Annotated in this window: 56 protein-coding genes and 5 pseudogenes (2 of these 61 only partly in view); 28 read left to right on the top strand and 33 right to left on the bottom strand. The window is 66.9% G+C overall.

The features are described from left to right. On the bottom strand, positions 1–283 hold the 5' portion of the coding sequence (locus tag QSJ19_RS14785; RefSeq protein ID WP_286321437.1) for a hypothetical protein. It extends 155 nt beyond the left edge of the window; the window shows 283 of its 438 coding nt (coding positions 1–283); it begins with the start codon at positions 281–283; its stop codon lies beyond the left edge, outside the window. Between the two features lie 125 nt (positions 284–408). Here QSJ19_RS14785 and QSJ19_RS14790 point away from each other — a divergent pair, with 125 nt between their 5' ends. Then, positions 409–888, top strand: coding sequence for a nitroreductase family deazaflavin-dependent oxidoreductase (locus tag QSJ19_RS14790; RefSeq protein ID WP_286321438.1), 480 nt, complete (start codon positions 409–411; stop codon positions 886–888). Positions 889–894: 6 nt separating this feature from the next. Here the strand turns inward: QSJ19_RS14790 and QSJ19_RS14795 are convergent, their stop codons facing one another. Together QSJ19_RS14795 and QSJ19_RS14800 are read right to left on the bottom strand one after the other, a co-directional pair. Next, on the bottom strand, positions 895–1,722 hold the full coding sequence (locus QSJ19_RS14795) for a crotonase/enoyl-CoA hydratase family protein (protein ID WP_286321439.1): 828 nt from the start codon (positions 1,720–1,722) through the stop codon (positions 895–897). A 30-nt stretch (positions 1,723–1,752) separates the two neighbouring features. Further along, positions 1,753–2,226, bottom strand: a complete 474-nt coding sequence (locus tag QSJ19_RS14800) for a carboxymuconolactone decarboxylase family protein (protein ID WP_286321440.1) — start codon at positions 2,224–2,226, stop codon at positions 1,753–1,755. A 147-nt stretch (positions 2,227–2,373) separates the two neighbouring features. On the opposite strand from QSJ19_RS14800, the gene QSJ19_RS14805 reads away from it, so the two are divergent. Continuing rightward, a complete protein-coding gene (locus QSJ19_RS14805) occupies positions 2,374–3,033 on the top strand; it encodes a PaaI family thioesterase (protein ID WP_286321441.1) in 660 nt (219 codons plus the stop codon). Positions 3,034–3,057: 24 nt separating this feature from the next. On the opposite strand, the gene QSJ19_RS14810 is transcribed toward QSJ19_RS14805, so the two are convergent. Next, positions 3,058–3,498 carry a methyltransferase domain-containing protein gene (locus tag QSJ19_RS14810; protein ID WP_286321442.1) on the bottom strand — a complete coding sequence of 147 codons (441 nt, stop codon included), beginning with the start codon at positions 3,496–3,498 and terminating at the stop codon, positions 3,058–3,060. A 13-nt stretch (positions 3,499–3,511) separates the two neighbouring features. After that, positions 3,512–4,456, bottom strand: coding sequence for a helix-turn-helix transcriptional regulator (locus QSJ19_RS14815; protein ID WP_286321444.1), 945 nt, complete (start codon positions 4,454–4,456; stop codon positions 3,512–3,514). 148 nt (positions 4,457–4,604) lie between these two features. Between QSJ19_RS14815 and QSJ19_RS14820 the strand changes: the two are divergent. Together QSJ19_RS14820 and QSJ19_RS14825 are read left to right on the top strand one after the other, a co-directional pair. After that, positions 4,605–6,383 (top strand): annotated as a pseudogene (locus QSJ19_RS14820) (N-acyl-D-amino-acid deacylase family protein). Between the two features lie 49 nt (positions 6,384–6,432). Further along, on the top strand, positions 6,433–6,873 hold the full coding sequence (locus QSJ19_RS14825) for a nuclear transport factor 2 family protein (RefSeq protein WP_286321546.1): 441 nt from the start codon (positions 6,433–6,435) through the stop codon (positions 6,871–6,873). A 38-nt stretch (positions 6,874–6,911) separates the two neighbouring features. Here the strand turns inward: QSJ19_RS14825 and QSJ19_RS14830 are convergent, their stop codons facing one another. The 6 genes from QSJ19_RS14830 to QSJ19_RS14855 all read right to left on the bottom strand — a co-directional run bounded on the left by QSJ19_RS14830 (position 6,912) and on the right by QSJ19_RS14855 (position 14,080). Further along, positions 6,912–8,636, bottom strand: a complete 1,725-nt coding sequence (locus tag QSJ19_RS14830; protein WP_502876187.1) for an alpha/beta hydrolase — start codon at positions 8,634–8,636, stop codon at positions 6,912–6,914. A gap of 68 nt (positions 8,637–8,704) precedes the next feature. Next, complete coding sequence (locus tag QSJ19_RS14835; RefSeq protein WP_286321446.1) at positions 8,705–9,808, bottom strand: ABC transporter ATP-binding protein; 1,104 nt, start codon at positions 9,806–9,808, stop codon at positions 8,705–8,707. A gap of 53 nt (positions 9,809–9,861) precedes the next feature. Next, the gene (locus QSJ19_RS14840; RefSeq protein ID WP_286321447.1) at positions 9,862–10,740 is read right to left on the bottom strand and encodes a carbohydrate ABC transporter permease; all 879 of its coding nucleotides are present in this window, start codon (positions 10,738–10,740) and stop codon (positions 9,862–9,864) included. Further along, a complete protein-coding gene (locus QSJ19_RS14845) occupies positions 10,740–11,642 on the bottom strand; it encodes a carbohydrate ABC transporter permease (protein WP_286321548.1) in 903 nt (300 codons plus the stop codon). The genes QSJ19_RS14840 and QSJ19_RS14845 overlap by 1 nt, the downstream gene beginning before the upstream one ends. A 60-nt stretch (positions 11,643–11,702) precedes the next feature. Then, positions 11,703–13,019, bottom strand: a complete 1,317-nt coding sequence (locus tag QSJ19_RS14850) for an ABC transporter substrate-binding protein (protein WP_286321550.1) — start codon at positions 13,017–13,019, stop codon at positions 11,703–11,705. A gap of 71 nt (positions 13,020–13,090) precedes the next feature. Beyond that, positions 13,091–14,080, bottom strand: a complete 990-nt coding sequence (locus QSJ19_RS14855; protein ID WP_286321449.1) for a sugar-binding transcriptional regulator — start codon at positions 14,078–14,080, stop codon at positions 13,091–13,093. Positions 14,081–14,201: 121 nt separating this feature from the next. On the opposite strand from QSJ19_RS14855, the gene QSJ19_RS14860 reads away from it, so the two are divergent. The 3 genes from QSJ19_RS14860 to QSJ19_RS14870 are packed head-to-tail and all read left to right on the top strand — an operon-like array spanning position 14,202 to position 18,162. Continuing rightward, the gene (locus QSJ19_RS14860; protein WP_286321450.1) at positions 14,202–15,269 is read left to right on the top strand and encodes an NAD(P)-dependent alcohol dehydrogenase; all 1,068 of its coding nucleotides are present in this window, start codon (positions 14,202–14,204) and stop codon (positions 15,267–15,269) included. Beyond that, a complete protein-coding gene (locus QSJ19_RS14865) occupies positions 15,266–16,750 on the top strand; it encodes a mannitol dehydrogenase family protein (protein WP_502876188.1) in 1,485 nt (494 codons plus the stop codon). Before QSJ19_RS14860 ends, QSJ19_RS14865 begins: the two co-directional genes overlap by 4 nt. Next, a complete protein-coding gene (locus QSJ19_RS14870; RefSeq protein ID WP_286321454.1) occupies positions 16,747–18,162 on the top strand; it encodes a xylulokinase in 1,416 nt (471 codons plus the stop codon). The genes QSJ19_RS14865 and QSJ19_RS14870 overlap by 4 nt, the downstream gene beginning before the upstream one ends. 25 nt (positions 18,163–18,187) lie before the next feature. Here QSJ19_RS14870 and QSJ19_RS14875 read toward each other — a convergent pair whose 3' ends face one another. Continuing rightward, entirely contained in the window at positions 18,188–19,270 is a 1,083-nt protein-coding gene (locus QSJ19_RS14875; RefSeq protein ID WP_286321455.1) for an NAD(P)H-dependent amine dehydrogenase family protein, read from the bottom strand. A 127-nt stretch (positions 19,271–19,397) separates the two neighbouring features. Here QSJ19_RS14875 and QSJ19_RS14880 point away from each other — a divergent pair, with 127 nt between their 5' ends. Then, positions 19,398–20,132, top strand: coding sequence for a glucose 1-dehydrogenase (locus QSJ19_RS14880; RefSeq protein WP_286321456.1), 735 nt, complete (start codon positions 19,398–19,400; stop codon positions 20,130–20,132). A gap of 21 nt (positions 20,133–20,153) precedes the next feature. Here the strand turns inward: QSJ19_RS14880 and QSJ19_RS14885 are convergent, their stop codons facing one another. Then, positions 20,154–21,125, bottom strand: coding sequence for a bile acid:sodium symporter (locus tag QSJ19_RS14885; protein WP_286321458.1), 972 nt, complete (start codon positions 21,123–21,125; stop codon positions 20,154–20,156). Between the two features lie 115 nt (positions 21,126–21,240). Here QSJ19_RS14885 and QSJ19_RS14890 point away from each other — a divergent pair, with 115 nt between their 5' ends. From QSJ19_RS14890 to QSJ19_RS14905, 4 genes are read left to right on the top strand one after another with little or no spacing between them, the layout of a single operon-like run. Continuing rightward, positions 21,241–22,311, top strand: coding sequence for an ABC transporter permease (locus QSJ19_RS14890; protein WP_286321460.1), 1,071 nt, complete (start codon positions 21,241–21,243; stop codon positions 22,309–22,311). After that, on the top strand, positions 22,308–23,129 hold the full coding sequence (locus QSJ19_RS14895; protein ID WP_286321461.1) for an ABC transporter ATP-binding protein: 822 nt from the start codon (positions 22,308–22,310) through the stop codon (positions 23,127–23,129). The genes QSJ19_RS14890 and QSJ19_RS14895 overlap by 4 nt, the downstream gene beginning before the upstream one ends. Then, the gene (locus QSJ19_RS14900; RefSeq protein ID WP_286321464.1) at positions 23,126–24,001 is read left to right on the top strand and encodes an ABC transporter ATP-binding protein; all 876 of its coding nucleotides are present in this window, start codon (positions 23,126–23,128) and stop codon (positions 23,999–24,001) included. Before QSJ19_RS14895 ends, QSJ19_RS14900 begins: the two co-directional genes overlap by 4 nt. A gap of 11 nt (positions 24,002–24,012) precedes the next feature. Beyond that, complete coding sequence (locus QSJ19_RS14905) at positions 24,013–24,648, top strand: TetR/AcrR family transcriptional regulator (RefSeq protein WP_286321466.1); 636 nt, start codon at positions 24,013–24,015, stop codon at positions 24,646–24,648. Positions 24,649–24,815: 167 nt separating this feature from the next. Here QSJ19_RS14905 and QSJ19_RS14910 read toward each other — a convergent pair whose 3' ends face one another. Continuing rightward, the gene (locus QSJ19_RS14910; protein WP_286321467.1) at positions 24,816–25,502 is read right to left on the bottom strand and encodes a YoaK family protein; all 687 of its coding nucleotides are present in this window, start codon (positions 25,500–25,502) and stop codon (positions 24,816–24,818) included. 85 nt (positions 25,503–25,587) lie between these two features. Here QSJ19_RS14910 and QSJ19_RS14915 point away from each other — a divergent pair, with 85 nt between their 5' ends. Beyond that, complete coding sequence (locus QSJ19_RS14915; protein WP_286321471.1) at positions 25,588–26,322, top strand: CPBP family intramembrane glutamic endopeptidase; 735 nt, start codon at positions 25,588–25,590, stop codon at positions 26,320–26,322. A 49-nt stretch (positions 26,323–26,371) separates the two neighbouring features. Here QSJ19_RS14915 and upp read toward each other — a convergent pair whose 3' ends face one another. The 4 genes from upp to QSJ19_RS14935 all read right to left on the bottom strand — a co-directional run bounded on the left by upp (position 26,372) and on the right by QSJ19_RS14935 (position 30,341). Next, positions 26,372–27,001, bottom strand: a complete 630-nt coding sequence (gene upp / locus QSJ19_RS14920; protein ID WP_286321474.1) for a uracil phosphoribosyltransferase — start codon at positions 26,999–27,001, stop codon at positions 26,372–26,374. Between the two features lie 41 nt (positions 27,002–27,042). Then, positions 27,043–28,299 (bottom strand): URC4/urg3 family protein, encoded by a 1,257-nt coding sequence (locus QSJ19_RS14925; protein WP_286321475.1) that lies wholly within the window; start codon positions 28,297–28,299, stop codon positions 27,043–27,045. Further along, positions 28,296–29,579, bottom strand: a complete 1,284-nt coding sequence (locus tag QSJ19_RS14930) for a GTP cyclohydrolase II (RefSeq protein ID WP_286321479.1) — start codon at positions 29,577–29,579, stop codon at positions 28,296–28,298. Before QSJ19_RS14930 ends, QSJ19_RS14925 begins: the two co-directional genes overlap by 4 nt. 171 nt (positions 29,580–29,750) lie before the next feature. Then, positions 29,751–30,341: a class I SAM-dependent methyltransferase gene (locus tag QSJ19_RS14935; RefSeq protein WP_286321481.1), complete on the bottom strand. Its 591-nt coding sequence runs from the start codon at positions 30,339–30,341 to the stop codon at positions 29,751–29,753. A gap of 109 nt (positions 30,342–30,450) precedes the next feature. On the opposite strand from QSJ19_RS14935, the gene bluB reads away from it, so the two are divergent. Beyond that, a complete protein-coding gene (bluB, locus tag QSJ19_RS14940; protein ID WP_286321483.1) occupies positions 30,451–31,113 on the top strand; it encodes a 5,6-dimethylbenzimidazole synthase in 663 nt (220 codons plus the stop codon). Here bluB and QSJ19_RS14945 read toward each other — a convergent pair. The 6 genes and pseudogenes from QSJ19_RS14945 to QSJ19_RS14970 all read right to left on the bottom strand — a co-directional run bounded on the left by QSJ19_RS14945 (position 31,099) and on the right by QSJ19_RS14970 (position 37,676). Further along, positions 31,099–32,715, bottom strand: coding sequence for a lactate permease LctP family transporter (locus QSJ19_RS14945; protein WP_286321487.1), 1,617 nt, complete (start codon positions 32,713–32,715; stop codon positions 31,099–31,101). The two genes, bluB and QSJ19_RS14945, sit on opposite strands and share 15 nt — an antisense overlap. Positions 32,716–32,797: 82 nt before the next feature. Next, positions 32,798–34,945: a catalase/peroxidase HPI gene (katG, locus tag QSJ19_RS14950; protein ID WP_286321552.1), complete on the bottom strand. Its 2,148-nt coding sequence runs from the start codon at positions 34,943–34,945 to the stop codon at positions 32,798–32,800. Positions 34,946–35,065: 120 nt separating this feature from the next. After that, the gene (locus tag QSJ19_RS14955) at positions 35,066–35,509 is read right to left on the bottom strand and encodes a Fur family transcriptional regulator (RefSeq protein ID WP_286321489.1); all 444 of its coding nucleotides are present in this window, start codon (positions 35,507–35,509) and stop codon (positions 35,066–35,068) included. A gap of 126 nt (positions 35,510–35,635) precedes the next feature. Then, positions 35,636–35,863: a dodecin gene (locus QSJ19_RS14960; protein ID WP_286321490.1), complete on the bottom strand. Its 228-nt coding sequence runs from the start codon at positions 35,861–35,863 to the stop codon at positions 35,636–35,638. A gap of 91 nt (positions 35,864–35,954) precedes the next feature. Next, positions 35,955–36,851, bottom strand: coding sequence for an MBL fold metallo-hydrolase (locus QSJ19_RS14965; protein ID WP_286321492.1), 897 nt, complete (start codon positions 36,849–36,851; stop codon positions 35,955–35,957). Positions 36,852–36,917: 66 nt separating this feature from the next. Continuing rightward, positions 36,918–37,676 (bottom strand): annotated as a pseudogene (locus tag QSJ19_RS14970) (LysE family translocator). Between QSJ19_RS14970 and QSJ19_RS14975 the strand changes: the two are divergent. Further along, positions 37,613–38,413 carry a GNAT family N-acetyltransferase gene (locus QSJ19_RS14975; protein ID WP_286321494.1) on the top strand — a complete coding sequence of 267 codons (801 nt, stop codon included), beginning with the start codon at positions 37,613–37,615 and terminating at the stop codon, positions 38,411–38,413. The pseudogene QSJ19_RS14970 and the gene QSJ19_RS14975 sit on opposite strands and share 64 nt — an antisense overlap. Continuing rightward, on the top strand, positions 38,410–39,315 hold the full coding sequence (locus tag QSJ19_RS14980) for a hypothetical protein (protein ID WP_286321495.1): 906 nt from the start codon (positions 38,410–38,412) through the stop codon (positions 39,313–39,315). The genes QSJ19_RS14975 and QSJ19_RS14980 overlap by 4 nt, the downstream gene beginning before the upstream one ends. 11 nt (positions 39,316–39,326) lie before the next feature. Here QSJ19_RS14980 and QSJ19_RS14985 read toward each other — a convergent pair whose 3' ends face one another. Next, positions 39,327–39,914, bottom strand: a complete 588-nt coding sequence (locus tag QSJ19_RS14985) for an FKBP-type peptidyl-prolyl cis-trans isomerase (protein ID WP_286321497.1) — start codon at positions 39,912–39,914, stop codon at positions 39,327–39,329. Positions 39,915–40,051: 137 nt separating this feature from the next. Here QSJ19_RS14985 and QSJ19_RS14990 point away from each other — a divergent pair, with 137 nt between their 5' ends. Next, entirely contained in the window at positions 40,052–40,489 is a 438-nt protein-coding gene (locus tag QSJ19_RS14990) for a VOC family protein (RefSeq protein ID WP_286321499.1), read from the top strand. Positions 40,490–40,509: 20 nt separating this feature from the next. Here QSJ19_RS14990 and QSJ19_RS14995 read toward each other — a convergent pair whose 3' ends face one another. The 4 genes from QSJ19_RS14995 to QSJ19_RS15010 form a co-directional block, all read right to left on the bottom strand. Beyond that, positions 40,510–41,064: a DUF4334 domain-containing protein gene (locus QSJ19_RS14995; RefSeq protein ID WP_286321501.1), complete on the bottom strand. Its 555-nt coding sequence runs from the start codon at positions 41,062–41,064 to the stop codon at positions 40,510–40,512. A 48-nt stretch (positions 41,065–41,112) separates the two neighbouring features. Continuing rightward, complete coding sequence (gene ilvD, locus QSJ19_RS15000; RefSeq protein ID WP_286321502.1) at positions 41,113–42,828, bottom strand: dihydroxy-acid dehydratase; 1,716 nt, start codon at positions 42,826–42,828, stop codon at positions 41,113–41,115. 534 nt (positions 42,829–43,362) lie between these two features. Beyond that, entirely contained in the window at positions 43,363–44,301 is a 939-nt protein-coding gene (locus tag QSJ19_RS15005; RefSeq protein ID WP_286321554.1) for a carboxylate-amine ligase, read from the bottom strand. Between the two features lie 12 nt (positions 44,302–44,313). Then, positions 44,314–44,490: a hypothetical protein gene (locus QSJ19_RS15010; protein ID WP_286321503.1), complete on the bottom strand. Its 177-nt coding sequence runs from the start codon at positions 44,488–44,490 to the stop codon at positions 44,314–44,316. A gap of 94 nt (positions 44,491–44,584) precedes the next feature. Here QSJ19_RS15010 and QSJ19_RS15015 point away from each other — a divergent pair, with 94 nt between their 5' ends. Continuing rightward, positions 44,585–45,013: a type II toxin-antitoxin system Rv0910 family toxin gene (locus QSJ19_RS15015; RefSeq protein ID WP_286321505.1), complete on the top strand. Its 429-nt coding sequence runs from the start codon at positions 44,585–44,587 to the stop codon at positions 45,011–45,013. A gap of 23 nt (positions 45,014–45,036) precedes the next feature. Here QSJ19_RS15015 and QSJ19_RS15020 read toward each other — a convergent pair whose 3' ends face one another. The 3 genes from QSJ19_RS15020 to QSJ19_RS15030 form a co-directional block, all read right to left on the bottom strand. Beyond that, positions 45,037–46,122: an NAD(P)H-dependent amine dehydrogenase family protein gene (locus QSJ19_RS15020; RefSeq protein WP_286321506.1), complete on the bottom strand. Its 1,086-nt coding sequence runs from the start codon at positions 46,120–46,122 to the stop codon at positions 45,037–45,039. 96 nt (positions 46,123–46,218) lie between these two features. After that, a complete protein-coding gene (locus tag QSJ19_RS15025) occupies positions 46,219–47,436 on the bottom strand; it encodes a cation:proton antiporter (protein WP_286321509.1) in 1,218 nt (405 codons plus the stop codon). A 71-nt stretch (positions 47,437–47,507) separates the two neighbouring features. Then, positions 47,508–47,825 (bottom strand): hypothetical protein, encoded by a 318-nt coding sequence (locus QSJ19_RS15030; RefSeq protein ID WP_286321510.1) that lies wholly within the window; start codon positions 47,823–47,825, stop codon positions 47,508–47,510. Positions 47,826–47,988: 163 nt separating this feature from the next. Here QSJ19_RS15030 and QSJ19_RS15035 point away from each other — a divergent pair, with 163 nt between their 5' ends. The 7 genes and pseudogenes from QSJ19_RS15035 to QSJ19_RS15065 all read left to right on the top strand — a co-directional run bounded on the left by QSJ19_RS15035 (position 47,989) and on the right by QSJ19_RS15065 (position 52,556). Continuing rightward, complete coding sequence (locus tag QSJ19_RS15035; RefSeq protein WP_286321511.1) at positions 47,989–49,095, top strand: glycoside hydrolase 5 family protein; 1,107 nt, start codon at positions 47,989–47,991, stop codon at positions 49,093–49,095. 83 nt (positions 49,096–49,178) lie between these two features. Continuing rightward, positions 49,179–50,081 (top strand): annotated as a pseudogene (locus QSJ19_RS15040) (SH3-like domain-containing protein). Positions 50,082–50,086: 5 nt separating this feature from the next. Next, positions 50,087–50,752, top strand: a pseudogene (scnC, locus tag QSJ19_RS15045) (thiocyanate hydrolase subunit gamma). A 1-nt stretch (position 50,753) separates the two neighbouring features. Further along, the gene (locus QSJ19_RS15050; protein ID WP_286321512.1) at positions 50,754–51,113 is read left to right on the top strand and encodes a thiocyanate hydrolase; all 360 of its coding nucleotides are present in this window, start codon (positions 50,754–50,756) and stop codon (positions 51,111–51,113) included. A gap of 74 nt (positions 51,114–51,187) precedes the next feature. After that, positions 51,188–51,853 carry a DsbA family protein gene (locus tag QSJ19_RS15055; protein ID WP_286321513.1) on the top strand — a complete coding sequence of 222 codons (666 nt, stop codon included), beginning with the start codon at positions 51,188–51,190 and terminating at the stop codon, positions 51,851–51,853. Between the two features lie 29 nt (positions 51,854–51,882). Further along, positions 51,883–52,134, top strand: a complete 252-nt coding sequence (locus QSJ19_RS15060; protein WP_286321514.1) for a DUF6480 family protein — start codon at positions 51,883–51,885, stop codon at positions 52,132–52,134. A gap of 38 nt (positions 52,135–52,172) precedes the next feature. Next, on the top strand, positions 52,173–52,556 hold the full coding sequence (locus tag QSJ19_RS15065) for a DUF2255 family protein (protein ID WP_286321515.1): 384 nt from the start codon (positions 52,173–52,175) through the stop codon (positions 52,554–52,556). Positions 52,557–52,561: 5 nt separating this feature from the next. Here QSJ19_RS15065 and QSJ19_RS15070 read toward each other — a convergent pair. Beyond that, positions 52,562–54,041: pseudogene (locus QSJ19_RS15070) on the bottom strand (APC family permease). Between the two features lie 198 nt (positions 54,042–54,239). On the opposite strand from QSJ19_RS15070, the gene QSJ19_RS15075 reads away from it, so the two are divergent. The 3 genes from QSJ19_RS15075 to QSJ19_RS15085 form a co-directional block, all read left to right on the top strand. Next, the gene (locus QSJ19_RS15075) at positions 54,240–54,908 is read left to right on the top strand and encodes an LGFP repeat-containing protein (protein ID WP_286321516.1); all 669 of its coding nucleotides are present in this window, start codon (positions 54,240–54,242) and stop codon (positions 54,906–54,908) included. Positions 54,909–54,983: 75 nt separating this feature from the next. Then, entirely contained in the window at positions 54,984–55,319 is a 336-nt protein-coding gene (locus tag QSJ19_RS15080) for an ArsR/SmtB family transcription factor (protein ID WP_286321518.1), read from the top strand. Continuing rightward, positions 55,319–56,014, top strand: the 5' portion of a protein-coding gene (locus QSJ19_RS15085) for a cation efflux transmembrane domain-containing protein (RefSeq protein ID WP_286321519.1). The gene runs 33 nt beyond the window's last position; the window shows 696 of its 729 coding nt (coding positions 1–696); it begins with the start codon at positions 55,319–55,321; its stop codon lies beyond the right edge, outside the window. Before QSJ19_RS15080 ends, QSJ19_RS15085 begins: the two co-directional genes overlap by 1 nt.

The raw sequence follows: 56,014 nt of genomic DNA on the forward strand, positions 1-56,014 counted from the left end.
TCAGGAGCATGGCGACCGAGAGTTCACGGATCTCACCGAGGGTCCGCCCGAGATTGCTCATGAGCAGATCGGAGAGTACGTCGTCGGGCAGGGCGGGCAGCTCGACCTGATGCAGGGGAGGCCCGAAGCGGTTGTCGGTGTCGATGACGCTGAACCAGAGCAGGGACTCGGAGAATCCGAGCGGTCCCATCAGCGCTCGCCAGCGCTGACGGAGTTCGTCGGCGCCGGCGAACGGCTCCAGGGCGGTGTCGATGTGGGGGATGGCGGTGTCGTGGATGGTCATGGCTTGATCTTCGACGGTGATCGCGCCGAGGTGACCACGTCGTCCACAGCCTCGCGGACCTGTGGATAGAGTCGAGCCGCCGTCCGCGAAACGTGCTACGTGCGCCGCGATGTCACACTGGGGGCATGGGTGCCCTCACACCGTTGGCAGTGAAGATCGGATCGATCAGTTGGATGCCGCGGCTTCTCCCGCAGATCGTGATCGTCGACAACGCGATGCACAAACTGACCGGAGGCCGCTACGGATTGCTCGACATCGGCGGTCTGCCGAACATCGAGCTGAGCGTGAAGGGGCGCAAGAGCGGCGTCGTCCGGTCGACCCGACTTCTGGCGGTGCCGACCGACGGCGGCGCGTGGCTGATCGCCGGCTCCTACTTCGGCAGTCGCGACATGCCGCAATGGGTCTTCAACATCCGGGCGGCCGACACCGTCGGCGTCGGGCACCGCGGCACGACGACGACCATGACCTGGCGCGAACTGGACGGGGCCGAACGCGAGACCGCATGGGCGACGATGGTCGACGTGTGGCCCAACTTCGACCTGTACGTGCGGCGCACCCCGCGGCGGATACCGGTCTTCCTGCTGGAACCTGCGTCCCGACCCTGAACGTGCTCAGGCGCCCCGGAACTCGGGAGGCCGCTTCTGGAAGACCGCGGTGACCGCTTCGGTGAGGTCGTCGCTGGGCAGGAACGCCGAGTTCCAGGCCGCCACGTAACGCAGGCTGTCCTCGACCGCAGCGCGCCGGCTGTGATCGAGGACCGCCTTGACGCCGTGCACGACGAGTGGCGGGTTCGCAGCGATCTCTGCGGCCGTGGCACGCGCCGCTGCCAGCACCGCCTCCCGATCGTCGAAGACATCGTTGACCAGACCGATGTGGGCTGCCCGCTCGGCGTCGACGTCCTTGCCGGTCAGGGCGAGCTCACGCAGATGACCGTCACCGATGATCGCGGGCAGGCGGGCGAAGCTGCCCACGTCGGCGACCATGGCGACCCGCACCTCGCGGACGCTGAACTTGGCGTCGCTGCTCGCATAGCGGATGTCGGCGGCGCTGATCAGGTCCACGCCACCGCCGATGCACCAGCCGGATACGGCGGCGATGACGGGCTTGCGGCAGTCGGCAACCGCCGAGATCGCGGCCTGGAGACGACGGATGCTGTCGTGGAACTCCGTCCGTGCTCGTGCCTTCGCGCCGTCCGCGAGCACCGGTGCCAGGTCGCCACCCATGGCGGCCAGATCCAGGCCGTAGGAGAAATGCGATCCCGCGCCGGTCAGCACGATGGCGCGGACGTCGTCGTCGCGATCGAGTTGCGCGCAGATCTCCGGCAGCTCGCGCCAGAAGTCGGGCCCCATGGCGTTGCCCTTGCCCGGGCCGGTGAGGGTCACCTCGGCGATGAAATCGGCGATGGAGACCTCGAACGCATTCCACTGTTGATCGCTCATGACGGTGAGGTTACCGGTCAGTAGACGAGGTCAGACCGTGAGGCGGCACGCTTGGCCGACATCGAGGACTCGCAGCGCACGTCCCTGACCGAGCCACAGAGCACAGGAGAGCGCCAGATCGACGATCAGCTCGTCGGAGAGTGCGGGGTGACAGCGCTCCCAGAACTCCTCGTCCTCGCGTAGTCCGACGTGGTCGGTCGCGAAACGGTGCGCGAACTCGGCGGCGACCCGTTCGGCCGGAGTGTAGCCCGCCCAGGTCGCCCAGTCGTCCACGTGGAGGTAGAACTCCTCGTCGAGACCGCTCGCTTCCGCGCGGGTGTTGCGGCACACCGCGCACTCGTTGTGACCGGCGATCACCATGCGTGCGAGCTCCCGGGTACGCGCGTCGAGCCGGCCCCGGTTGTACACCGCGTCGGCGTAGGAGCCGAGGGCTCCGCCGAGCGTGGGGGACAGGCCGAGCCAGCCCACGATGTCGTCATCCGCGAAACCACCGATACGGGCCATACGTCACCGTAGCAAGAACGAGAACGTGTTCTCGTTTGTTTGCCGGCCGGTACAGATGGGACGGCGACAGGGGACACCGGGCGGGTGCGATACGTTTGCTCGGGTAGAGCCGTCCGCCCGCCGGTGAGCCGACGATACGAGGTGCGCATGAGTGGATACTTCACCGACGACGACATCCCTGCAGAGGAGTTGACGCGTCGGATCGACTGCGCGCGCGAACTGGCCGACAGCGTCCGCGATCTGGTGGCGGCGACGGTGGTCACCGACGTGTCCGATGACGAACAGATCGAGGCGCAGCGCCACATCGACGCCGCTGCGGCCCTGCTGGGTCGTCGGCGGATCGACACCTCTTTCGGCATCAGGTTCAACTCGGATGGACGACAACGTAACTGGGGAAACGCGGTCGAGGGGATCCGGAACCCGATCGCGCCGCCGGTCGACTTCCGGGCCGAGTCGGACCATGTGTGGGCCGAGTTCACGCTGGGTCCGCAGTACGAGGGGCCGCCGGGACTGGTCCATGGCGGCGTCATCGCGATGATCCTCGATCAGGTGCTGGGCAACGCCGCGGTCCACGCCGGGGCGCCCGGGATGACGGGGACGCTCTCCATCCGGTATCGGCAGGGGACCAAGCTCGGCCCGATCCGCGTCGAGGGGCGACTCGATCGCACCGAGGGGCACAAGTCGTTCGCGTCGGGGACCATCGCGACACCCGACGGCGTCTGTGCGGAGGCCGAGGGCATCTTCATCCTGCCGCGGTGGGCTCGCGGGCTCGACACCGATCGCCGGTTCGGCATCGGCGACGCCTGAGGTCCGCCTGGTGGCCGAGGCTGATCACGTGTCGACCACGATCTCCTGCAGTGGAATCCCAGGTCTCGGCGAGTCGATGTAGAACGGGCCGCCGGGGCGTAGTGCCGCACGTACCCGGTGGAGGGCCGCGTCCAGCAGGTCGGGATGTCGACCGTCGAACGCTCCGACGCGGATCGCGACGGCCAGGTCGAACGGCGGCGTGTCGTCGGGTAGCACGAGATCCTCGACCGGAGTGCACACGAACCGGAGCAGACCCGCTCGGATGAGTCCACCGGAGCTCGCGATCGCTGTGCCTACCGCTCGTTCGGATCTGTCGACGCCGAGTACGTGACCGTCCGGTCCGACGAGCTGCGCCACCGCGCGGGCGGCCGCGCCTGACCCACAACCGATCTCGAGAACGCGGAGACCGGGCCGCAGCGGCAGGGCGCCGACGGCCGCCGCCAGGCGCGGCGACAGCCGACTCACCGCCTCGACCGCATCAGAATCCCCCGGACCGGCGGCGGTGCCACATGATCGGGTCGGGGTCGCCGGCGTCGGTGATCATCCCTGTCTGGGCCAGCATCCAGCGGGCGATCTGCCTGCGATGAGCCGAGAAGGTCAGTACGTGTGCCCAGATCTGCGACAGCACAAACGATTCGGGTGGATCACAGATCGCGTCGACGATGCGGTCGGACCACGCTCCGCGACGGTCGATGTCGCGGGTGAGGGCCAACCATCGGGGAGCGGTGTCGGCGTGCCGCTCGATCAGACCCGCGATGTCCCCGGTGACGGTGAGATCGGGATCGTCGTCGCCGGCGATACTCGCCAACCACGGCACCTTGTCGAGTACCAGATGCGTGTACACCTGCGCCAGTGTCTCCTCGGCGCCGTTCCACGCGAGCGGGCTGTGCCCGCGCATGCGTACCGCGTGGAGTTCCTCGGCGCCGATCCCCTTGGCGGCCTCCAGCAAGGCGGACACGTCCTCGAGGTCGTGGCGCACCATGAGCGACACGATGTCGCCGGTGGACTCCTCCGAACTCTCGGTAGCGCCGCCGGAGTCGACGTAGAGGACTGTCGGAGAGTGGAAGTGGATTCCGTTCGGGGCCGGTAACCAATGTCCGCGATCCGACCGCGCCCCCAGCCGACTCGGCGGGTGTCCGAACGCCCGTGTGAACGCACGGGCGAATCCCTCCACCGATTCGTAGCCGGATCCGAACGCGGTGTCGGTCACCGACTCTCCGCGTTGGAGCATCCAGGCCGCCCGCTCGAGGAGCACACGCCGCCGAAGTGCGACCGGTGCCTCCCCGAGATGCCGGGAGAACTGCCGGCTGAAGTGGAACGGCGATGCGTGCGCACCCGACGCCATGTCGTCGAGGGTGCGGTGGTCGTCGTCGAGTACCGCGTCGAGGAGTTCGCGGATCCGGTCGCGTCCGGCTTCGGTCATGCTCCGAGTATCCGCCGACCGGCGGGCCGTGCGCCTGACCGTTCTTGCTCTGTCGACCCGGCGGCGGGGGAGGCTCGTCCGTGGATCAGGTGTACAGATCTGAAGAAATGTCTACTCGATCGTTGACGCCCGAGTCTCCAAGGATTCCGTGACCTACGACACAATCACCGCAACGGTCTGTGGTTCGCCGGCAGCGGCACGCCCCCGGCGGTGCGCACGATCGGCATCCGTGACGGAGTGGTCGCCATCGTCACGGCCGAACCCCTCGACGACACCGGCTGCCTGGACGTCGTCGAAGCGGACGGACAGTGGGTGATGCCCGCCGTGGTCGATATCCACACCCACTACGACGTCGAGGACCTCGCGCAGCCGGAACTCTCGGAGTCGCTTCGTCATGGCATCACCACCGTGGTGGTCGGGTCGTGCTCGTTGTCGACGATCGACGTCGACGGCCGCGAAGCCGGCGACCTGTTCGGCCGCGTCGAGGCCATTCCGCGGCGTCACGTGATCGACGCCGTCGATCAGCACAAGACCTGGTCGTCGGCGCGTGACTATGTCGACGCCCTGGAGGATCGCGCGCTCGGCCCCAACGTCGCGGCGTTCATCGGCCACTCGGACATGCGAACGGCCGCAATGGGTCTGGACCGCGCCACGCGAAAGGATGTGCGCCCCACCGCCTCGGAGCAGGCGCAGATGGAACGATGGCTCGGCATGGCCCTGCAGGCAGGGTTCGTCGGGATGTCATCCCAAGAGTTGCTGTTCGACAAGCTCGACGGTGATACGTGCCGCTCGCGCACACTGCCGTCCACGTATGCGAGGCCGCGGGAACTACGTCGGCTGAAATCGCTGCTTCGCCGATCGGGCCGGATACTGCAGGCGGGACCCGACATCACCAACCCGCTCAATGTCGGATCGCAGGTCTTCACATCGCTCGGCATCGGTCGTCCGCACCTCAAGACCAGCCTGCTGTCGGCGGACGACATCAAGGCGAAGCCGTATGCGATCCGGCTGATGGGGCCGCTCGCCGGTCTGGTCAACCGGTTCGGCGGGGATTTCCGGTGGCAGCATCTGCCCGTGCCGTTCGAGGTCTACCCCGACGGCATCGACCTCGTGATCTTCGAAGAGTTCGGTTCCGGTGCCGCCGCCCTGCACCTGAGAGAACAGGTCGACCGGGACGAGCTCCTCCGCGACGTCGGATACCGCAGGCGGTTCCGCAAGGACTACGAATCGAAGTTCGTTGTGCGCGTGTGGCATCGGGACTTCTTCGATGCGGAGCTCGTCGAGCGTCCGGACACCTCGGTGATCGGTCGGTCATTCGGACAGGTCGGGATCGACCGCGGCGGAGTGCATCCGGTGGATGCGTTCCCGGACCTCGTGCTCGAACACGGCACCGCCCTGCGCTGGCGGACGACGATCTCGAACCACCGCCCCGAGGTCCTCGAGCAGATGGCCGCCGAGCCCGGCATCCAGTTCGGCTTCTCCGACGCCGGCGCACATCTGCGCAACATGGCCTTCTACAACTTCGGCCTGCGACTGCTGCGGCACGTGTACTCCGCTGAGCGGGCGGGTGAACCGTTCATGGAGGTCGCCACCGCGGTGCACTGACTGCCCGGGGAACTGGCGGACTGGTACGGGATCGATGCCGGACATCTGCGCCCGGGGGGATCGGGCCGATCTGATGATCGTGGATCCGGAGCGTCTCGACACGTCACTGGAGGCATACCCCGAGGCAGAGGTCCCGGCCTACGGCGGCATGTCACGCATGGTCAATCGAAACGACGACACCGTGACCGCCGTGTACGTGTCGGGTCGCAAGGCCGTCGACCACGGCGTCCCGACCGACATCGTCGGATCCTCGCGCACCGGACAGTTTCTCCGGGCCGGGTCGCCGGGGCACCCCGGTCGCCGACAACGGCGTCCGCCGTGATGCCACCTCGACTCTCGCCGACGCCCGATGACCGAATACGGCGGCCACGATCCCTGGTCTGTGGGCAGCACTGTCGCGGCGCGACTGGGATGCGGTGGCGCCGTTCCTTGCCGACGATGGCAGCTACCCCGACGTGCCGTACGGGCCGACATTGGCCGCGCGGGGACCGGCCGACATCATCGCACGCATCAAGATCGGCTTCGAACCGCTGTCGGACCACCGCAATCATGACGGCCTGCTCGTCGTCGACGGTGACGACGTGATCTATGAGCACTCCGAGAGGTGGGAGTGGCCGACAGGTGAGGTGGCCGTGCTGCCCTTCGTCACCGTGCATCATGTGCGGGACGGCGCGATCACGTGGTGGAAGGACTACTGGGATTCGGCGACCCTCGTCAGGCGACCCTCGTCAACAGTGCGCCTGCGTCCTCCGATGGCCGACCTCGCGGCGGCAGACACCATTTGGGTGTTCGACGCCACCGGTCACGTGTGACGGCCGCTGCGACACCCGGCGTGGCGAGCGCCGTCCGCTCAGTCGCGGGTGAGTCGGGGTAGCAGGGCCTCGGTCTTGGCGTCGGTCCAGTTCGGTGGCTGCAGCATCGCCGCCCATGCATAGGGGATCGCCGACAGATAGTCGTGGCCGTGCCCGTCCGGCACATTGACCGCGACCGCCATGTCCGCCGAGACCTGAAGGAAGGTGACAAAGGGAATCCACCGGGTGGAGGACAACACATCCCGGCCACGCGGTTCGCGCAACCAGTCCGGCTCGTTGAGGATGAGCCGAGGACTCCACCAGGTGATCGGGTCGCTGGCGTGCTGCAGATAGACCACCCGAGACGACTTCCACGGGGTGTCCGGGTGATCGAGGTCGCTCTCATCGGCGATGAACCTGACCTGAGATCCGTCGTCATAGACCGGAAGGACCTGCGGCGAACCCGCATCACGGTTGCGCGTGGTGTCGTCCCAGAGCGTGTTGTTGAACGTCGGTCCACTGAACAGTGCGCCGTCGGTTCGTGCCGCCAGCGCCGGGATCGTGCCGAAGGCCGCCTCGCCGGCGAAGGATCCGAGACTCTCGCCGAAGACGACGAGTTTCGGACGTTCCGCCTCGGGGACCGTCTGGACCCGTTCGGACACGGCTTCGAACAGCGCACGGCCGGCTTGCCGTGCGCGCTCCTTGTCGACCAGGAACGAGAGCCAGCTCGGCAGGTAGGAGTACTGCATGCTGACGGTCGCGATGTCGCCGTTGTACATGTATTCCAGCGAGTCGACGGTCGCCTTGTTGACCCACCCGCTGCCCGTGGTGGAACCCACGACGACGATCGCTCGCTGCAGGCCACCGGTCCGGACCAACTCGTCGGCCGCGAGTTCCGCGGTCTCTCGGATGGAGTCGGCGGATTCGAGTCCCGCGTACACGCGGATCGGTTCGGTCGCCGGCGCGCCGTTGAACTGGGTCAGAGCGCCGACATCCGGTCCGCGCGAGATGAACACCCGACCCTCGCGGCCGAGTGAATCCCAGGTCACGAGAGACCCCGGACCACCCGATCGCAGGCCGGAGACGGGTGGAGACGTCTCGGCGCGAGTCTCGTCGTTCGCGGCGGCGAAGCTCGAGTTCAGCCACTGCATGGAGTACTTCGCGACGACACCGTTGAGGACGAAGACCGTCAGCGCCACCACGAGGCCGGCGCCGATCACCGCGGAGATCCGCGGCGGGGTGACCCGATTGAGTTGTCGCACCGACCAGCGGACCGCGTACGCGAACGCCTGTCCGAGACTCATCAGCAGCACGAACACGATCAGCGCCAACAGGGCGACGAGGGGATATGCTGACCAGCCGAGCTGGTCCACACCCATGAGGCCGCGGATGTCGTTCTGCCACTGCGCGAACCAGAACAACATGGCGGCGGTACCGACTGCCGCGGCGAGCCCGAGCAGGATCCAGGCCCGGCGCCCGGCGGGGCGCCACGGCTCGTCGCGCGAGATCATGAACCGTGCCAGCCAGGTACCGAACACACCGAGGCAGTAGCCGACGGCCGCGGACGCGCCGCTGACGACGCCCTGGAAGAACGCTCCGCGGGGCAGGAGCGACGGGGTCAACGAGAACCACAGGAACACCACGGCGACGACGAGTCCCGCATAGGCGTACCGGCGACGGTGCCGGCGCCACCAGCCGGACAGGCGCCCCGCGTCGGTGTCGCCGTCGTCGCCCGCGACAACGGGATCGGCGGCAGGGGTCGAGATCTCGTCGTCGGTCGTCACCGGGCGCTCCTCTGTGCGGTGGGCGCAGTAACAGTAGCAGCGCCCACCGCCGACCGACGGGGCTCAGCTCACCGCAGCCGCTCACCCGTCGTCGGATCGAACAAGTGGACCGCCCGATCCGACTGGTGGAGCCGGACGCTGTCACCGAGCTTGGCGGGCGCGCGGTGGGGGGTGCGTGCGACCAGCGTGACCGGATCGCCGTCGAGAGTCTTGATCGACGGATCGTTCACGCGGGCGTACAGGTAGCTCTCGGCACCCAGCTCCTCCAGGAGTTCGACGTCGCCGTCGACGCCCGCGTCACCACCGATCGCGAGGTGCTCGGGACGGATGCCGACGATCACCGTCGACAACCCGGATCGCCGCAGCAATGCCTGCGATTCGTCGTCGAGGTCGACCGTGGACCCGGCGATCGTGATGGCGCCGTCGGCGACCGGAGCGGTGAACAGATTCATCGCGGGCGAGCCGATGAAGCCGGCGACGAACGCGTTGGTCGGTCGGTCGTACAGATCCGCAGGCGTCGAGAACTGCTGTAGGACCCCGTTACGCAACACGGCGACGCGGTCTCCCATGGTCATGGCCTCGACCTGGTCGTGGGTGACGTAGACGGTGGTGGTGCCGAGTCGGCGTTGCAGGGCGGCGATCTGGGAGCGGGTCTGCACGCGTAGTTTGGCGTCGAGATTCGACAGTGGCTCGTCCATGCAGAACACCTGGGGCTCACGGACGATGGCACGTCCCATCGCCACGCGTTGGCGTTGTCCGCCGGAGAGTTTGGCGGGCTTGCGGTCGAGGTAGTCGGTCAGGTCGAGAAGGCGCGCGGCTTCGGCGACCTTCTGTTTGCGTTCGTCGGCGCCGATGCCACGCATCTTGAGGGCGAATCCCATGTTCTCCCCGACGGTCTTGTTGGGGTAGAGGGCGTAGTTCTGGAAGACCATCGCGATGTCGCGGTCCTTGGGGGCCACGCCGACCATGTTCTGTCCGCCGATACGGATGGCGCCGGAGTCGATCTCCTCGAGGCCGGCGAGCATGCGCAGGGCGGTCGACTTGCCCGAACCGGACGGGCCGACGAGGACGATGAACTCGCCGTCGGTGATGTCGAGGTTGAGGCGGTCGACGGCGAGTTTGTCGGCGCCGGGGTAGACGCAGCACGCGTCGTCGTAGGTGATGGAAGCCATGGTGGTTGCTCCTGATTCGAGGAAGTGGTGGGGGGAAGGCGGGCCGGCTGCGGCTACTTGATCGCACCAAACGAGAGGCCGCGGACGAGTTTGTTCTGCGCGATCCAGCCGCAGATGACGACCGGTAGCGCGGCCAGGACCGAGGCGGCCGACAGTTGCGCCCAATACAGGCCCTGCCCCGACATGAAGCCGGTGAGGAACACCGGCATGGTCTGGGCGTTGACGGCGGTCATGTTGACGGCGAAGAAGAACTCGTTCCACGAGAAGATCACGCAGATCAGTGCGGTCGCGGCGATGCCGGGGGAGATCAACGGCAGGATGACCTCGCGGACCGAGGTCCACAGGCTTGCTCCGTCGATGCTGGCCGCCTCCAACAGTTCTCCGGGGACCTCGAGGAAGAACGAGCGCATCATCCAGACGGCGATCGGCAGGTTCATCGCGGTGTAGAGGATGACCAGGGTCCAGATGTTGTCGAGCATGCCGATGCGGCCGACGATGACGTACAGCGGGATGATCGCGGCCACGATCGGCAACATCTTGGTGCTGATGAAGAAGAACAGTGCGTCCTGGGTCTTGCGGACCGGACGCAGCGACAGTGCGAACGCCGCCGGAACGCCTAGTGCCAGCACCAAGATCGTCGAGACGATGGTCGCGAACAGCGAGTTGAGCAGGGGTGTGGCGATGCCGGCGTCGAAGACCTCTGTGAACTGGTCCAGGGTGGGGGTGAAGATGAACGTCGGCGGGTTCGTCGCCGCGTCGCTCTCCTGTTTGAACGCGGTGAGCACCATCCACAACACCGGGAAGAAGAAGCCCAGGGCCAGGATCCAGGTGAATGCGGTCAGCAGCGATGCGCGCGGGTTGCGCCGCCGGGTGATCTCGACTCCGTCGATGGTCGTCGACGACGACGTGCGGGTCGGGCTGGTGGTGGTCATCAGGCCGCCTCCTCGTTTCCGGTGAAGCTCTTGAAGATCAGGCGCAGAGCCAGTGACGCCACGACGATCGTGCCGATCACGGTGACAACGCCCATGGCTGCGGCCTGCCCGATGTCGAATCCGAGGAAGGCGCGCTGATAGATGTAGAACGGCAGGTTCGCCGAGGACACCCCGGGACCGCCCGAGGTCATCATGTAGACCGCGTCGAACGTGTTGACCAGGTAGATCGCACCCAGCACCGCGCCGAGTTCGATGAACCGGCGAAGATGCGGCAGGGTCAGTTCGCGGAACAACCGGAAGCTGGTGGCGCCGTCCACGCGGGCGGCCTCCTGGATGTCCTGCGGCATCGACTGCAGCCCGGCCAGGATGAGCAGCATCATGAACGGTGTCCACTGCCACACCAGTTCTGCGATGACACTCATCAGCGGGTACTGACTGAGCCAGTCGGTGTGGACGCCGAAGGGACTGAGTAGCCAGTTCACCAGTCCGTTGGTCGGCGACAGCAGGCTCGTCTTCCACAGCAGCGCCGCGGCGACCGGGGTCACCAGGAACGGGGTGATGAGCAGTGTGCGGACTATCCCGCGCCCCAGGAACTTACGGTCGAGTAGGAGGGCGAAGACCAGGCCGAGTACCACCGACGCGATGACCGTGCCGACGATCAGCAGGATCGTGTTGAGCGTCACCCGCCAGAACTGGGCATCGGTGAACACCGCGACGTAGTTGTCGATCCCGACGAACGCACGCGAACCCGGCCGGACGAGGTTCCAGGACTGGGTGGAGTAGAACAGGGTGAACAGGAACGGGATCTGTGTCACCACGATCATGAAGATCAGGGCGGGCAGAAGCGGTCCGCGGCGTCGCCAGCCCTCGGCCCGTGAGATGTGATCTCGTTGTGAGCTCAGCGGTGCCTCGGATCGCGGTTGTGGATCGGCCCCTGGTTGGGCGAGTGCGGTGGCCACGTCTCACCTCTCCTTCTGGTAGGTCTTGCCGACCTGCTCGGCGTACTTCTGTGACTGTGCCAGCGCGTCCTCGACACTGATCTGACCGGCGATCGCGGCCGAGATCTGCTGGCTGACACGCGTTCCCAGATCCTGGAACTCCGGGATCGCGAGGAACTGGATGCCCGTGTAGGGCACCGGCTGCAGCGTCGGCTTCAACTGATTCGCGGTGGTCATCGCGGACAGTGTCGCGTCGGCGAACGGCTTGGAGATCGCCTGGTAGGCGGGCAGCTGATAGGTGGACATCCGGCTGCCGGGTGGGATGTGCGTGGCGCCCAACGTGTCCGACACGTGCTTGATGTAGTCGCGGTTGGTCATCCAGTCGATGAACTTCCACGCGTCGTCACGCTTCGTGCTGCTGGTGGGGATGCCGAGCGACCAGGTGTAGAGCCATCCGTTGTCGGACTTGGCCATGCTCGGCGCCGGCAGATAGCCGACATCGCCGGCGATGGTGGACGTGTCGGGGCTCTCGAGCACCGACACCGCCGACGTCGCGTCGTACCACATGGCGGTCTGCCCCTGCGACAACAGGTTTCCGCATTCCTGGAAGCCGGATGAGGCGGCGCCGGGTTCGCCGTACTTGCGGACGGTGTCGACATAGAACTTCACCGCCGACTCGACCTCGGGACTGGTGAGCTGGGCGTTCCAGTCCTCGTCGTACCAACGTCCACCGAATGCGTTGATGACGGTGTCCAGCGGCGCCAGCAACTCGCCCCACCCGGGTTTGCCGCGCAGACAGATGCCGGAGACGTTGCCCCGGGTGAGGGCGGCCGCGGCGTCACGCACCTGCGGCCAGGTCGGGTTCGCCGGCAGGGAGACCCCTGCGTCGGCGAACATCTTCTTGTTGTACATCAGGAACGAGGACTCGCCGTAGAACGGGGCCGAGTACATCGAACCCTCGTACGAGAGTGCGCTCTTGAGCGTCGGGATGAAGTCGTCGGAGTCGTAGGACGGGTCGGCATCCATGTACGGGGAGAGGTTGACCAGCCAACCGTTCTCCGCCCACATCGGCGTCTCGTAGTTGCTGATCATCACCACGTCGAACTCGCCGCCTCCGGTGGAGACCGATGCGGTGATCTTGGCGCGGGCCTCGTTCTCCGACAACGTGACGAACTTGAGCTTGATACCGGGGTTCTGCTGCTCGAACTGAGTCGACAGCTGTACGGCATCCTGCATCTGCGAGTTCGACACCATCGCGACGGTCACGGAATCACCGCCCCCGTCCGTGAACGAGCCGGCGCCGGAACATCCGGTGGCGACGAGTGCGAGTGCGGCGGCCATCGACACGGTGTAGGCACGGGCCCGGCGTGAGGCCCGCCCGATCCGCCGCGCGACCTTGGGTCCGTCGGCCATCAGTGATCACCTTTCTGTTCGGCGACAAGCCATTCGGCGGTGGGAAGGTCGGTCACGAGGATCGTCGCGTACCCGCCGCGAAGGGCGCCGAGGATGGAGTCGCGGCGGTGTTCTCCACCGGACACGAGGATGGATGTCGGGCAGGCTCGCACCGAGTCCAGCGGCACGGACACCGTCCGGTCCACCAGGGTGGAATCCACGGCGACGCCGTGGGCGTCATAGAAGCGGCCGCCGATCTCGCCGACCGCGGCGAGCGCATCGAGTTCGTCGAGCACGATCGCGTCGATGAACGCGCCTTCGAACAAGGTCGTCGACGTCGACACCGAACCGACCCCGAAGAGCATCACGTTGGCCGATCGTGCCGCCGACAACGACTGCGAGAGAATCGAATCACGCTGCAGCGCGGCGACGGTGTCGGAATCTGCATAGAGCGGGGCGACCAGGCGCATCGGCTGCGCGTGCAGTCTGTCGGAGAGTCGGGCCAGGGCATGGTCGACGCCGGTGTGGTATTCGACCGAGGTCATCGAGCCGTCCATCTGGACGACCTGTCGGCAGGATGAGTTCGCCGACATCGCGTCGGCGACCGCGACCTGTTCGGGGCCCCAGGTGAAACCGAGTACGTCGGTCGGTTGGATGCGACGGGTCAGGACCGAGGCTCCGGCACGGCCGAGTGCGGCGTTTCCGGAGGCGGTGCCGTCGGCGATCTCGTCGATGACGAGTACCTCGTCGAGTCCGAAGACCTCCTCGACCCGACGTTCGACATCGGTGTGGATCGACCGGCCGAGGTGGGCGGGCGCGGTGACGGTCACCTGGACCAGCCCTTGGGCGCGGGCCCGGGCGACAAGCCGACCGGCGGTGGGGCGCGAGACGCCCAGACGGGAGGCGATCTCCGCCTGAGTCAGCCCTTCCAGGTGATACATCGTCGCCGCGCGGACCAGTAGTCGCAGATCGTGACCGCTGTCCGGGGTCGTCTTGGTGGGAGTGGTCATCCATCCGCCTCACGGTGCGCGTGAGCATTTGCTCACTGGCCGGAATATTGCTCAATACGCTAACATTGCAAATGTGATGCACGCAACAGTCAATTCGCGGAGTGACCCGACGATCACCACGATGCGGGCGAGTGTCCTCTATCCCGACGGCCGGCTGACGGTCGAAGAGCGGCCGATCCCGGTGGCCGGTCCGGGCGAGGTCCTCATCCGGGTGAGCGCCGTGGGTGTCTGCGGGTCGGACGCGCACTATGTCCGCCACGGCCGCATCGGTGACCACGTCGTGACGGGACCGCTGATCCTCGGGCACGAGGCGGCCGGCGAGATCGTCGGCGTCGGTGCCGGGGTGCCGGCCGAGCGGGTCGGTGAACGCGTCTCGATCGAACCGCAGACACCCGATCCGTCGAGCGACGAATCCCTGCGCGGGGACTACAACTTGTGTCCCCACATGCGGTTCTACGCAACACCCCCGGTCGACGGCGCGCTGTGCGAGTTCGTCATCATCGGTGCCGGTTTCGCCCATCCGGTGCCAGACGGGGTGAGCGATGACGCCGCTGCGCTGTGCGAGCCGCTGTCGGTCGGCATCGCCGCCGTACGCAAGGCCGACCTGGGGATGGGTGACTCCGTGCTCATCTCCGGCGCAGGCCCGATCGGCCTGATGTGTGCGCAGGTGGCGCGTGCCTCCGGCGCAACCCGGATCGTCGTCAGCGAACCGGACGAACTGCGCCGCGACATCGCGACACGGTTCGGCGCCACCCGGGTCGTCGCACCGGGGACCGCCGTCGACCAGGTCGACGCGTTCATCGACGCGAGCGGTGTCGAGGCCGCGGTCGTCGCGGGTCTCGGTGCCGTGCGTCCGGCGGGTCGTGTCGTCCTGGTCGGAATGGGCGCGGATGCCATGACCTTGCCGGTCACCGTCATCCAGAACCGCGAGATCGTGCTGACCGGTGTGTTCCGCTACGCGAACACCTGGGCGACTGCGCTGTCCCTCATCGTGTCGGGGCGAGTGGACCTCGACGGTATGGTCACCGGACGCTTCGGGCTCGAGGACGTGCGCGCCGCTCTCGATGCCGATCGCGTGCCGGGAAGTATCAAGGCCGTGGTCCACCCCGGCATCGCCCACGTACCGTCGACGCCGGACGCGACGACGGCCATGTCCGCCAGCCCGACCACACGAGGATGTGCTCTGTGACCGAAACCGTTGAACTGCAGCAAAAATCACTTTCCGACATCGGTTCGGTCGCGGTACCGACCTACGATCGGGAACGCATGCGGACCGGCATCGTGCACATCGGTGTCGGCGGATTCCACCGCGCGCACCAGGCGATGTACCTCGACCGTCTGCTCGCCGAGGGCGGTTCTGATGCCCTTGACTGGGGTATCTGCGGGGTGGGTGTCCGGCCGGCGGACGCCGGTATGCGCGACGCACTCGGCCCGCAGGACGGGCTGTTCACCCTCACCCTCAAACATCCCGACGGGACGATCGAGACGTCCGTCATCGGATCGATCGGGGAGTTCCTGTTCGCGCCCGACGATCCCGAGCGTGTCATCGAGAAGCTCGCCGATCCCGACACGCGGATCGTGTCGCTGACGGTGACCGAGGGCGGCTACAACTTCTCACCGTCCACCGGTGAGTTCGATGCGTCCAACCCCGACGTCGTGGCAGACCTCGCCGAGGGGGCGGTACCCGTCACGGTGTTCGGGCTCGTGACCGAGGCGCTCCGCCGACGACGCGATCGCGGCGTCGCGTCGTTCACCGTGATGTCCTGTGACAACATCCAGGGCAACGGGCACATGGCGCAGTCGGTGTTCCTCTCCTTCGCTCGCCTGAAGGATCCCACGCTCGCCGAATGGATCACCCAGCACACCGCCTTCCCCAACTCGATGGTCGACCGCATCACGCCGGCGACGCCGCCGGACCTCCGTGCGGAGGTGGCAGGCCGCACCGGGATCGACGACAGATGGCCGGTCGTCGCCGAGCCGTTCACGCAGTGGGTGCTCGAGGACAACTTCTCGTCGGGCCGTCCCCGGCTCGAGGAGGTCGGCGTGCAGATCGTCGACGACGTCACCCCCTACGAACTGATGAAGCTCCGGTTGCTCAATGCCAGTCATCAGACACTGTGTTACTTCGGATATCTGATGGGCTATCGCTTCGTTCACGAGGCGACCGCGGATCCGCTGATCGCGGCACTGCTGCGGCGCTACATGGCGACCGAGGGCCGTCCGACGCTCGCCCCTGTGCCGGGCGTCGATCTCGACGTGTACACCGAGACCCTCATCGAACGTTTCGGCAATCCGGCGATCGCCGACACGATCGCGCGGCTGTGTCAGGACTCCTCCGACCGCATCCCGAAATGGCTGATCCCCGTCATCCGCGAACGGTTGGCCGCGGGCGGCGAGGTGACACTGGCGGCGGCGGTCGTCGCCAGCTGGACCCGCTACGCCGAAGGGGTCGATGAGAACGGTGACGCGATCGCCGTCGTCGACCCGCTCGCCGGGCGTCTGATCCCGTTGGCTCGGCAATCACGCACGGACACGCTGGCATTCGTATCCGATCGCAGTCTTTTCGGCGACCTCGCCGACGACGATCGATTCACCGGGCCATACCTGGCTGCGCTCGGGTCTCTGCGCCGGGACGGCGCCCGGGCGACTTTGGAGGGACTGCTCGGATGACCCTTGTCGCCGGGGTCGACTCCTCGACCCAGTCCTGCAAGATCGTCGTGTGCGACGCGGACACCGGAGTGGTCGTCCGCTCCGCCAAGGCGCCGCATCCGCCCGGGACCGAGGTCGACCCCCGGCACTGGTGGACGGCGCTGACCTCCGCGATCGCCGAGGCGGGAGGGCTCGAAGACGTCGACGCGATCTCGGTCGGCGGTCAGCAGCACGGGATGATCTGTCTGGACTCCGACGGTGTGGTGGTCCGGAACGCGTTGCTGTGGAACGACACCCGCTCGGCGGCAAGCGCCGTCGCGCTTGTCGACGAGCTCGGCGCCGACAACTGGGCGTCGGCCGTGGGTGTGGTGCCGGTCGCGTCGATCACCGCCTCGAAGTTGCGGTGGATGGCGGACAACGAACCCGAACTCGCCGACGCGACCGCCGCGGTCTGCCTGCCGCACGATTGGCTGACGTGGCAGTTGAGCGGCGCGCTGGGGATCGACGCGCTCGTCACCGATCGTAGCGATGCCTCCGGGACCGGGTACTTCGCCGCGGCCGACGATTCCTATCGCACCGATCTGCTCGAGCTGGCGTTCGGCGGCCGGCGTCCGCGACTGCCGCGGGTCCTCGGCCCGGCCGATCGTGCCGGCCGGACCGATTCCGGGACCATCATCGGCGCGGGCGCCGGCGACAACGCGTCGGCCGCGTTGGGCCTGGCCGCCGGACCCCGCGATTGCATTGTCTCCCTGGGCACCTCGGGTGTCGTCAGCGCGGTCACCGAGGTTCCGCCGCGTGACGCATCCGGTCTGGTGGCCGGATTCGCGGACGCGACGGGTCGCCAACTGCCGCTGGTGTGCACGTTGAACGGGGCACCGGTCCTGGCCGCGACGGCGGTCATGCTGGGCGTCGACCTCGACGAGTTCGGGCGTCTCGCGTTGTCGGCGCTGCCGGGCGCCGGGGGTCTGGTGATGATTCCCTATTTCGCCGGTGAACGATCACCCAATCTGCCGGACGCGACCGGTTCCGTCGTGGGCATCACCGCCGACAACTGGACGCCGCCGAATGTGGCCCGCGCCGCGGTCGAGGGGTTGCTCTGCTCGCTCGTCTACTGCATGGACCTGATCCGTGATCAGGGAATCGAGGTGGGGCGAATCCTCGTGACGGGCGGCGGCAGTCGATCCGACGCGGTTCTCGCCCTCGCCCCGCGCCTGTTCGGGCGGCCGGTGGCGGTGCCAGCGCCGGCCGAGTATGTCGCGCTCGGAGCCGCCCGCCAGGCCGCGTGGGCACTCACCGGCGACCTGCCCGACTGGGGCATCGCGGCGATCTCGCGCGACGACGGGACCCACGACAGGGAGATCTACGAGCGCTACCGGAGCGTGTCCGACGCCGTCGCCGCCGGACCACCCGCGGTGGCGCCCGTGCGGTCCTGATGTCCCGTGACGTGCGCCGTTGCTGTCACCGCGTCGGCACTGCGGCGGTCCCGCCCGCGACGAGTGGGACGTCGAGCGCCGTCCGGATTCCGGAGGGGCCATCGACGACCGCCGGGATCGCGTTCACGATGCGGCCCGCACCAGCGACGATCGCCGCGTGGTTGTGGTCGCCGTGCTCACTCGTCGGGCAGATGTCGACGCGATAGGACGGCTCACCGACGATCTCCACGCGGTAGCAGCCACCGGCCTGTGCGGGCTGGGCCCACGATGCGCCGAGATCCCCACGCAGGCGGGTGAGGTGCTCGATCACGATGACGTCGCGGCCGCCGACCTTACCGATGATCTCGAAACGCACTGCGGCGCGGGTGCCTTCGGCTACGCTTCCGGCCGCGATGTCGAACGTCTCCGGTGCCGGTTCGTCCTCCCACCGTTCAGCGATCTCGTCGACGGTCACACCCAGACCCGCGGCGAGTAGGCGGATGGTCGTTCCCCATGCCATGCCGAGGACGCCGGGCAGGAACAACATCGGTGTCTCGTCCATCGGCTTGCCGAAACCCATCACGTCGAACATCACCGCGGCGCCGTCGTAGGTCGCGTAGTCCGCGATCTCCATACAACGGATCTGATCGACGTGCTGACACGTCGACGCGAACGCGAGGGGGACGAGATCGTTCGCGAATCCCGGGTCGACACCGGTGATGAAGATGCTCGACTCGCCTTCCTGCGCAGCGGCCTCCACCTTCGTGACGGCTTTCGGCGGCATGACGCCCCAGGGGTACTGCAGCGACACCGGAGCCGAGCCGACGACATCGATGCCGGCCGACAGCAGGCGGGCGCAGTCGTCGAGGGCCTGCACCGGTCGGGTGTCGCCCATGGCGCAATAGACCGCACAGTCGGGATCGGTGTCGACGATCGCCGCGAGGTCGTCGGTGGCCAGGACGCCGGTCGGTTCGTGCTCCATGCCGGCGAGTTCGGCGGCGTCGCGGCCGACCTTCTCGGGCGACGACACGCACACGGCGACGAGGTCGAATCGGGGATCGGCGATCAGTTGGCGCAAGGCCAGTCGACCGACGTTCCCGGTCCCGATGTGTGCCACGCGGATGGCCATCCGTCTCTCCTTGTGCTGGTCAGGTGTACAATTGTCCGGACTACTGTCCATATCAGTAGAGCACGCCGCGCGCCGACTCGGTAGAACGTGTTCTCATTTCGCCGTTGAGTAGGTAACCTTCCTCGCCATGGGACGTGTAGATGACAAGGTCGCGGTGATCAGTGGCGGTTCGCGAGGCATGGGCGCATCTCATGCGCGGATGCTCGTGGCGGAGGGTGCGAAGGTCGTGATCGGGGACATTCTCGACGATGAGGGCAAGGCCCTGGCGGAGGAGTTGGGCGCCGCGGTCCGGTATGTCCACCTCGACGTGACCTCGCCGGACGACTGGGCGGCAGCGGTCGCAACCGCCGTGGACGACTTCGGCCGGCTCAACGTGTTGGTGAACAACGCCGGGATCGTGAACGGGAGCGCCCTGCAGAAGTTCCGTCTGGACAAGTGGCAGCAGATCCTGGACGTGAATCTCACCGGCACGTTCCTCGGCATGCAGGCCGCGGTGGATCCGATGATCGCCGCCGGCGGTGGCTCGATCATCAATGTGTCGTCAGTGGAGGGACTGCGCGGGAGTCCGTGGGCGCACGGCTATGTCGCCTCGAAATGGGGTGTCCGCGGACTGGCCAAATCGGCAGCGCTGGAACTCGCGCCACACAACATCCGGGTCAATTCGATCCATCCCGGAATGATCCGCACCCCGATGACCGAGGGACTCCCGGAGGACATCGTGAAGACTCCGCTGGGTCGGCCGGCCGAGTCCGAGGAGGTGTCGACGTTCATCGTGTTCCTCGCCAGCGACGAGTCCTCCTATGCCACCGGAACCGAGTTCGTCATGGACGGCGGCCTGACCGCCGACGTCCCGCACAACTGACCGCTGTCGCCGCCGGGGCGCTCACCGGGTGATCCTCGGGATGACCGCCACGAGCACGACCATCCCGAGGACCTCGATCAGCGTCTGGGTGACCACCGCCGATCCGGCGATCGCGCTCATCTCGCCGGGCAACGCGAGGGCCAGCGGCAGGACGACCAGGGAGTTGCGGGTCGCGCCGGAGAACGCCACGGCGCGTCGTCCGGTCACTCCCACTCCGAACGGTCGCGAGATCAGCAGGCCGAGCACGGTCATCACGATCAGGAACAGCACATAGACACCGACCACGGACGTGACCGATCGCCCGTGGTCGTCGAGCGCATGGATCTGGGATCCGACCACCACGAACAAGACGAGCGCCATCAACGGCACCATCGCACTGCCGGCTCCGGTGCTCAGGCTGCCCAGGCGCGCCGATCGCCGGGCCCCGGACTGGGTCGCCCACGCCAGTGCGAGCGGGATCGCGATGAGTACCACGAACGCGGTGACAAACGGGCCGGCGTCCACCGCCGCGGCGAGTTCGTCGCCGAGGAAGATCGTGAGATACACCGGCAGCAACGCCATCTGGAGCAGGAGCAGCAACGGCGTCGCGGCGAGCAGTCGGTGGCCGTCGCCACCCGCGAGCCCGCTGAACACGATGACGTAGTCCACGCACGGGCACAACAGGACCAGGAGCACCCCGACCCGCAGGGCCGCCTCGTCGGGTACGAGTGGGAGCACGGCGGACACGACGAGTGGGACGACCACGAAGTTCACCACGAGTAGCGCGGCGATGAACCTCACGTCGCGCACAGCCGCGCCGATTCGAGCCACCGGGACCTGGAGGAACGTCACGTACAGCAGTGCCGCGATCGACGGATTGATCGCGTGTTCGAGCACCGGTCCGCTCGCGGGCACTGCGATGCCGAACGCTGCGCCGGCCGCAATCGCGGCCAGATAGACCGCTACCTGGTGACGTTCGAGCGTCGCGGTCAGGTCGTCGAAGGTGATCGGCACGGCGCCATTGTGCATCAAGCCCCGTCCGACGACGCCACACCGAGCACGCGCTGTGGTGGAGAAAATTAATTCATCACTTGTTGACCTGGGGCGCGAGACGTGCCTAGCATTTGACATGCGCGCCATGATTCTCAAGGAATTTCGCGAACTCCGGCGGGACCCCCGCACACTGGCCATGTTGATCGTCCTGCCGCTGCTGTTGCTGGTGATCTTCGGCTATGCCGCCAACTTCTACGTCTCGTCGGTGAAGACCGCCGTCGTCGGCCCGAGTACACAGCAGATCAGCCAGGCGCTGCCGTCGTATTTCGACGTCACCGAATCCCATCCGGGCGACACTGCGGCCCAGGCCCAGGACATGGTGCGGGAGAACAAGGTCGACGTCGCCATCGTGACCGGTCCGCCGGGGCAGAAACCGATCGCCTACGTCGACGGGTCGAATCTGTTCGCCGCACAGTCGACCGTCGGCATCCTGAACAAGATGGGCGGACAGATCGAGACCGACGTGCTGTTCAATCCGGACCTGAAGACGTCCTGGGTGATGGTGCCGGCGATCATCGGTCTGATCCTCACCTTCATCGGCACGATCATCACGAGTATCGGGTTGGTCCGTGAACGAGAGGCGGGCACGCTGGAACAACTTGCGGTCATGCCGATCCGGCCGAGTCAGGTGATCCTCGGCAAGATCGTGCCGTACTTCCTGCTCGCTGCTGTGGACATGGTCATCGTGACGGTGCTCGGGATGCTGCTGTTCGGGGTGCCGTTCAACGGGAACGTGCTGATCTTCGCGCTCGGGGCGGCCATCTTCCTGTTCGTCGTCCTCGGGCTCGGGGTGCTGATCTCGACGATCTCCCAGACGACGGGCCAGGCGATCCAGACCGCATTCATGTTCTTGCTCCCGCAGATCCTGTTGTCCGGCATGATCTTCCCGCTGGACGCGATGGCGGCGGGGGTCCGATGGATCGGCTACCTGCTCCCGCTGACGTACTTCACCATGATCTCGCAGGGCGTCATGTTGCGCGACGCGCCCATCTCATCGCTGTGGCTGCCGTTACTGATCCTCACCGTGATGGCCGTGGTCGTGTTCACCGGCGCGACACTGCGATTCCGTCGAGACCTCGCCCCCGACGTGTCGAAGCAGAAGGCGCCGGCCCCGTCGACGGATTCGACCGGCGCGGACGTCGCATGATCGCGGCAGCGCACTCGGTTACGGTGCGGTTCGGCGAGCGGACCGCGTTGGACGACGTGAGCGTCGACGTACCGGCCGGACAGGTGGTCGCTCTGGTCGGTGGCGACGGCGCCGGGAAATCTACTCTCCTGCGGACATTCGTGGGCGCGGTGATCCCGGACAGCGGCACGGTGCAGGCGCCGGGCAAACACGAGATCGGGTTCCTGTCGGCGGGTCCGGGGAGCTGGGCCGCGCTGACCGTGCGCCAGAACCTCGACTTCGTCGGCGGAATCTACGGCCTCGCGGGTGCCGAACTCGAGAATCGACGCGAGCAGCTCATCGACGGATCGGGGTTACGCGTCGCCGCGGATCGACTCGCATCGGCACTGTCGGGAGGGATGCGCCGCAAGCTGGGGGCGGCGATGGCGATGATCCACCGTCCGTCTCTGCTGATACTCGACGAACCCAGCACCGGTGTCGACCCGGTCAGCCGTATCGATCTGTGGCGCATGATCTCGGAGGCTGCCGCGGACGGCGCCGCTGTGCTCATGTCGACGACCTACCTGGACGAGGCCGAACGCGCCGCGGATCTCGTGGTGCTCGACGGTGGCCGGATCCTGACGCAGGGCTCCTACGACGAGGTGCGGGCGGGATTCACCGGCGTCATCACCGCGGCCGCGTCGCCGACACGGCCACAGTGGTCGTGGCGACGCGGTCGGCAACGACACGAGTACTGGCCCGACGGACGCCCCGGGGTGCACGCACCCACCGCGGTGCCGGACCTCGAGGACATCGTCATCGCGCTGTCGATGTCACGCAGGCAGGAGGCCGACGCATGACCTCCGACGTGGTACTCGGTGCGCGTGACGTCACCCGTCGCTTCGGCGACTTCACCGCCGTCGACGCGGTGTCGATGACCGTCGGGCCGGGTGAGGTGGTCGGGTTGCTCGGCGCCAACGGCGCCGGAAAGACCACGCTGATCCGGATGTTGCTCGGGTTGCTGGCCGCGACGTCGGGATCGGTCGAACTCCTCGGCGGGCCACCGGACCAGACCCGAAGGGCACGAATGGGATACGTGCCGCAGAATCTCGGACTGTATCGGGATCTCACCGTGGCGGAGAACCTGTCGTTCAGCGCCGGGGCCTATGGCGTACCCGTGCCCGACATCCCGGCGGACCTCCGCGGTGTGCGCGCCACACTCGTCGGGGACCTCGCTCTCGGCGCCCAACGTCAGGTGGCGTTCCTCGTCGCCCTCGCCCACGCACCCGAGGTGCTGGTGCTCGACGAGCCGACCTCCGGTGTCGATGCCTTGTCGCGTGCCGAACTGTGGGACACGATCCGCCACCAGGCAGACAACGGCGTCGGTGTCCTTATCACCACCCACTACATGGAAGAGGCGCAGCAGTGTGATCGACTGCTGCTCATGGCAAGTGGACAACTGGTCGGCTCGGGTAGCGAGGACGACATCATCGGGGACACGCGCGCGGTCGCGGTCCGGACACCGGACTGGTCACAGGCGTTCGCCGCATTGAATGACGCCGGCGTGCCGGTCATCTTGGCGGGCCGGGCGATCCGGGTGCCGGACACCGATCCCGCGGACATCGACGCCGTCCTCGGCGCCGCCGGCATCACGGCGGACATCACACCGGTCCGGGCCACCGTCGAGGAACGCATGTTGGTCCTGGCTCGGGAACACGCGGCACAGTCGTAGGGAACGTCGAGGTGACACCGCAGCAACGCGGCGGCCGCAGGCGAGGACGTCCGAAGGCAGCCGACACCGGGTCCGGCAATCGGGAGTCGATCCTCATCGCTGCCCGGGAGTTGTTCTCGGACCGCGGCTTCGAGCGATCAACGATGCGTGAGATCGGGAGGCGGGCCGGCGTGGACCCCGCTCTCATCCACCACTACTTCGGGACCAAGGACGCACTGCTGGTCGCGGCGCTGCGGCCGGAGATCGACGTCGTCGAGATGTTCGCGGGGATCACCGCGGACACCGACAGTCCGGGAACCGAGTTCCTCCGGCGCATTCTCGGCTTCTGGGAGTCGAATCCCCAGCAGCGGACGCGCGCCATCGCGCTACTGCGCGTGGCCGTCACCCACGCCGAGGTGGCCGGCGGCATGCGCGAGTTCTTTCTCGGGGTCGCCCGTACCGCACTCGCCGACGTCGCTGCCACTGATCATCGTGACGAGCGGATCGGGTTGATGATCAGTCAGATCGCCGGACTCGTGATGGCGCGATATGTGCTCGACGTCCCTGCGGTCGCGGAGGCCACCCCGGAGGAACTGGCCCGGCGCGTAGGGCCGAACATCGACCGCTATCTGACCGGCGACATGACCGTCGACCCGCAGGACCACTGACCCGTCACCGCGACCACCGCTCGCCACCGCCGACCGTGTCCAGAATCTCGCCGACCGTGTCCAGGAATTCATCGAGTGGGCACAGCGCCGCGTGACGACGCCCCGGTTGCACCCACTCGGCGAGATCGAGGACCCGCTCGGAAGGATCCGGGATCGGCGAGAGCCGGCTACGCGTCGGAATCCGCGGCGTCGGCCGGATCGTACCGTCGTTCGTCGATGACGAAGAGCACCAGTGTCACCGCGAGGAAGCCGGCGGGCACCCATGCGGCACGACCGCCCATCAGCTGAGTGCAGACGGCACCGACGAGCGCTCCGCCGGCGAACACGCCGACGACTCGCGTGTAGATGGAGAACGCACGACGCGGTTCGGGTGCCCGATCGACCGTGGCGCCGTAGCCGGCCTCGACCAGACGCATGAGGTTGCCGGTCGTCGCGACCGCGATGTAGTTGAGATCTCCGATGTTGCGGAACAACTCGATCTGCATCGCCGCGAGGAACGCGATGGGAATGGTGACGAACGAATGCGGCACCGAGGTCGGGACGAAACCGATGACAAGGAGGATCAGTGCCTGGAGCCCCATCGTCACGCGGATCGGGTAGGGGAGCAGGCGGTCGAGCCGTCCCGCCTTGATGTGCACGGCGAGTATCACGCCGACGACGAAGGCGAGAATCGGCCAGAGATGTCCGACGGCCTGATGCCAGTGGCGTTCAGAGAGATTCAACGCCAGGAAGATCACGTTGCCGGTCTGGGCGTTGGCGAACACACCGCCACGCGACAAGAACGTGTAGCTGTCGAGAAAGCCACTGGCCCCGGTGATCAGCAGAGCGAATCGCAATGAGGTCGACGTGGTCACGGCGCTCCTCCTGATCTTCCGGTGACATGCGGTCCGGGTGGGGATCGGTCGTGCACAATGGTGACACCCATTCGAGGAAGGTGCGATGACCGGACTTCCGAGCGCGTCGGCCGGTGCATCGCGTCGACGGTCGGTCTGCCTTGTCCTGGCCGTCGTGACGGCGCTTGTCACGACCAATCTCGTCGCCCATTTCACCGGGCACTGGACCGGACTGTTCGCCGTGCCGATCGCGGCGGTCGTGATCGTCGCCGGGGCGCGGGCGGCAGGCCTGCACTGGCGGGAGATGGGATTGAGCCGGGGCGAGGTCAGGGCGGGGATCCCGTATGCCGTCGGCGCGGTCGTCGTCGTGTTCGCCGTGGTGTCGGTGGCGGTCGCCATCCCGGCGACCCGGCAGTTCTTTCTGTCGGACCGCTTCGACAGCGCCACCGAGGCGGCAGTGGCCGCGCTGGTGACGATTCCCCTGCAGACCGTCATCCCGGAGGAACTGATGTTCCGGGGTGTGCTGCAGGGCTCGCTGGGACGGCTGTTCGGCATCCGATGGACTCTGGGGCTGGGAGCGCTGGCGTTCGGGCTGTGGCACGTCAGCTCGTCGCTCGGACTGACCGCCGGCAACGAGGGCTTCACAGGAATCCTCGGATCGGGCACACTCGCCCAGCTCGCGGGGATCATCGGAGCGGTGATCGCCACCGGCGCCGCCGGATTGGTGCTCGGGTGGCTGCGTCATCGCAGCACGAGCCTCGTCGCGCCGATGGCGCTGCACTGGGCCCTCAACGCGACGGGTGCGGCGGGGGCGGCGGTCTCCTGGCATCTCCCGCACTGAGCGACGGATCAACAGCTGTGGTGGAGTCCGGGGATGGTTCCCTCCGGCATCAGGTGGTGCCGAAGATCCGGTCCCCGGCGTCGCCGATCCCGGGCACGATGTACCCGTTCGCGTCGAGACCGCGATCGATGGCCGCGGTGAAGATCGGGACGTCGGGGTGTGCCGCGTGCAGGGTGTCGACACCGTCCGGGCAGGTCAGCAGGCACACGAATTTGATCGATCGCGGCGCGTACTCCTTGATGCGTTCGACGGCGGCGACGGCCGAGTGTCCTGTCGCGAGCATCGGATCCACCACGACGACATCGCGCTCGGCGAGATCGCCCGGCATCTTGAAGTAGTACTCGACCGCGATCATCGTCTTCGGGTCGCGGTACAGACCGATGTGCCCCACACGTGCTCCCGGGACCACGGTGAGCATGCCGTCGACGATGCCGGTGCCGGCCCGCAGGATCGACGCGAACACGACCTTCTTACCGTCGATCACATTGGCGGTCATCGTCTCCAGCGGCGTGTCTATGGTGACCGGATGCATGGGGATGTCGCGCAGCACCTCGTAGGCCATCAGGGTGGAGATCTCGTTCAGGAGTCGACGAAAGTCATTGGTGGAGGTGTCATTTCGCCTCATCAGCGTGAGCTTGTGCTGGACGAGTGGGTGGTCGACGAGAATGACGTCGTCCATGTCGGGTCCTCCTGATCGGATCGACGGGTGGGGCGGGTGGATCAGAAAACCGTTCCGTCGCTGTCGATGTGGAACGGAGGAAGGCCACCACGCAGGCGGCGCGCACTGTCGCGACCCGCGGCCCAGGTGCCGCCCTCCAACACACATGCCAGCGGCAACTGCTCGGCGGTGACACCGAGCTCCGCCCGGACCAACGGTGCGAGTTCGTCGAGCAGGGCGACGGTCAGTGCGCGCCACTCGACGACGAGTTCGTCTCCCGCCGACCAGGTTCTTCCGGCATTCGTGGGATCACGATGTCGGAGGACGCCGGTGTCGAGCAGCAATCCGCCGTTTCGGTATTCGGGTAGAGCGGTCAGTTCGTCGACGCCGGTCACGACGCACCCGGCCCATCCGAACGGCTCGAGCAGCGAGTAGGTCAGCCACTGGGACAGCTTGTGGAACGGCATCCACCCACCGGTGCGGCCCGGGCCGGCGACCGAGGGGTGGCGCCAGCAGTCGCCCAGGGCGATGTCTCCGATGCGGTTGTCGGACGGCCAGATTCCGGAGAGATGGTCGAGCAGGATGGTCAGGATGTCATGGGCGCCGACGACGGACTCCGGCCCGGAAGCGGCGAGGACGTCATACAGGTGGCCCGGCCGCGGGTCGGTCCCGAACACCTCGGGTGTCTGCGTGAGTGCGTCGCCGAGGCGATGGAGGAGTTCGACCCGCCCGTCGAGTCCGACGAGTGGATTCGTCGTCGACACCTGAAATGCCTCACCCAGAGCGTCGGGCGTGAGCGAGCGCAGGCCGACTGGATCGGCCCGGAGCGGACGACCCGGATCACCGGAGAACAGGCCGGCGACGAACGCGTCGAGGCTCGCGACTCCCAGTCCTTCGGAACGCGGAATCTGCGTGCCGCTCACGGTGTCGTGATAGGACCAGACGGGGCCTGCGCCGGCGTCGAGCAGCACGCTGACAACGGCCAGGTCGATCAGCGAACGTGCCTGCTCGGCGGGATCGTCGGCGAGTCGTTCACGCACGGCTGTGACGCGGTCGATGCCGCCGGCCTCGAAGTGACGCCAGCGGCTGTGGAACGGGATCCGCAGATCCGGGTACCGACGTCGGGTGATCGACGCAACGTCGATGGCCGCGGCGGGCAATGCGTCATCGTCGACGATGAACCAGGCCGAACCGCCCGAACGTGCACGATCGAGCAGCCCGTTCGCGCGAGTCCGGATCGTCGCGGTGGTCCGCAGCAGGGCGACCGCCGATTGCGGTGGCGCCGCAGAATCCGGCGCCGACCGTGAGCTCACTGTCATCCGTCCAGGCCTCGGCCCTTGGCCTTGCCGAGCTCGACCGCGTTCGGGACGGGGCCGGGCGTGAAGTACCCCGCAGCCGTCTTCGCGTCGATCTCGACTTGGGCGTCCTCCGGGATCAACTCGTCGGGGATGTTCACCCGCTCACCGACCTCGATACCCGAACCGGTGATGGCGTCGTACTTCATGTTGCTCATCGACACCAGGCGGTGGATTGTGCGGACACCCAGCCAGTGCAGGACATCGGGCATCAGTTCCTGGAAACGCATGTCCTGTACGCCGGCAACACATTCGGTGCGGGCGAAGTACTGTTCGGCGGTGTCTCCGCCCTCCTGTCGTTTGCGCGCGTTGTAGACGAGGAACTTCGTCACCTCGCCGAGCGCCCGGCCTTCCTTGCGGGAGTAGGAAACCAGTCCGACGCCGCCGCGCTGGGCACCGAGGATGCACTCCTCGATGGCGTGGGTCAGATACGGACGGCAGGTACAGATGTCGGAGCCGAACACGTCGGACCCGTTGCATTCGTCGTGGACGCGGGCGGTCAGTTCGACCGACGGATCGGCGAGATCGCGTGGATCGCCGAAGATGTAGACCGTCTGACCTCCGATCGGGGGCAGGAACACCTCGAGGTCGGAGCGGGTGACCAACTCCGGGTACATCCCGCCGGTCTCTTCGAACAGCGTGCGCCGCAGCTCCGCCTCGGGACAGCCGAATCTCTCTGCCACACTCGGCAGGTGCCACACCGGTTCGACAGCCGCCTTGGTGACCAGCGCGGCACCGGACTCCAGCAGGTGCCGGCCGTCCGGGCGTAGCCGGCCACGGCCGATCGCCTCAGCGATCTCCGGTAGGACCACATGGGCTTTCGTGATCGCGATCGTCGGCCGGATGTCGTGCCCGGCGGCGAGTTGGTCGGCGAAGACGTCGGCCGTCATGGCGCTCCACGGATCGAGGCTGACGATCTTGCCGGGCTCCCACCACTGCGGGTACGGCCCGACCACGTCGGTCGGAGCGGTGTTCGTGAGATCCGCGCGATGATCACGGGACAGGGCGCCGGCGGCGACGGCGAGCGCGCGGTAGACGCTGTACGAGCCGCTGTGCGTCCCGATCACGTTGCGATGTCCCCGCCGGGACGTCGTACCGACGACCGGCCCACGCTCGGCGGCGGCCGGCGCGCCCCAACGGATCGGGAGTGCATCGTGTCCGCCGCTGTGCGAGGTCAGCCGGATGTGACCCGGCGCCGACGACCGGGTCTCGGGAATCGCGCCCGGACTCAGATCTGCGGTCATCATCGCTCCTGTCCTCCGCGGACACCTACCGGCGCCGAGTGACTGGCGGCGCCGACAAGCTGACGGCGCCGTGAGAAACCGCCAGCATAACGACATCCGGCCGATGTCGCCGTGCGACCGATCAGGCGACGATGGTCATGTCACGGTTCCACCTGCGATTGTCCTCCGCGGTCACCCGATACGCCGATGAACCGAGACGACGTAGTCACCGCCGTTGTACGGCCGCCGGTACCACGTCGCCCACCGGCTGACGAGTTCGAGGCCGGCATCGCCCGCGTACCGGTCGAAGTCCTCGACCCCCAGGCGGTCGGAACGCACCTGGAAGCCGGCGACCATGAGGCCGTGGGGGTCCAGGCGGTGGGCCACCTGCTCGACGACGCGGGCTTCGGTGCCCGGGTCGACGAAGATCATCACGTTGCCGGCAAGCACGGCGACGTCGAAGGTGATGTCCACGTGGTCGTCGAGATGGGCGAGGTCGGCCCGGCGCCAGTCGATCGCGGGGTCTTTTCGTCGCGCGGTCGCGAGCATCGACTCGTCGATGTCGACGCCGACGACGTCGTGGCCGCGGCGGCTCAGTTCGATCGCGACGCGGCCGGTCCCGCACCCCGCGTCCAGAATCTTCGCACTCTCCACGTCGCTGACCAGTGAGGCGACCAGATCGGCTTCCCCGTGCACGCTCTGGCCGGCGGCTGCCATCCGCGCCCACCGCTCGTCGTACCGGTCACCCCGGGGTGCATTCGACTCGTCCCATCGTGTCGCCACGTGGTGATCGTGTCACAGACGGCTCCCCGCCCGACGGTGCCTCACAGCCGCGTGGTTGGTTGATGTCATGGGAGAGGCAGACGTGAGAGAACATTCCACAGTCACGCCGGTGGCAGGGACGATGAGCGTGTACGAGGCCATCGCGAGGCGGAGGGATGTCCGCAACGAGTTCACCGGGGACGTCGTCGACGAGGAGGTGCTGCTCCGATTGCTGCGGGCGGCACACGCGGCGCCGAGCGTGGGCCATACCCGGCCATGGGATTTCGTCGTCGTCCAGGATCCTGCAACGCTGGCCCGGTTCGCATCACATGTGGCCGGATGCCGCGAGGACTTCGCACGCTCACTGCCGCGGGATCGTGCGGAGACGTTCGACCCCATCGTCATCGACGGCATCGAGCAGTCGGGCACCGGCATCGTCGTCACCTACGACCCCGCGCGTGTGGCGGCTCCCATGTGCTCGGACGGCACACCATCGAACGAGACAGGTCGGTTGTCGGTGGCCCTGGCCATCGAGAACCTGTGGCTCGCAGCGACCGCCGAGGGTGTCGGAGTCGGCTGGGTGTCCTTCTACCACAATGATTTTCTGAGTCGACTGCTCTCGATCCCCGATGACGTCGAACCCGTCGCATGGCTGTGCGTCGGTCCGGTCACCGGATTGCGGTCGGTACCGGACCTCGAACACTTCGGCTGGCGCGCCGGCCGACCGCTCGACGCCGCCGTGCACCGAGAGGCGTACCGCGACCGGGACACTGCGGTGTCAGGCGAACAGTGACAACAGGAAGACCGTCACAGAGACGACGACGAGGAACACGAGCGAGTACTTGAGGGTGGAGCGCAGGATCGACGACTCGTTCCCGGTCTCGCCCACGGCCGACGCCGCGATAGCGATCGATTGCGCCGACACCAGTTTTGCCATCGTCCCACCACCGGTGTTCGACGCGACCAGCAGCGTCGGATCGACGCCCAGCTGCTGAGCCGTGACCGCCTGGAGTTTCGCGAACAGCGTGTTGTTGTTGACCACCGACCCGGTGATGAAGACGCCGATCCAGCCGATGACCGGGGAGACCAGCGGGAAAATGTCGCCCACATTGGCCAGGGCGAGGCCGATCGCCGCAGTCGCACCGGACAGATTCGCGATGTAGGCCAGCGCCAGCACGAGCAGGATCAGCACGATCGGACGCCACAGTTCGGCGACGGTGGCCTTCAACTGGCCCATTGCCTCGGGCACGGTGATCCGGGCGAACGCACCGGTGACCAGGATGGCGCCCAGGACCGCCGTGCCGGACGCGCCGATGAGGCTGACCGTCCACACGGCGGCGATCGGTGCGGAGCTCGCTGCCACCGGCGGATGCGAGATGATCGTGCCGTCGATCCATGGCATGTGGATGGAGAGCACCGTGAAGTCCAGGGCGCCGCCGGGAATGAACAGATCCTTGAACCAGGGCAGGCTCCACACCAGAATGGCACCGGTGAGGAAGTAGAACGGGGACCACGCCTTGACGATCTCCCACACCGAGTACCGCTCACCGCGCGTGTCCGTCGCGCCCGCTTCACGGTAGATCTCGGACGGCTGCCAGATCCGGGTCAGACCGGCGAGGGTGACCATGGCGAGCAGCGGCGGGAGGATGTCGGTCAGTTCGGGTCCCGCCAACCACAGGACCGCGCATTGGGCGCCGGAGAACACGATCCCGGTCACCAGCCACGCGGGCCAGGTGTGACGGATACCGTTCCAGCCGTCGAGGATCGCCACCAGGATGAGCGGGAGGAGGGCCGTGAGACCCTGGATCACCGGGATCATCCAGTTCGACAGGTGACCGAGGTCGACCTCGCCCACCTTGGCGCCCTGGATGACGGGAATGCCGATCGCGCCGTAGGCACCGGCACCGGCATTGGCGACCAGGCACAACATCGCCGCCTTGATCGGGCGGAAACCCAGTTCGACGAGCAGCGCCGCGCAGATGGCGATCGGCACACCGAAGCCGGCGGCACCCTCGAGCAGGCCACCGAAGCAGAACGCGATGAGCAGCACTTGGATTCGCTGATCGGCCGAGATCCCGCCGATCGAAGAGCGGATCACCTCGAACTGGCCGCTCTTCACCGCGATCTTGTACAGCCACACGGCCAGCACGATGATCCACGCGATCGGCCACAGCCCCGAGACGGCGCCGTACAGCGCGGCGCCGACGACTTTCGGGAACGGCATGTCGAACACGAACAGGGCGACGATGGCCGCCACCGCCGCCGAGATCGCCGCGGCCGTGATGCCTTTCAGTTTCAGAACGACCAGGCCGAGCAGGAACACCAGGACCGGGATCGCCCCGACGAGAGCGGACAGATAGACGGAGTCGAACGGCGCGTATTGCTGGTCCCACATCACGGGCGTCCCCTCTGGGTGCTTCAATCACGACACCCCCCGATCCTTGCAGGGATCGGGGGGTGTCGTGAGTCGAACGCGATCAGGCCAGGTCGAACCGATCGAGGTTCATCACCTTGTCCCAGGCGGCGATGAAGTCCTCGACGAACTTCGCCTGGGCGTCGTCCTCGCCATAGACCTCGGCGAGAGCCCGCAGCTGCGAGTTCGAACCGAACACCAGGTCGGCGCGAGTTCCGGTCCACTTGTTGGTGCCGGACGCACGATCCTTGCCGATATAGGTGCCGTCGTCGGCCGGGGAGGACTTCCACTCGGTGTCCATGTCGAGCAGGTTGACGAAGAAGTCGTTCGTCAGCTGTCCGGGCGTGTCGGTGAGCACACCATGTGCCGAATCCTTGTGATTGGCACCGAGAACCCGGAGTCCGCCGACGAGCACGGTCATCTCCGGTGCGGACAGGGTGAGCAGATTCGCCTTGTCGATGAGCCGGTACTCCGCGGGCAGCTCGCTGGCCTTGCCCTCGTAGTTGCGAAAACCGTCGGCCTTGGGCTCGAGGTAGGCGAACGACTCGACATCGGTCTGCTCCTGGGTCGCATCCGTACGTCCCGGTGTGAACGGAACCGACACGTCGTGGCCGGCGTCCCTGGCCGCCTTCTCGACTGCCGCGACGCCGCCGAGGACGACGAGATCGGCGAAGGAGACCTTTGCGCCGGACTCGGCGTTGAACGCGTCCTGGATCTGCTCGAGCTTGCTGATCACCTGGGCGAGCTCGTCGGGCTCGTTGACCTCCCAGCCGGCCTGCGGCTGCAGCCGGATACGTCCGCCGTTGGCGCCACCGCGCTTGTCGCTCCCACGGAACGACGATGCTGCCGCCCACGCCGTCGAGACCAACTGTGCGACAGTCAGACCCGACTCGAGGATCTGTGCCTTGAGGGAGTCGGCGTCGGCGTCGGAGATGACCGCACCGTCCTGTGCCGGCACGTTGTCCTGCCACAGGTAGTGTTCGGACGGCGCGAGCGGCCCGCGGTAGCGGACGGCCGGACCCATGTCACGGTGCAGCAGCTTGAACCACGCCTTGGCGAACTCGTCGGCGAGCTCCTCGGGGTGATCCAGCCAGCGCCGGGTGATCTCGCCGTAGATCGGATCGACCCGGAGGGCGAGGTCGGACGTGAGCATCGACGGATGCGTCTTGCCGGACCCGTGTGCCTCGGGCACCGAGTTGGCCCAGCCGCCGTCCTTAGGCTTCCACTGGTTGGCGCCGGCCGGGCTCTTGGTCAGTTCCCATTCGTTGCCGTACAGGATCTCGAGGAAGCTGTTGTCCCACTTGGTGGGGGTGTGCGTCCAGATCACCTCGAGGCCGCTGGTGATCGCGTCCGCGCCCACTCCGGTGCCCTGCGGGTTCGCCCAGCCCAGACCTTGCTGTTCGATCGGCGAGGCCTCGGGCTCGGGACCGACGAGTTCGGCGTCGCCGTTGCCGTGGGTCTTGCCGAACGTGTGGCCGCCGACGATGAGGGCCGCCGTCTCGATGTCGTTCATGGCCATCCGGCCGAACGTCTCGCGGATGTCGTGCGCGGATGCCTGCGGATCCGGATTGCCGTTGGGCCCTTCCGGATTCACGTAGATCAGACCCATCTGCACCGCGGCGAGCGGATTGGTCAGGTCGCGGGTGCCGGTGTATCGATCATCACCGAGCCACTCGGCCTCCGGGCCCCAGTAAACCTCCTCGGGCTCCCACTCGTCGACGCGACCGAACGCGAAGCCGGCGGTCTTGAAGCCCATCGACTCGAGTGCGACGTTGCCCGCGAGAACCAGCAGATCCGCCCAGGACAGAGCGCTGCCGTACTTCTTCTTCACCGGCCACAGGAGACGACGTGCCTTGTCAAGGCTGGCGTTGTCCGGCCAGCTGTTCAGAGGGGCGAAGCGCTGCATGCCGGACCCGGCGCCGCCACGACCGTCCTCCACGCGGTAGGTCCCGGCAGCATGCCAGGACATCCGGATGAACAACGGGCCGTAGTGACCGAAGTCGGCCGGCCACCACGCCTGCGAGTTCGTCATGACCTCTGTCAGGTCCGACTTCAGCGCGTCGACGTCCAGATTCGCCAGTGCGGCGTCGTAGTCGAAGTCCCCGCCGAGCGGGTTCGCGACGTCCGGATTGTGCGCGAGCAGCTTCAGGTTGAGCTGGTTCGGCCACCAGTCACGGTTACCGCCACCCTCGACCGGCGGCTTGATGCGCATCGGGCAGCCCTTCTCGGCTGCCTCCGTGTTCGCCTCGGCGATCGGTGGGTGCTCAGTGGCGTGGGCCGGGTTTTCCTCGGTCACGACAATCCTTTCGGGAGTGGGTGATTCGGGCTGTGATCACGGGCGTGATCCCGAAGTGGGAGAGGCTGCGCAGTCGCCGCACAGACCCCAATAGATGACCTCGGCCTCATCGAGGACGAAACCGTGGTGGTCCGACGGCGTGAGGCACGGTGCCTCGCCGACGGCACAGTCGACGTCGCCGATGATCCCGCAGGAGCGGCAGACGACGTGGTGATGGTTGTCGCCGACCCGGGACTCGTAGCGGGCGACGTGCCCCGACGGTTGGATGCGACGCAGCAGGCCGGCCGTGCTCAGCGCACCGAGTACGTCGTAGACGGCCTGCCGTGACACATCCGGGAGCTCGGCGCGGACCGCGGTGATCACGGTCTCGGTATCGGCATGTGGATGGGCGTGCACCGCTTCTAGTACCGCGACCCGGGGACGGGTCACGCGCAGTGCGACAGATCGCAGCTGCTCGGCGTACTCGGGTGATGCGGACACACCAACAGTATGCACACTTTTCTGGACTCAGTCCGGAAAACTCTCAAAGTGAGACGAGAATTCTCTTCGGCGTCATGCTCTCGGCCCGGGAGGTGCGCCCGGGCGGGTTCCGGGACGGAGCCGGGGTCAGCCGTCGACGGCGGCGGCCGGATCGATGCGGAAACCGACCTTGAGGGTCACCTGGGTGTGGGCGATGGCGCCGTCGACGACATGTCCGCGCGTCTCGGTGACCTCGAACCACTCCACGTTGCGTGTCGTCGCGGACACGCGGGCGATCGCGTTGGCGATGGCGGCGTCGGATCCGTCGGGGGAGGAGCCGACGACCTCGATGACTCGATATGTGTGCTCGCTCATGACTGCGATACTTCCACGGACACCGGCTACGCCGGGATGCTTTTGCGCAGAACGATGTCACGGTCGTGACCGACCGGAATCGGACATCGTCTCAGAGACGCACGAAGGTCCGGGAGCCGGTGTCGGCGACCTGTCGATGCCGGATCAGCCGATCGAGATGCAGTTGCGCCGTCCGTCTCTCGACGGCGTCGACGAAGGGGAGCTCGACATGCGGTCGGTACACCAGGCGGTGTGCGGCGATCTCGGCGATCGTGCGTGGGCGGTCGAGGAATTCGAGCAGACGATCCTCGCGCCGATGGATCACGCCTTCGAAGTCGGCGAGCCGGCGCCGGAAGTCCTGCGCGCCGTCGATGACCCCTTTCTGGTGGAACGTCCCGTACCACCGTGCATCGATACCGCGGACTCGTGCGATGGACGCCAGGTAGTCGTCGACACTGCTGCCGACGTCCCCGTACATCGGTCCGAACGACGTGAGATCGATGTCGGCCACATAGAGGAATCCGGTCGGTTCGACGAGCACCCCGCAATGCCCGGCGGTGTGTCCGGGTAGATGCACGACCGTGGCGGTGACGTCGCCGAGGTCGAAGACGTGGCCGTCGCCGACCGCTCCCGCATCCGGGAAGCCGGGCGGAAGTCGGAACGTGTCGCCGATGTCCGCGGCGACGGCGGCCCGCTCGTCGGCGGTCAACCCGTAACCCTCGAGGAGGACCTCGAGGGAGCGGACGTCCTCGACGTCGGCATCGTGTGCGTACACCGCGCCGTCGAAATACTGCAGTCCCGCGATGTGGTCCTCGTGGGCGTGGCTGATCATGACCGCGTCGGCGCCGACCGGGTCGTGATCGATCTCCAGCGACGGATCGACGACGAGGTGGCCGTCCGGGCCGGTCACCACAACCGTGTTGCCGTACGGGAATGCCCCGCCGTGCATGCTTGCCAGCACAGTGACGGCGCCGAACCGGTCCTCACGCACTGTCTCGGCCATCGTCATGAGCTCTGCTTTACTGCCCGCGATCCCACCGTGTCAATCGGTGGGTCGGACCAGCGACGTCGGGGATCACGCCACGGCGAGTAGGACGCCGACGGCGATGAAGAGCACGCCGCACACGCGGTTGAGGATGCGTTGTCCGTGCTCGCCGCTACTCACGCGGCGGAATCCACGGGCGACGACCGCGAAGAAGAACCACATGACCACGATGTCGACCACGATGATCGTGGCCGCGATGACCGCATACTGTCCGAGAAGAGACCGGTCGGTGTGCACGAAACCCGGGATGAACGCGAGCAGGAAGACGATTGCCTTGGGGTTGAGCAGGTTCATCCACACACCCCGCGCGAACACCGACCGTCAGGATTCGCCGGCGAGCGCGGCCACGGATTCGTCGGACAGATCGGGGCGTCGGAAGAATTGCCGGATGCCCAGATAGACGAGGTACGCGGCGCCCAGGTAGCGGATCACCGCGAATGCGTTGGGGGACTTGGCGATCACCACTCCCAGCCCTGCCGCGACGACGAGAAGCTGGATCATCAACGCCGCCTGCTGGCCCAGCACTCCCCAGATCGCCCGTCGGAAGCCGGCATTGAGTGCATTGCTCATCGTGTTGATGGCGCCCGCGCCCGGGGTGAAGCTGATGACGAGGCAGGCGGTCAGCAACGCCCACCAGGTGGAGATCTGCACGTGTCGACACAAGTGAGGCCCTTGTCTGTGGTGGTCATAGGCGTCGTAGGCTCGAGGAAACCTCAGGAGGTCAGATGAGCGATGCCGGTGAGACGCGCGTGGACTGGTCGTCGGAGAGTGTGCTCCGTGAGTCCGCACGCTGGCGCTCGTCGTGGCATCCGCCGGGATCGCGGTATGTGGTGGTCGACGGTTTCGAGTTCTACGAGCAGGATGGCGAGGCGATTCTGCTCAACTATCTCGGGCCCTCTGCCGAGCCCCGGGCGATCGTCGGGCAGGCACTGGCCATCGCCGAGGAACGTGGTGCACACTGTGCACTCGTGACGATCGGCCCGGGCCCTCTCGCGGGTCTCGCCATGGACGATCTCGTCGCCTTGCGCGCCGAGACGGTTGCCGTGATCGACGTGGTGGCCGCCGAGATCTCGGGGGCGGGCTCTTCGCGCATCTCTGTTCCGCCGGAAGTGCTCTCGCGCAAGGCCATCGACGATGCCGGCCTCGCCGAGTTCGACCGGATCTCGCGGCTGGCATGGGGATTCGCGCCGCCCGTGCTGCAGGATCCGGCGTCGGCGAAGGACGACGACGAGGAGCCGGGCATGTTCGTCGCGACCTGCTCGGGAGCGCCGGCCGGTGCCGGTGGCTATTCACTGGCAGGTGAGGTGGCCCGGATGTGGGGTGCCGCGGTCCTGCCCGACTTCCGCCGACGCGGTGTGTATCGCGGTTTGATCGCCGCCAGGCTCCGGGATGCCGCCGAACGTGGCGCGACGCTCGCGCTCGTTCACGCCGAACAGACCTCGTCTCCGATTCTGCAGGGTCTCGGCTTTTCCAAGGTCGGCGAACGGCGCCGAGTCCGGATCGCGACAGGCCAGGCCGTTCGATGACAAATCTCGATGATGCAACCGACGAACTGTATGGTGTGCTCCCGGCCGAGTTCGTCGCCCGGCGGGCGGCCATCGTCAAGCGGGCCAAGGCCGTCGGCGATCGCGACCTTGCCCGAGAGGTGACGGCGCTGCGCCGTCCGACTCAGGGCGCATGGGCGATCAACCAGTGGACCCGTCGGGAACCGGACGGGGTGTCGGCAGTCCTCGACCTCGGTGCGGAGATGGTCAATGCGCAACGAACGTCGTCTGCCGACCGGCTGCGAGAATTGTCCGCCCGCAGGCAGGAACTCGTCGCCGAGTCGTCGGCCCAGGTGGCCGCGGTGGCGGCCGAGCTCGGATCGACGTTGTCGGCGAACGCGATCCGCGAGGTCACCCAATCGTTGCGGGCCGCCGTCGCCGACTCTGCTGTCGCCGAGGACCTGCGGCGCGGGCGCCTGGTCGCCGCCGTCGAGTACAGCGGATTCGGTCCAGCCGGCGTCTTCGTCGTCCCCGATCCGCAACCGTTCGGTGACATCTCAGGCGAGACGACGGCGACTCCGGACGGCAGCGGGACCACCGATGACGCCGGCCCCCCGTCCGGCTCGCAGCCGAGCACCGACGCGGAGATCGCTGCGGCGCGGGCGTCACTGGCGGATGCGGAGACGGCCGAACAGGCTGCTCGCCACGCCGTGGAGGAGCGCGATCGCGAGCTCGCCTCCGCTCGAGAACGTGCGCAGGTGCTGTCCGGCGAGATCAACGAACTGCGTGCCGAACTCGCGCGTCGTGAGACCGAGCTGCGCTTCGCGCAACGTCAGGCCGAGGTCGCCGCATCCGAACAGGCAAGCGCGGCAGAGGCTCTCGCACGTGCGCACGAAGGTCTCGAGGCCGCGCGAACACGCCTCGACGCTGTTGAGCGTCCCTAGCCGACGCGGACTCAATCGGCCCGAGTCGACAGGATCTTGATCTCGAACACCAGGGTGTCGCCCTTCTGGATGCCCGCATCGGGCATGCCGTCCGGGTATCCGTCCTCCGGCGACATCGCGACCGCCACGGTCGAGCCGACCTTCTGGCCCGAGATGGCCTTCTTGAATCCCGTGACCACACCGTCGAGCGGGAATTCCGCGGGTGCACCGCGCTCGTAACTGCTGTCGAAGACCTTGGCGTCACGCCCGTCGACGCCGAGATAGCAGACCGAGACCGTCGACGTGTCGCCGACGACCGGTCCGGTCCCTTCCTTCAGGGTCTTGACCTGCGTGGTGGCGACCGAGAACGGTGTGGTGACGTCGATGCGCGGAGCGGCGCCCTCGGTGGAACCCGTGACCGCCACCTTTCCGGTCTGGCCCTGGTACTCCCATTCGGATGCGACATCCGACGACGGCGCCGCGGTGGGGCACCTCGTGGTGGAGGGGGGCGTCGATTCGCCACCCGAGGTCGACTCCGACGAGGACTCGGTGGAGCCGCATGCGGACAACGTCATCGCGACCACGACGGCCGACAACAGGACACCACGACGAGAGTTCATCAGGTCAACCTACCGAAGTGTCCATATTCTCCGATAACGGACGCCAATTGTCCGCGAGACCTGCGAATCTGTGAACGTGACATGGCGTTCGCTCTGTGACTCACGGATGCGGACCGACGACCGACCGAGGAGTGGTGATGGCGTGCGAGATCCAGGTGACATTCGACTGCGGGGACCCTGCGGCGCTGGCGGGGTTCTGGGCAGATGTCCTCGATTACCGGATTCAGAGTCCTCCGCCCGGATTCGATTCGTGGGATGCCGCGTTGGAGGCGATGAACGTCCCACCCGAGCGCCGCAACGATGCATCGGCGCTCGTCGATCCGGCCGGGGCGGGGCCCCGTCTGTTCTTCCAGCGCGTACCCGAGGGCAAGAGCGCGAAGAACCGGGTGCACCTCGACGTGCGCGCTGCGCCGGGCGCTGTCGGTGAGGAGCGGATGGCGGCTCTGGAGGCGGAATGCGCGAGGCTGGTCGATCTCGGGGCCACTCGAGAGGCTCGCCATGAGCCTGATCCGCCGCTGCAGGCGGGGCACATCGTGATGCGGGATCCCGAAGGCAACGAATTCTGCCTCGACTGACCGCCCGGCCGACTGCGGGTTCAGCGCAACGACAGCGATGAGTCGCGTTCGAGCACGAAGAAGTACGGCGCCTCGACGCCTTTGAGATCCATGGTTCCGATGACGGCGTCGTCGGACAGGCGGCGGAACACGTCGTCGATCGGCAGCTGGTCGTACATCATCGTCGCGGTGTCGACGCCGCGGAACCGCGTGGTGCGCAGCCGGGCGCGCGACGTCCTCGTCTGTGAGAGCAGCCGCGCCGCGGCGATCGGCCGCGCGAACGAATGGTTCTTGACCTGCGGCACACGTCGCGCAAGCGGCACGCCGCTGAACGCGATGGTCGGGTTCATCGCCCACAGTGCGTTGCCGTCGCGCGTGCGGAACAACAGCGGATGAACGGTCTCGGCGTCCACGAACTGCTTGCCCCACCATCCGCTGGCGACGAGCAGTCCGTCCATCGGGTGCCCGGTCGGCAGCTCGGTGCCGCGCCACGTGCCGATCATGAAGTCGGCATCGACGGCGGCGGAGGAGTCGAACAGGTCGAAGGCCTCCGAAGCGGTCGTCGGCACCGTGGAGATGTTCTCGGGCAGCGTCATGGCCGTCAGGATACGTGCGGTGTCGGATGCCCGAGCCGGACGGCGGGATCAGCGACACACCGCGCCCTGCGAGGCCGACGTCACGAGCTTGGCGTACTTGGCCAGCACGCCGCGCGTGTAGCGCGGCGGCAACGGAGCGAAATCCTGTGCGCGCGCATCGAGTTCGTCGTCTTCCACAAGCAGGTCGAGGGTCCCGCTGCCGACATCGAGGCGGATGCGGTCACCATCGCGCACCAGCGCGATGGGCCCGCCGTCGACGGCCTCGGGTGCGACATGACCGACGCACAGTCCGGTGGTACCGCCCGAGAAGCGGCCGTCGGTCATCAGCAGGACGTCCTTGCCCAGTCCGGCGCCCTTGATCGCGCCGGTGATGGCCAGCATCTCCCGCATCCCGGGACCGCCCTTCGGTCCCTCGTAGCGGATGACCACCACATCACCGGCGGTGATCGTGCCGTCTTCGAGAGCGTCCATCGCGGCCCGTTCACGATCGAAAACCCGTGCCACACCTTCGAACACGTCGGAGTCGAAACCCGCCGACTTCACCACGGCACCCTCCGGGGCCAGGGAACCCTTCAGGATGGTGATCCCGCCCGTCGGGTGGATGGGCGATTTCGTGGCGCGCAGCACCTGACCGTCGGGATCCGGAGGCGCGATGTGCGCCAGGTTCTCGGCGACGGTCGATCCGGTCACCGTCAGGCAGTCCCCGTGCAGCAGGCCGGCGCCGAGCAGAGCCTTCATCACCACCGGCACACCGCCGATTCGATCGACGTCGGTCATCACGTGCCGACCGAACGGTTTCACGTCGGCGAGATGAGGGACGCGCGCGCCGACGCTGATGAAGTCGTCGAGCGACAACTCGACCTCTGCCTCGTTGGCGATCGCGAGCAGGTGCAGAACCGCGTTCGTGGAGCCGCCGAACGCCATCACCACTGCGATCGCGTTCTCGAATGCCTCGCGGGTCATGATGTCGCGCGCGGTGATCCCGCGCCGCAGCATCTCGACGACCGCGGCACCGCTCTGTCGGGCGAACTGATCACGACGCTTGTCCGGAGCCGGGGGAGCGGCGCTGCCCGGAATCGACATCCCGAGCGCTTCGGCAGCACTTGCCATCGTGTTCGCGGTGTACATGCCTCCGCATGCACCCTCGCCGGGGCAGATGGCGCGTTCGATGGTGTCGACGTCCTCGCGGCTCATCAGCCCGCGCGAGCACGCGCCGACCGCCTCGAATGCGTCGATGATCGTCACCTGACGCTCCGAGCCGTCCGACAGCGTCGCATAACCCGGCAGGGTCGACCCCGCGTACAGGAACACCGAGGCGAGGTCGAGTCGTGCGGCTGCCATGAGCATTCCGGGCAGCGACTTGTCGCAGCCGGCGAGCAGCACGGATCCGTCGAGCCGCTCGGCACTCATGACGGTCTCCACGCTGTCGGCGATCACCTCCCGCGACACCAGCGAGAAATGCATGCCCTCATGTCCCATCGAGATGCCGTCGGAGACGGAGATGGTGCCGAACTCGAGGGGATACCCGCCACCTTGATGGACACCCTCCTTGACCGCCTTGGCCAGCCGGTCGAGCGAGAGGTTGCACGGAGTGATCTCGTTCCAGGACGAACCGACCCCGATCTGTGGCTTGACCCAGTCGTCGTCGCCCATGCCGACCGCCCGGAGCATGCCGCGCGCGGCGGTCTTCTCCAGACCGTCCGTGACGTCGCGACTGCGGGGCTTGATGTCGATGTCGGTACCGGACTGTGTGCGGTTGGTCATGAGGGCCAGACTATCGCTCCGGGAACCGGCGCCGGTCGAGTCGACGAGTGGTCGGCGTTGCCCGCCCAGAAGCGGCGCATGTTGCCGTGCCGGGCCCGACTACTCCGTCTCAGGTCCCGCGAGGGGTGCGGACGCTCGCCGGCTCGCTCAGCGGGAACCCTTGCGAGCCATGTCTCCCACTTGCTGTCCCAGTTGACACCACAGCGCGAGGCCACATCGACCAGCTCTTCGGGCGACCTCTGAGGTGTCAACTGAGACATGCCCGTCGCGCGACACCAGACCGTCCAGATATGCGCTCCCGCATGTGCGTCCTGCCTGATCAACCCTGGTGAGGTGCGAGCGCAGTCTCCGAACCGTTCCCTGAGGTGCGAGCGCAGCGAGCCTCGAAGGGTCACCACCGCACCAGGACCACTGCGAGTCGCGAAGGCCGCGTCAGACGAGATGGTTGCAGGTGCACGCATGATCGATGCCCGAACTTCTCGGCGCGTCGTCGGGCAGCTGGTGCGATGTCGGCCGCCGGAGGGGGCGGATCGGTCAGACCGCGAAATCGGCAGCGTGTGCGACGACGATGTCGCGACCGCACGCGCCGTCGGCGAGCAGCGCGCGCTGTCGGGTGGCGCCGTTGCCCGATCGGGTGAGCGTCTCGATATACGTATCGATCATCGCGCGATCGCCCAGCTCGTCGAGTGCGTCCGCGACGTCCGACACCAACTCGGATGCCAGCTGCGAAGCGGGTGAGGAGACCACGCGGAGCACGTCGATGCCTGCCCCGTCGATCCCGTCGTGTGCGGCTTTCCACAGTGCAGCGGTGAGCACCTCGGTCTCCACCACCGGAGCGACGACACCCGCCGCGATGTCGGACGTCGCCGTCACCACCAAGGCTCGGACGAGACCAGCGATCGCGACCGCCTCGTCGGCCCGCGCCTGCACGTCGCCGACGCGGATCTCGATGGTGGGCAGATGATCGGAGGGGCGGATGTCCCAATAGACCATGTGGTCGTCGAGGATCGCGCCGCTGGACACGAACATCGAGACCAGATGCTCGAAATGCTCCCGCGACCGCAGGTGCGGCGGCGGCCCGGCCGCCGGCCATCGCGACCACAGCACCGATCGCCAGCTCGCGTGGCCGGTGTCCGCGTCTCGGTACACCGCCGAATTCGCCGACAGCGCAAGAAGAGTCGGTAGACGGTGCCGGAGATGGTTGCTCACCGCGACCGCGATGTCGCGATCGGGAACGCCGACGTGTACGTGGCAGCCGCAGATCCCCTGCTCATGCGCGAGCATGCCGAAGTGCCTGCCGATCTGCCGGTAGCGGTCGGTATCGGTGACGGGGAAGTCATCGGGGACGGTGGGTGGGACGCCGGCAGCGATCACGCCCACGCCGACCTCGTCGGCGGACTCGGCGACGACCGCGCGCAGATGGCGCAGCTGCTCGAGGACCTCGGCGGTCATCGAGCATGTCCTGGTCGCGATCTCGACCTGGCATTAGGTCAATTCGAGATCCAGATGGACACCACGACGCGACGCCGCGGCGGCGACCTCGCGATTACGACTCACCGGGTGCCCGGTGGTGAGGTCGACCAGGATGAACTCTTCCTCGACACCGATCGTGGGATGGCCGTGCCCCGCCGGGTCGGAAGGCGTCGGATCGGCGGACGTCATCATCTCATCGTACGGTCGGCAGGACGCGCGAGGACTTGCGCGCGCCCGGAGACGATCGGTCCGACGTCAGGACCGACGACAGGAGGAGGTTCGCGTGGCACGTGTCGACGTCGGAGTGGGATCGGACCTCGCGCCGGCATCCGCATGGGAGCTCGCCTCGGACCTGAGCAGGTTCTCGGAGTGGATGACGATCTTCGGCGGTTGGCGAGGGGAACTCCCGGAACAGATCGGACAGGGCACCACGATCTCGTCGCTCATCAAGGTCAAGGGTTTCCGCAACGTGATCCATTGGCGGGTCACCGACTACATCGAGCCCACCGTCATCGCCCTAGCGGGGCACGGGCGTGGTGGTGTGCGCATCGACCTCACGATGAAGGTCACCCCGGTGGAGGACGGGTCACATTTCGATCTGACCGCCGAACTCGGCGGAGGTCTGCTCAACGGTCCGATCGGGTCGTTGGTGGCGAAGGTCATCGAGTCCGACGTGCGGAGGTCGATCAGCAATCTCGCACGGCTGCGCTGACACCTGTTCCAACCGGTCGGCGGTCAGTCCGACGCACCGAGTTTGCCGACGGCGGCGCTCAACGGGACATCGAGCGCGTCGTACAACCCGGGACCCGCGTCGGTGAGCCAGGGAATGGCATTCACGAGTCGTCCGACCGCCGTGGCGTTGCCGCCGGCCGCGCGGTTGCCGTCGTCGTCTGTCGCCTCGACGGTGATCTCGATCCGCGGCCATCCCTCGATGATCACCCGGTGTGCGCCGTCACCGCCGTCCGGCGGGGTGGGCCACTCGGGCGCGCAGTCCGCGTGGATGCGTGTGACGTGTTCGATGACGATCGGGGTGCTGTCGCCGACGATCCCCTGGACCTCGAAGCGGACGGCACCCTGCGTACCCGCCTCGAACAGACCCATCGCAGGGGTGGTCACGTCGGCATCCAGTTCTCGCCGGTCCAGAGTCTCCCGGATCTCATCGATCTCGATGCCCAATCCCCGTGCGATCAGGCGGATCTGGCCGCCCCACACCATCGTGGGGACGCCCGCCGACAACATGGGCGGCTCGTAGTCCATCGGCTGCCCCATCCCGACGAGATACCGCACCGAATCGGGCTGATCGTAGGTCGTGTAGTCGAAGATCTCCTGGCACCGGATGGCGTCGATCCGCGAGGCGAGACCCGTGGCCAGGAGCGGGAGGATGTCGTTGCCCCACCCGGGATCGATCCCGGAGACGAACAGTGACCCGCCGCCGCGGGTCACCGCGTCGATGACCGGATCCCTGATCTCCGGCGGTGCCGACCGTGAGTCGTAGAGGGCGTAGAGCGACGGCGTGACGACGGTGATGCCCCGATCGATCACGCCGGTGATGTCGGCGAGCGCGTCGTCGGGTCGGATGTCGCCGGAGGCTGCGTAGACAACGGCATCGGTGTCGTCGAGGAGGCCGCCGACGTCCGCGGTGGCGGTGATCCCGAGATCATCGTCGAGTCCGGCGAGGCGTCCCGCGTCGCGTCCCACCTTCTCTGGATCGTGGACGACGACACCCCGCAACATGAGGTCCGGGTGCGCGATCACCGACCGGATGGCGGCCTGCCCGACGTTGCCGGTACCCCACACGACCACGCGCAACTTCTCGACCATTTGCTGAGGATAGGGAACCCCGGCCGGGACCGAGGGGGGATCGGGATTCCTGCCGCCGGCGAGCGAGACGCTGGGCCGAAGGTCGCCGTGTTCCGCTCAACCCGCGGTGCCGGCGCTCGAGTCGTCGACGACCGACGCCCGCCTGCCGAGGCGATCCGACAGCCATGCGGCGCCGACACCGTGCAGGAGCACACTGCCGATGACGGTGGCCGCCATGGCATACAGCACGTCGTCGGCGGCCACCCCGTCGAGGGCGTTGTAGGCGAGCAATCCGAAGACGATCGATGCCGTACCGCGAGGACCGAGGGCGCCGACCAGCAGTCGGTCACGCGCCGTGAGATCGGAGCGCAGCAGTGACAGGTACACCGGGAGCATCCGGACGATCGTGAGTCCCGCGATCGCGAACACGATGACCCGCCAGTCGACTCCGAACGACGCGAGCAGGACAGTCGTCAGGCCGAAGACGAACCACATCGCCAGACTGGTCAGTGTGCTCAGATCCTCGGCGAGGCTCAACTCCACCTCGGACGGTGAGCGGGTGGCCCGATAAGCGAGTCCGCAGATGAACGCGGCGACGAACCCGTTGGCGTCGATCCAGGTCGCGGTGGCATAACTGAGCAACGGGACGAGCACGAGGCTCATCCGGATCGCGGACGCGCTCGCGAGGTCTCGTTCGATGCTCCGACTGGTGAGCCAGGCGGCCGCGATGCCGATCGGAGTCCCCACGAGGACGGCGAGTCCGGCCGCGGGCAGCGCGTCGCCCAGCGCCTCCAACGCCGAGTCGTGCCCGTTGTCCTCCGCCAGCGCGAGCGCGAAGATGAACACGGGGGCGATCACCCCGTCGTTGTAGCCGCTCTCGACATTCAACAGATGGCGGATTCGGCGCGGGAGGCGTCGGTCGCGCAGGATCGCCGGAGCGGGTGTGAAATCGGTCGGCACGATCACGCAGGCGATGATCAGCAGGACGGCGAAGGACAGTCCCGGGAGCAGCAGCGCGCCGAATCCGACGGCCAGCACCAGGGACAGCGGGATCCCGATCAGCAGCAACCGCAGCGTCGATCCGCGTTCGCCGCCGAAGTAGCCGCCCTTCACCTCCATCGCGTCGACGAACAACAGCAGCGCGAGGATCAACTCGACCACTCGTTCGGCCACGACCGTGTTCAGCGTGTGTCCGATCTCGTCGCTCGTGGTGAATCCGATGGCGATACCGGCGATCACCATCAGCGACGGGCCGGTGACGCGTGCATCGGCGAGACGACGGGACACCAGCGCCCACACGATCATCACGATCAAGCCGATGAGAATGGATGCCATCGATGTTCTCCGCGGTGATCGAAGCGGTCAGACGTGACGTCGAGCGGCTGCGACGGGTCGTGTCCGTGCCGTCATCGCTGCCCCCGAACCTGTCCGAAGTACGACCGGAGACCGAGCGCGGCAACAGTTGCGCCCAGCGCGAAGGACAGGACGAACGCTGGAGTCGATGCCCGTCGTCGTTCGGTGAACACAACGAGACCAGCGCCGACAGCGTTCATCCCCGCCCACACGATGTTGAGCGCCGGTGACGAGTCGCCGACTCCGGGCGGGTTCGCAAACGGTGTGGGAAAGGGCTTGCCGGTCACGCCATGTGCGAGGTGCGGGATGACGTTGGCCGCGATCGCGCCGGCGGACACCGCCGCGAGATGGTTGCGTGCGCTGACGATCACCGAATCCTCCTTGCCCCGGTGCAGGTCATCCGAGTTCCCTCGTTGTCTATCACTGTTCGCCGGACATCACGGCGCGAGTGCGAATCTCTCGACAGCGCGCGGTGGCGGAGCCCAAGGTGCACGATGGTGGTCAGAGGGGTACCGGATGAAGAGGCGGACGACGATGGCCTCGAGGTACATGAGTCGATTCGGGGTGTTCGCACTCCTGGTGGTGATCATCCTGTGGTGCGTCCCGGCGCCACGCGCGGACGCCGCGTCGGGCCGGGTCGACGCGACCGTCGATGGGTTCCGTCTGGACGGATCACCGTGGTGGCCGTCGGGTTTCGACGCCTACCAACTCGCCACCGACTGGTCGGTGAACACCGGCTGCGGAGCGATGGTCGATCTCGATGCCTACTTCGCGTCACTGCCACCGCACTCGCTCACCCGGTTCGATCTGTTCGCCCAGCTGGCCGTGAACAAGTACACCGGAGCGATCGACTTCGGTCCGATGGATGCCGTGTTCGCAGCCGCGGCTCGGCACGACCAGATGGTCCTGCCGGTGCTGGTGGCCTCCGACGGCGCCTGCGAGAACGGCCAGTTCAAGGAACGCGATTGGTATGTCTCCGGTTGGCGAACCGTCGTCGGCGCCGGCGGCATGACGTTCCGGCAATGGATGCGGGCAGCAGTCCGTCGGTGGAAGAACCATCCGACGCTGGCGGGATGGGAACTCGTCGGTGAACCGGAACCGAGCGTCTGTGGTGATGCGGCCTGCGGATGGCAGTCCCGATCCTGTCCACCGGATGCGTCCGGGGTGTTGCGGACCTTTTTCGACACTGCCGGCGCCGCCCTGCGGCACATCGACCCGGGCGCGGTCATCTGGTCCGGCCTCGCCGGCGGCGGGCAGTGCGGAACCGCCGGGCCGCAGTACGAATACGTCGGGGACTCCCCGGGTCTCGATGTGCTCGATTATCACGACTACGGGTCTGACGGTGTCCCGCTGCCCGGTGACCAGTGGAATGGACTCGCCGAGCGATTGCGACAGGCGAGAGCCGTCGGAAAACCTCTGGCGGTCAACGAGATCGGCCAGAACGCAGGGTCCTGCGGTACACGTGAGCAGCGCGCTTTCGACTTCCGCACCAAGGTCACCGGTCAGCGGGCTGCGGGCACGTCGACCGCGTTGTTCTGGGCGTTCGTGCCCGATCCGCGAGATGACCAGTGCACGTTCGACATCGGTCCCGGCGATCCGACTCTCGACCTGGTGGAGGATCTCACCCGGTACGGCGGTTGACCGGAATCGACGACCGGCGATCGATGAGACGGGTACAGTCACACACCACAGCCTGTGAGGAACGTCACCCTCGAGGAGGTCCCGTGAGCACATCACAAGAGCGGGCGACGCAACTCGATCTGGTGGCCAGGCTGAAGTCGTCCTACCCCGGAACTGCCGGACGCGCCGACACCCGATCTGCTCGATCATGCGCGTTTCGTCGCCTACATGAAGCCGCTCCACGACGTCGGTGGTGAGCCGGATTCGCCTCTCACGTAGGAGAACAAGCAGTATGAGCACTGGGAGCGCATGACCTATGTGGTGTGCGAGGTGCTGGCATGGCGTGGCATCTGGCTGTCCGAAGAGCGTCGCCGTATCGGCAACGTCGAGGTCGGCCGGGCCGTCTACCTGGGCATCCCGTACTGCGGCCGGTGGCTTCTCGCCGTCGCCCGAATCCTGGTGGAGAAACATCACATCGGCCTGGGCGAATTCGGGGAGCGGATGCTCGATGTCCACGAGAGATACGCCGACCGGCTCAGCGGGAAATCGTTGGACGCTCGACCGCGATCGATCGGCGACGGGGCAGACGTGCCGCGCAACAGTCATCACGAATACGCGGTGGGGACCGGCGACCCACAGATCTACGCGGGTCGGGCCGGCCGGCCGAGGTTCGCTGTCGGACAACATGTACTCGTCCGGGACCTCCCGGTGCTGCTGTGCACACGGACACCGGAGTACGTGCGTGGCGCCGTCGGCGAGATCGACACGGTGGCGTACGAGAGTCCGGCTCCCGAGGACGAGACCTGGGGACGCGAGGACGCCACACCGGAATGGTTCTATGTCGTCCGATTCGACGTGGCCGACTGTGGGACGGATACACCGGTCCGGCGACGGACACCCTGTGCACCGAGATCCCCGGGCGTTGGCTCACCCTCGCCGAATCGGAAGGACCGACCGCGGGACCGATGACCACGACCACCACGATCACGACCACGCACGCACGGTGAAGCCCATGGTCGACGAGGTCACCGACTTCGAGGTGCTCGAGATCGCGTTGCACGAGTTGTGTATCGAGAAAGGTCTGTTCACCAGCGATGAGCATCAACAGTTCACCGAGTTCGCCGAGCGGATCGGGCCCACACCCGCCGCACGCCTTGTAGCGGGGGAGCGGCTTGCTCCCGCATTCAAGGAACTGGCACTCGCGGAACCGATGACGGCGAGCAAAGAGGTCGGCGTCGACCGGCTGGAGCCCACCGGTTTCGGCACACCGAGCGATATCACCGCGTTCGAGATCCTCGAGGACACCCCAGAGATCCATCACGTCATCGTCTGCGCGTTGTGTACCTGCTATCCGCGACCCATCCTGGGGAACTCACCGGAGTGGTATCGCACTCCCGACTACCGTCGGGGGATGGTCCGATGGCCCCGACAGGTGCTGTCGAGTTCGGATTGACTCTGCCCGACGGTGTGTCGGTACGCGTTCAGGATTCCAACCAGAAGTTCCGGTTCATGGTCATGCCGATGCGGCCCCCGGGAACCGACGACTGGGGACGAGGACGGGCTGACCGAGATCATCACCCGCGAGTGCCTGATCGGTGTCGCACTGCCGAAGCCCGGGATTACGACCAACGCCGTCGTCGAGACGCGGCCGGCGGTCCATCCCCGTGAGGCGTACTGAGATGACCACCGACGCGAATGGCCAAACCGGACAGCATGATCCGTTGACCGAGATCGTCGAGCGTGACCAGACCTGGCCACGGATGGCGCGGAAGTATGGAGTCGAGAACCCGACACCACCGTGGAAGACAAGTCTTGACGGCATGTGCGATGCGCTCGATCGAGCCGATGATCCTGCCGTACCGAGCGGAGAACAACGCCGAGACGACGAGGACGCACTGACCGCGACGGTGTACCCATCGGTCCCGTTCCCGGAGAGTCAACTCGTGTCGCTCGCCCATTCGCTGCTGGACCGCGGTCTGGTCGGCGAGACGGAACTACGCGAACGCATGGCAGCGGTGCGTAAGCGGCTCGAGGTCTGATCGGGAGCCCGGCCGCCACGCAGCGCTCGGTATGCTGACGTCATGTCCGTTTTGTGTGATTCTGCGCAGTCGTCGTGACCCGCCGAACACGGTTGCGATCGCCGCTTGCCGTCACCGTGGTCGCGATCGTGGCGATCGTCGTCGCCGGCATCGTGGTCCTCCTCGGTCGCGACGATTCACCGTCGGTCACCAGTGCAGACGGATCCGGTGCGGTGGTGCGCGCCGATAGTCATCGGTTGACCGATCCGCCGCAGAGTCGCGCCCAGTTCGTCGAGTTTCTCGATTTCGAGTGCGAAGCGTGCGCCGCGGTGCATCCGCTGATCGAGGAACTTCGCGCGTCCTACGGCGACCAGGTGACGTTCGTCGTGCGCTACTTCCCGATGCCGGGACATGTGAACGGGGAGCGGGCTGCTCGTGCCGTCGAGGCCGCGGCGCACCAGGGGCGCTTCGAGCAGATGTATCAGCGCATGTTCAGCACGCAGAGTCAATGGGGAGAGCGTGAGGAACCCGCCGACGGTGTGTTCCGGACGTTCGCCGCGGACTTGGGCCTCGACATGGCCGGCTTCGACGAGAGTTATCACGCTCCCGCGACAATCGAGCGTGTCCGTGCCGACGTCGCTGACGGTCTGTCACTAGGTGTGCAGGGCACCCCGACCTTCTTCCTCGACGGCATGAGGTTGCAGCCGACCAGCTACGACGATCTCGTGGCCGCGATCGAGGAACGTCTGTCGGATGCGTGAACCGAGGTCGTCGCGGGTACCCCTCCGTGATGACTGACAAGGACTCCGACGACACCCGGTTCGATCCGCAGAATCCCGATCCGGCCTCCACGGCCGGTCTCGAGCCGGGAGGGGGTGTCGCGCCAGGTGACATCCCGCCTGCCGAGACCGCGGTCGGCGGGCCACAGCACGAGCCGCCGCAGCGGCGCAGCATCGGCGCGATGATCGCCATTGGGCTCGCGGTCCTGGTGGTCATCGTCGTGGCTGCAGGATTGATCGAGAGGGCGTTCGGGTTGTTCTGACGTCGAATGCGCCCCGGGACACCCTCTAGGCTCGATGGATGAGCACTGGCTGGTCGATGGATGAGCTCTCCGCGCTGGAGTCCGCAGACGAACTCGAAATCGCCACGCCACGTCCGGACGGCACGGTCGGCCGCTACGTGCCGATCTGGGTGGTGTGCAGCAGCCGGCACGTCTATGTGCGGACATGGCATCGCCGGGACACCGGGTGGTTCGGGCGGGCCGCTCGTACGGGTGATGCACGAATCCGGTTCGGAGAACACGAGATCGACGTGATCGTTGACGACGTCGGAAGCGATGTGGACCTACGACCCGCCGTCGACGAGGCCTATCGCACGAAGTACGGACGATACGGATCCGCCACCGTGGATCGGATGGTCGGCGACGATGCCGGGCGGACGACGCTTCGGCTCACACCGCGATAGCAGTGTCAGTGCTGCTGGTAGCCGAGCACCGTTCTGTCCTGGCCGGGCTCGGTGAGCAGGACATCGCGGCGGTAGATCATCAAATAGGCGAAATACATGCCGCCGAGAAGTATCAGCCCGCCGACGATGACCGCAGGAACAGTCGCGTCGATGGGGGACAGCAGCACGACGACGGCGCACACCGACCAGACGAGCGCCGCAACCGCGACCGGCACCTCGAAGCGGCCGAGATCGAAAGCGCCGCTTCGGCGATCGAGTCGATGTCGCACCACCAGATATCGGGCGACGACGAGCCCGTAGGTGATCGCGGGGAACAGGGTTCCCGCGGTGATCAGTTCGACGAGCGCGTCGCCCGGCAGCACGATCATCACGACGATCCCGATCACCAGCGGCAGGAGCGTTGCGGCGATCGGGGTCTTCGTGTGCGAATTGACCTCTCGCATCCAACGATGGCCGGGGAATCGGCCGTCACGCGACATCGCGAACACGGTGCGGGCACACGAGGTCATCGTGACCAAGCCGCCACCGAAGAACGCGATGGCGATGACCACCAACAGGATTCGTTCCATCGGTGCGCCGAGCTGGTCGCGCATGATGGTGGCGACCGGCGATTCCGACGCGCTGACCTTGGTGATGTCGTCGATCGCGACAGTGAGCGCGATCAGGAACAACATGCCGAGGACGCCGGCGGCCGCGACGGAACCGACGATCGCCCGAGGCACGCTGCGGTGCGGATCCTTGGCTTCCTCGGCCATGTTGGCGGCGGAGTCGAAGCCGACCAGGGTCGCCAGTCCGACGATCATGACGGCCATCAGGCCGCCACCGAAAGGCGAAGTAGTCGGCCGATCCAGTGGCGACACCGCGTGAGCCGAGATTGTCGACCGAGCCATCGCCGGTCACCGCGACCGCGATCAGCAGGGCGGCCACGAGTAGCACCACGATCGCGACCTCGACACCGACCGCCAGCGAGTTGATCAGTCCGACAAGCCTGGTCGACGCGATCGCGAGTGCCGCCTGCATGAGCATGACCACCACGGTGACCATGCGGACCATGTGGTCGTCGGGCGCCATCCCCAAGAGTGGCATCAGGCACTGGCCGGCCATCGCGTTGTCGATCGCCATGAGACTCGTGACGAGATAGCAGAAGGTCAACCAGCCGAAACCCCAACCGACGCGCGGGTTTGCCAGTCGCGACGCCCATTGGCACGACGACCCGCTGAGCGGAATGCGTGCGGCGAACGGCACGATCACCAGTGCGACCCGCAACTGACCGGCCAGGGCGATCAGCCATGTCCAGATGCCCGCCGGACCGGAGTTCGTCAGCAACATCCCGTAGGTGCCGAAGATGCCGACCGCCACGGAGATGAACGCGAAGGGCACGGCGAAGACCTGGAACGAGCCCCGGGTGCGCTTCAGCTCAGGGGCGTAACCGAACTCGTGGGACACCTCGTCGGTGTCATCGGTGCGTGACAGCCGTTCGCTCATACGGCCTCCGCCGGTCCGGTGAGCTCAAAGCTCGACCCCGCAGGGGCGCGCCAATACGCAAACATGCCGTTCACAACCCACCTGGCCTGTCCGGTCGACGTCTGGCGATGCTTCGTCGCTGTCCTGGCGATAGGGTCATCGCGGTATCTGCTGTCGTCACATTCGAGCGGCCTCGGGCCGTCGACATGAGAGGAATTCATGAGGCCACTCGCTGACCGCCGCGTCACCGTCGTCGTGGGACTGTCCGCGGTCCTGTTGATCGCCGCAGGCTGCAGCAGCGACGACACGACGGACGAGGCCGCGCCCCAAACCTCGGCGGTCGCGTCGTCGGCGGCGGAAACAACTGTGGAGCCCAGCGGTGAGACGACGTCAGCCACGGTCTCCGAGACGACGACCAGCGCCGTACCCACAGAAACGTCGATCTCGGGTGTCGGGGACGTCGATGTGACACTGACCGGCCCGATCGCCGTCAAGTACACGTCAGCGACCGACGCTCAGAAGGCCGCTCTCGGTAAACCGCTGACCGGCGATCGCAACGCGGGGACCCGAGACAGCGGCGTTGTGTTCCAGCAGTTCGAAGGTGGGGTCATCGTCGCGAAGAACGACACCGCCGGTACGCCTGCCTACATCACCACCTCGGGCAAGATCCGGGACGCGTGGAACACCGAGCGCGCACCCGATGGCACCCCGTCGCTCACCGGCATGAACGGCTCGCCCGGACCTCTGGGTGTCCCCACCAGCGATGTGCTCCGACAAGGTGAGATCGAGAAGGTGACATTCGAGCACGGGACGATCACGGAGAACACCAGGACCGGAGCGATCACGGTGACGGTCAACGGCAAGGTCGTGCCATCGGGTCTCAAATAGACCTCCGATGTGCGTGATCGCCACCCATCCGTTTCAGGATTTCCTGAATACACGATTCGATGTACAGTCGCTCGTATGGAAACGGTGGTCGTGACCCAGCGTGATGCCTTGACCCGATTCGGGTACGCGTTGTCGGATTCGACGCGCACGCAGGTGCTGTTGCGGCTGCGTGCAGGTGCGGCCTACCCGTCCGAACTGGCAGAGACGATCGGTGTCTCGCGCCAAGCGCTGTCGAACCATCTGGCATGCCTGCGGGGGTGTGGTCTCGTGGTTGCGGTCCCGGAAGGACGCCGTACTCGTTATGAGTTGGCGGACAGACGGATCGGGCATGCGCTGGGCGACTTGCTGGGCCTGGTGTTGGCGGTCGATCCGGCGTGCTGCGTCGATTCCGAGGACGAGGGGTGTTGCTGATGGCCTCCGAGTTGGGGCTACCGGCCGTCGGTGGGCCGGCCCTGACCGATGTGCGACGACAGTTGCTGTCACGGCGAATTCGCTGGTTCGTCGCCGCGACCATTGTTTACAACGTTGCCGAGGCAGTGATCGCGATCAGTGAAGGTACACGTGTCTCGTCGACGGCGTTGATCGGATTCGGCCTCGATTCGGTGATTGAGGTGTCATCGGCTGCGGCGGTGGCGTGGCAGTTCGCCGGCAAGGATCCCGAACGTCGAGAGCGGGTGGCTCTGCGGATCATCGCATTCTCGTTCTTCGCGCTGGCTGCGTATGTCGGCATCGATTCGGTTCGCGCACTGTCGGGGATGGGCGAGGATGCCCGCCACTCGACGATCGGCATCGCGCTGGCCGCCGTCAGTGTGGTGATCATGCCGGTGCTGTCGTGGGCCGAGCGTCGAGCGGGCCGGGAGCTTGGTTCGCTGAGTGCGGTCGCCGACTCGAAGCAGACATTGCTGTGCACGTATCTGTCCGCGGTTCTGCTGGTCGGGCTGGTGATCAACAGTCTGTTGGGGTGGTCGTGGGCCGACCCGGTCGCCGCTCTGGTCATCGCAGCTATCGCCGTGCGCGAGGGTGTCAATGCGTGGAGGGGAGATGCGTGTTGCACAACTGGCTTCACTCGTCACGGCGCACACCGTGACGGATGCGATTGTTGTGGC

Origin of the sequence: Gordonia sp. ABSL11-1 (assembly GCF_030315685.1) — a bacterium.
Classification (GTDB): Bacteria; Actinomycetota; Actinomycetes; order Mycobacteriales; family Mycobacteriaceae; genus Gordonia.

Bases quoted from the DNA above. Each gene is read 5' to 3' on its own strand.
- QSJ19_RS14925 (WP_286321475.1), bottom strand. From the start codon at position 28,299: ATGACAGTGAGCTCACGGTCGGCGCCGGATTCTGCGGCGCCACCGCAA.
- QSJ19_RS15065 (WP_286321515.1), top strand. From the start codon at position 52,173: ATGAGCACTGGCTGGTCGATGGATGAGCTCTCCGCGCTGGAGTCCGCA.
- QSJ19_RS14895 (WP_286321461.1), top strand. From the start codon at position 22,308: ATGATCGCGGCAGCGCACTCGGTTACGGTGCGGTTCGGCGAGCGGACC.
- ilvD (WP_286321502.1), bottom strand. From the start codon at position 42,828: ATGACCAACCGCACACAGTCCGGTACCGACATCGACATCAAGCCCCGC.
- QSJ19_RS14965 (WP_286321492.1), bottom strand. From the start codon at position 36,851: ATGACGATGGCCGAGACAGTGCGTGAGGACCGGTTCGGCGCCGTCACT.
- QSJ19_RS15035 (WP_286321511.1), top strand. From the start codon at position 47,989: ATGGCCTCGAGGTACATGAGTCGATTCGGGGTGTTCGCACTCCTGGTG.
- katG (WP_286321552.1), bottom strand. From the start codon at position 34,945: ATGCGCATCAAGCCGCCGGTCGAGGGTGGCGGTAACCGTGACTGGTGG.
- QSJ19_RS14945 (WP_286321487.1), bottom strand. From the start codon at position 32,715: ATGTGGGACCAGCAATACGCGCCGTTCGACTCCGTCTATCTGTCCGCT.
- QSJ19_RS14790 (WP_286321438.1), top strand. From the start codon at position 409: ATGGGTGCCCTCACACCGTTGGCAGTGAAGATCGGATCGATCAGTTGG.
- QSJ19_RS14880 (WP_286321456.1), top strand. From the start codon at position 19,398: ATGGGACGTGTAGATGACAAGGTCGCGGTGATCAGTGGCGGTTCGCGA.
- QSJ19_RS14835 (WP_286321446.1), bottom strand. From the start codon at position 9,808: ATGGCTTCCATCACCTACGACGACGCGTGCTGCGTCTACCCCGGCGCC.
- QSJ19_RS14815 (WP_286321444.1), bottom strand. From the start codon at position 4,456: ATGACCGAAGCCGGACGCGACCGGATCCGCGAACTCCTCGACGCGGTA.
- QSJ19_RS14795 (WP_286321439.1), bottom strand. From the start codon at position 1,722: ATGAGCGATCAACAGTGGAATGCGTTCGAGGTCTCCATCGCCGATTTC.
- QSJ19_RS15075 (WP_286321516.1), top strand. From the start codon at position 54,240: ATGAGGCCACTCGCTGACCGCCGCGTCACCGTCGTCGTGGGACTGTCC.
- QSJ19_RS14850 (WP_286321550.1), bottom strand. From the start codon at position 13,019: ATGGCCGCCGCACTCGCACTCGTCGCCACCGGATGTTCCGGCGCCGGC.
- QSJ19_RS14875 (WP_286321455.1), bottom strand. From the start codon at position 19,270: ATGGCCATCCGCGTGGCACACATCGGGACCGGGAACGTCGGTCGACTG.
- QSJ19_RS15025 (WP_286321509.1), bottom strand. From the start codon at position 47,436: ATGGCATCCATTCTCATCGGCTTGATCGTGATGATCGTGTGGGCGCTG.
- QSJ19_RS14930 (WP_286321479.1), bottom strand. From the start codon at position 29,579: ATGACCGCAGATCTGAGTCCGGGCGCGATTCCCGAGACCCGGTCGTCG.
- QSJ19_RS15050 (WP_286321512.1), top strand. From the start codon at position 50,754: ATGACCACCGACGCGAATGGCCAAACCGGACAGCATGATCCGTTGACC.
- QSJ19_RS14900 (WP_286321464.1), top strand. From the start codon at position 23,126: ATGACCTCCGACGTGGTACTCGGTGCGCGTGACGTCACCCGTCGCTTC.
- QSJ19_RS14995 (WP_286321501.1), bottom strand. From the start codon at position 41,064: ATGACGCTGCCCGAGAACATCTCCACGGTGCCGACGACCGCTTCGGAG.
- QSJ19_RS14800 (WP_286321440.1), bottom strand. From the start codon at position 2,226: ATGGCCCGTATCGGTGGTTTCGCGGATGACGACATCGTGGGCTGGCTC.
- QSJ19_RS14870 (WP_286321454.1), top strand. From the start codon at position 16,747: ATGACCCTTGTCGCCGGGGTCGACTCCTCGACCCAGTCCTGCAAGATC.
- QSJ19_RS14985 (WP_286321497.1), bottom strand. From the start codon at position 39,914: ATGAACTCTCGTCGTGGTGTCCTGTTGTCGGCCGTCGTGGTCGCGATG.
- upp (WP_286321474.1), bottom strand. From the start codon at position 27,001: ATGGACGACGTCATTCTCGTCGACCACCCACTCGTCCAGCACAAGCTC.
- QSJ19_RS15010 (WP_286321503.1), bottom strand. From the start codon at position 44,490: ATGACGTCCGCCGATCCGACGCCTTCCGACCCGGCGGGGCACGGCCAT.
- QSJ19_RS14840 (WP_286321447.1), bottom strand. From the start codon at position 10,740: ATGACCACCACCAGCCCGACCCGCACGTCGTCGTCGACGACCATCGAC.
- QSJ19_RS14860 (WP_286321450.1), top strand. From the start codon at position 14,202: ATGCGGGCGAGTGTCCTCTATCCCGACGGCCGGCTGACGGTCGAAGAG.
- QSJ19_RS15020 (WP_286321506.1), bottom strand. From the start codon at position 46,122: ATGGTCGAGAAGTTGCGCGTGGTCGTGTGGGGTACCGGCAACGTCGGG.
- QSJ19_RS14975 (WP_286321494.1), top strand. From the start codon at position 37,613: ATGAGCGATGCCGGTGAGACGCGCGTGGACTGGTCGTCGGAGAGTGTG.
- QSJ19_RS14960 (WP_286321490.1), bottom strand. From the start codon at position 35,863: ATGAGCGAGCACACATATCGAGTCATCGAGGTCGTCGGCTCCTCCCCC.
- QSJ19_RS14890 (WP_286321460.1), top strand. From the start codon at position 21,241: ATGCGCGCCATGATTCTCAAGGAATTTCGCGAACTCCGGCGGGACCCC.
- QSJ19_RS15080 (WP_286321518.1), top strand. From the start codon at position 54,984: ATGGAAACGGTGGTCGTGACCCAGCGTGATGCCTTGACCCGATTCGGG.
- QSJ19_RS14980 (WP_286321495.1), top strand. From the start codon at position 38,410: ATGACAAATCTCGATGATGCAACCGACGAACTGTATGGTGTGCTCCCG.
- QSJ19_RS14990 (WP_286321499.1), top strand. From the start codon at position 40,052: ATGGCGTGCGAGATCCAGGTGACATTCGACTGCGGGGACCCTGCGGCG.
- QSJ19_RS14855 (WP_286321449.1), bottom strand. From the start codon at position 14,080: ATGACCACTCCCACCAAGACGACCCCGGACAGCGGTCACGATCTGCGA.
- QSJ19_RS14805 (WP_286321441.1), top strand. From the start codon at position 2,374: ATGAGTGGATACTTCACCGACGACGACATCCCTGCAGAGGAGTTGACG.
- QSJ19_RS15060 (WP_286321514.1), top strand. From the start codon at position 51,883: ATGACTGACAAGGACTCCGACGACACCCGGTTCGATCCGCAGAATCCC.
- QSJ19_RS14915 (WP_286321471.1), top strand. From the start codon at position 25,588: ATGACCGGACTTCCGAGCGCGTCGGCCGGTGCATCGCGTCGACGGTCG.